This is a genomic window from Rathayibacter sp. RFBD1 (genome assembly GCF_002932915.1).
Lineage (GTDB): Bacteria > Actinomycetota > Actinomycetes > Actinomycetales > Microbacteriaceae > Rathayibacter.
The window spans coordinates 1-55,094 of sequence record NZ_PSWQ01000011.1; the positions used below are offsets into that span (position 1 = coordinate 1).

The window sequence follows — 55,094 nt, forward strand, 5'->3', positions numbered from 1 at the left end:
GGGGTGGGCGTCGTCGGTGCGGCGGCGGCGGCGCTGCCGTGGGGGTGCTCCGCTCCGCGGATGAACACCGGACGACAGTGGGCTCCCCCGCGCGGCGTCGGCGCGCGGGGGAGCCCACTGTCGTCCGGTGTTCATCCGCGGAGCGGAGCACCGGCACGTCCGGGTCGCCGTGCCGGTCCTCCGAGCAGGCGCGGCGCCGGCTACCACAGCGCCGCCCGCCCGTGCACGGGGTGGCCCCGGAGGCGCGGCTCGCCTGGGATGGAGGGGAGCGGCCCGATCCGGGTGCCGCGGACGGAGGAGCCATGCCCGACCAGTACACGTTCACGAACCCCGCCACCCAGTACCCGGATGTGACTCCGCCGGTCCAGCAGCAGCCCGAGCCCGGGCTGCAGTCGCGGATGACCCCGGTGCCGGACCTCGGCGAGGAGAGCTACCGCGGCACCGGCCGGCTCGCGGGCCGCCGCGCGCTCATCACGGGAGCCGACTCCGGGATCGGCGCAGCCGTGGCCATCGCCTTCGCCCGCGAGGGGGCCGACGTCGCCCTCGCCTACCTCCCGAGCGAGGAGGAGGACGCGCAGCACGTGATCGGGCTGATCCGTGCGGAGGGACGCACCGCCGTGCCGATCCCCGGCGATCTCACGAGTGCCGAGTACTGCACGCGGCTCGTGGCGGAGGCGGTCGAGGGCCTCGGCGGGCTCGACGCGGTGGTCAACGTGGCCGGCAAGCAGATCTGGAAGGAGGACCTGCTCGACATCACCGACGAGCAGTTCGAGGCGACCTTCGCGGTCAACGTCTTCGCTCCGTTCCGGATCATCCGCGCGGCCCTCCCGCACCTGCCCGCGGGCGCCACGATCATCAACACGGCGTCGGCGGAGGCGCACAAGCCCGCCCCCGACCGACTCGACTACGCGATGACGAAGGGCGCGATCAACAACCTCTCGAAGGGCCTCGCGCAGCAGCTCGCCGCGAAGGGCATCCGCGTGAACGTCGTGGCGCCCGGCCCGACGTGGACCGCCCTGCAGGTGAGCGGCGGCGTCGACCCCGAGAGCCTGCCCGACTTCGGCTCCAGCGAGTCGCCGATGGGCCGTGCCGCGCAGCCCGCCGAGCAGGCCCCGGCCTACGTGTTCCTGGCGTCCGCCGAGTCGAGCTTCGTCGCCGGCGAGACCCTCAACGTGAACGGCGGCATGGTCTCGCCCTGACGCGCCGCGGCGCCGCCGCTCGCTGCTGTGCCGCCGAGCCGCCTCCCTCCTGCGCGAGACACGGGCTCGCGTCAACCCTCTCCCGAGCGGCGGGGGGAGCGAGGTGCCATGGAGGGACCACCGCGAAGGAGCACCATGAGCACCACGACCGTCCTCCCCATCGAGACCTACTCCGACGAGCAGGGCTGGCACAACCGCATCGCCCACGCCCGCGTCCCGCTGAGCCACCACGAGTCGCGCCAGGAGGCGGAGGAGGTCGGCGAGGAGATCGCCGAGCAGCGCGGCGGGGAGCACGTCGTCCTCGGCTGACGGCCGGCGCGGGGCGCGGCATGCGGTGCCAGGCCGGGGAACGCGCCCGGCCCGCAGGCGCCCGCTCCGCAGACGCCCCGTCCCGCGCGTGTAGCGCCCTCGACCCCGCCCGGTCAACCTTCTCGACCTCCCGGCCCCCTCCTCCCTAGCGTGGCCCGTCGTGCTCGCTCCCGAGCGCGCGACGAGAGGACGACATGGCCACCACGAGCGACGCCCCCGCGACCGGAGAGGCCGGCGGCACCTCCCTGCGCCGCCGCATCACCGGCCCGCTGCTCTACTTCTTCATCCTCGGCGACGTCCTCGGCGCGGGCATCTACGCCCTCATGGGCACGCTCTCGGCGGAGGTCGGCGGCGCCGTCTGGATGCCCCTCCTGCTCGCGCTCGGCCTCGCGCTGCTGACCGCCGGCTCCTATGCCGAGCTGGTGACCAAGTACCCGAAGGCGGGAGGCGCGGCGGTGTTCGCGCAGCGGGCGTTCAAGCGCCCGATCGTCTCGTTCCTGGTCGGCTTCGCCATGCTCGCGGCCGGAGTGACCAGCGCGGCCGGTCTGTCGCTCGCGTTCGCCGGCGACTACCTCGGCACCTTCCTCGACGTGCCGACCGTGCCGACGGCCATCGTCTTCCTGATCCTCGTCGCGTGCCTCAACGCGCGGGGCGTCGCGGAGTCGCTGCTCAGCAACACGGTGATGACCGTGATCGAGGTCGGCGGCCTGCTGATCGTGATCGGATGCGTCGCGCTGCTCGTGGCGGGCGGAGGCGGCGACCTCGCCCGCACGGTCGAGCTCAGCTCCGAGCAGGCGCCGGCGCTGGCGGTGCTCGGCGCGGCGATCATCGCGTACTACTCCTTCGTCGGCTTCGAGACCTCGGCCAACATCGCCGAGGAGATCCGCGACCCCAGCCGCATCTACCCGCGCGCGCTGTTCGGCTCGCTGCTGACGGCCGGTGCGGTGTACGTCCTGGTCGGCCTCGCGAGCTCGATCGCGCTGCCCGCCGACGAGCTGTCCGGATCCTCCGCCCCGCTGCTCGACGTCGTGACGGCGAGCGGAGCCGGGGTGCCGGCGTGGCTGTTCAGCCTGATCGCGCTCGTCGCGGTCGCCAACGGAGCGCTGCTGACCATGATCATGGCGAGCCGCGTCACCTACGGCATGGCGAAGGACGGCCTCCTCCCGGACGTGCTCGGCCGGGTGCTGCCGAAGCGCCGCACGCCGTGGGTGGCCATCGCGGTGACCACGCTGGCGGCATGCCTCCTGACCCTGGTCGGCGATCTGGCGACCCTCGCCGAGACCGTGGTGCTGCTCCTCCTGCTGGTGTTCATCAGCACGAACGTCTCGGTGCTCGTGCTGCGGCGCGACAAGGTCGAGCACGACCACTTCCGCGTGTGGACGGCGATCCCCGTGCTCGGCATCGCCTCGTGCGTGCTGCTCCTCAGCCAGCAGGACCCGATCGTCTGGCTCTACGCCGGGATCCTCCTCGTGGTCGGAGTCCTCGTGCACCTGGCGACCCGCCGCTCGTCCCGCCGCACCGCCTGATCCGCTGACGGTCCCGGCGGGGCCGCCGCTCCGCCGGACCGTCCCTCCCGACCGCCGCGCTCTCCCCGCGACCGGTCAAGCCCCTGGGCGGACGGCCGTCCGGGGCGTGGGATGGGGGGAACGGAAGGAGCACGAATGACCGACACACCCTCCCGCGAGGAGCTGCCGCTCCCCGACTGGAACGACATCCCGCTCGGCACGCTCGCGGAGCGCATCCGCCCGCTCGACGAGGCCGGCCTCGGCGCGCTGCTCGCCTACGAGGAGGCGCACGGGCACCGCCTGCCGGTGACGACGATCCTGCACTCGCGCCTCGAGCAGCTGCGCGGGGGAGCGGAGCCGGCAGGCAGCGTGCCGGAGTCGCTGCCCGAGGTGTCCCGCTCGTCGTCCGGATCGCCGGTCTCACCGGCGACGTCCGGTCCGCCGATCAACCCGCCCTCGCACGGAGTGCCGACGAACCCGGCTCAGCCGCGCTGACGGCGGCGGGCGGAGTCGCGGTCGCGCCGGCTCCGCTCCCGCCGCGCGCTGCTCAGGGCCTGCCCAGCGCGCACGGGCAGACTGTGCGGAGCCGATGACGGCGACCGGACGAGGGAGCAGTACCCGGAACGCGACAAGACTGACTCGTAGGAGCTGTCATGTCCTGGATCGTCCTCATCCTCTCCGGTGTCCTCGAGGCCGTGTGGGCCACCGCCCTCGGCAAGTCGGAGGGGTTCACCCGGCTCGGCCCGTCGGTCGTCTTCGGAGTCGGCGTCGTCGCGAGCATGGCCGGCCTCGCCTACGCGATGCGCGAGCTGCCCACCGGCACCGCGTACGCGGTCTGGGTCGGGATCGGCGCTTCGCTGACCGTCCTCTACGGCATGTTCTTCGGCGGCGAGGGCTTCTCGCTCGTGCGCACGCTGCTGGTCCTCGGGATCGTCGGCTGCGTCGTCGGCCTGAAGCTCGTGCACTGACCTGGCGACTGTCCGCCCCTCCGCGAGAGGCCGCTCCCGGACGCGACACGCCGACAGAGGCCTGCCGAACTGGCATCTCGCCGAGGGTCCGAGGCCGGTGGTTGCAGGACGCCGCGCGTTCCACCTAGGCTCGGCGCATCAGGGGAGAACGATCGTTCTACGGTTCTCCCCGCCCCCCAAGGAGGACTCATGCCCACTCGTACCGCACGCACCGCCTGGAACGGCTCGCTCGAGACCGGCGAGGGCCAGGTCGAGCTCTCGAGCTCGAAGATCGGCACCTACGACGTCTCGTTCCCCAAGCGCGCCGCCGACGACGCCAACGGCTCGACCAGCCCCGAGGAGCTCCTCGCGGCCGCCCACTCCGCCTGCTACGCGATGCAGTTCTCGGCCGTCCTCGGCCAGGCCGGCGGCACCGTCGAGGCGCTCGACGTCCGCGCCGAGGTCTCGCTCGGCCCGGACTCGGCCGGCGGATTCAAGCTCACCGGCATCAAGCTCATCGTGAGCGGCGAGGTCTCCGGCATCGACGAGGCCGCCTTCCTCAAGGCCGCCGACGAGGCCAAGGAGACCTGCCCCGTCAGCAAGGCGCTCACCGGAGTCGACATCACGCTCGACGCCACCTTCGAGGGCTGAGCCCCTCCGCACGTCCGTAGCACCCCGTCGCGTATCGCGGCGGGGTGCTCGTGCGTCCGGCGCGGCGTATCGAGACCCCCGCCCCCCACCGGCCGCCCGGCGCCCCCTGTCGTCAGACCGCCGCCGGCGCGTAGCGGAAGCCGGCGCCGAGGTGCTCCTCCGGCAGCCGGTCGCCGCGGCCGTGCAGCTTCTGGCGGAGGCTCCCCTCGACGTACTCCTCCGGGTACGCGCCGCGGCGGCGCAGCTCCGGCACGATGAACTCCACCACGTCCTCGAAGGTGCCGGGCGTGATCGCGTAGGCGAGGTTGAACCCGTCCACGTCGGTCTCCTCGACCCACTCCTGCAGGTGGTCGGCGACCTCTGCGGGCGAGCCGACGACGAACGGGCCGAGCCCGCCGATCACGCTGAGCTTGGCGATGTCGCGGACCTTCCACTCCGAGCCGTCCTCGTTCGCCTCCTGGAAGTTGGCGACGGCCGACTGGATCGCGTTGCTCTTCACGTTGCCGATCGGCTCGTCGAGGTCGTACTGCGACAGGTCGATGCCCATCCAGCCCGACATGAAGACCAGCGCCCCCTCCTCGCTCCCGTAGGAGAGGTAGTCGCGGTGCTTCTCGTGCGCGGCCTCGCTGGTCTCGGCGGTGATGATCGTCAGCAGCGTGTAGATCTTCGCGGAGTAGCGGTCGCGGCCGGCCGCCTCGAGGGCGTCGCGGATGCGCGAGACGGTCGCCTTCAGGCCGGCCTTCGTCGAGGACGCGACGAAGATCGCCTCCGCGTTGCCCGCCGCGAAGCGGATGCCGCGCGGCGACGCTCCCGCCTGGTAGATGACGGGGGTCCGCTGCACCGACGGCTCCGAGAGGTGGATGCCGGGGACGGTGAAGTTCTTGCCGCGGTGCCCGATCTCGTGCACCTTCGCCGGGTCGGTGAACACGCCGGACTCGCGGTCGCGGACGACCGCGTCGTCCTCCCACGACCCCTCCCACAGCTTGTAGAGCACCTCGAGGTACTCGTCGGCGACGTCGTAGCGGTCGTCGTGCTCGAGCTGGTCCTCGTGGCCCATGTTGCGGGCGGCGCTGGGGAGGTAGCCGGTGACGACGTTCCAGCCCACGCGGCCCTTCGTCAGGTGGTCGAGCGTCGACATGCGCCGCGCGAACGGGTACGGGTGCTCGTAGGCGGTGCCCGCGGTGATGCCGAAGCCGAGGTGCTCGGTCGCGGCGGCCATCGCCGAGACGAGGAGGATCGGGTCGTTGACGGGGACCTGCGCGCCGTGGCGGATCGCCGCCTCGTTCGAGCCGCCGTAGACGTCGTAGGTGCCGAGCACGTCGGCGATGAAGATGCCGTCGAACGTGCCGCGCTCGAGCAGCTTCGCCAGGTCGGTCCAGTACGAGAGGTCCTTGTACCGCCAGGACTGGTCCTGGGGGTGGCGCCACATGCCCGAGGACTGGTGGGCGACGCAGTTCATGTCGAAGGCGTTGAAGCGGATCTGGCGGGTCATGGAGTCGATAGTGCCCAGCGGAGCAGCGAACGGGTACCGAGCGCGACGCACGGCGTCACAAAGCGGCGCCCGTCGAGGCGCCCGGCAGGTCTGGGTGGTCGGCGACGTCCTCGACGAGCTGGCCGACCTCGAGGACCGCATCGGCAGCGCGATGATCGAGAGTCGGAACGGGTGATGCGCCGGGGCGCACCGCCCCCGTCCGCAGACCGGCCGGCGCCTCCTCCTACGCCAGCTCGCGCCCCAGGAAGCGCACGTGCTCGCCGATCTGGAACGCCTCGCCGCCCTCGTGGCCGTTGAAGGGGTAGACCCGGATCTCGCGGGGTCCGGCGTAGCGGTTGTAGGAGGCGTAGACGGTGGACGGCGGGCAGATGTCGTCGCGGAGTGCGACTGAGAACAGCGCGCGGGACTGCGCGTAGGGGGCGAAGGAGGTGCCGTCGAAGTACGAGAGGGTGTCGAACACGCGCGCCTCGGCGCCGCGGTGGGTGTGCAGGTACTGCACGATCTCGCCGTACGGCATCGTGTCGACGAGCCGCACGGCGTGCGGGATGTGGGAGAGGAACGGCACGTCGACGATCGCGGCGCGCGCCGACTCCGACTCGCCGAGCAGGCCCAGGATCCCCGTGACGGCCAGGGCGATCCCGCCTCCCTGGCTGCCGCCCGAGACGGCCACGCGGGAGGCGTCGACCGCGGGGTGCGCACGCAGCACATCGAGCGCTCGGACGGCGTCCGTGAAGACGCGGCGGTAGAAGTGCTCCGCGGGCGACTCGATGCCCTGCGTCATGAAGCCGGAGACGTGCGGCCCGCTGCCGACCGGGTCGGGGGTCGCTCCGGAGCGGTGCCCGGACCCCTGGCCGCGGGTGTCCATGACCAGGTGCGCGTAGCCGGCGGCCGACATCGCGGTCCACTCCGCGAGCTGCCCGCGGCCGCCTCCGTAGCCGATGAAGGTCACGAGCCCGGGGAGGGGCCCCTCGACGCCGCGGGGGAGGATCAGCCACGCGCGGATCGGGTGGCCGCCGAAGCCGGAGTAGGTGACGTCGAAGGTGTCGAGCAGTCCGAAGCCGGCGTCGACCCGCTCGAGGCGCGGCTCGGTCGCGACGGCCCTCGCCTCGGCGATCGTGTCGCGCCAGAACTCGGCGAACCCGGCGGGCTCGGCGATCTCGGGGGCGTACTGCTCGAGGAGGTCGAGCGGGAGGTCGTACTGCGGCATCACGGACTCCTTCTCGGGCAGCGGCGCCCGAGGATCGAGGCTACTGGAGGGACGGGCCGACCTGGGTGCGGCGTGGGAGAACGCCGCAGAGCGGAATGCCTGGGCACCCTCCGCGTTCTCCTCAGCATGACGACGTACGGAATCATCGGAGCAGGCAACATCGGCAGCCAGGTCGCACGGGCGGTCATCGCCCTCGGGGACGAGGTGGTCATCGCGAACTCGCGCGGCCCCGAGACCCTCGCCGACCTCATCGCGGAGCTCGGCCCGAAGGCCCGCGCCGCCACGGCACAGGAGGCGGCCGAGGCCGCCGAGATCGCCGTGGTGACGGTACCGCTGAAGAACCTCGAGGAGGTGCCGGTCGCCCCGCTCGCCGGCAAGATCGTCCTCGACACGAACAACTACTACTTCGAGCGCGACGGCCGCATCGAGGCGCTCGACAAGGGCGAGACCACGACCAGCGAGATGCTCCAGCACCACCTCCCGGAGTCGAAGGTCGTCAAGGCGTTCAACCACATCATGGCCGCCGACATCACCACCGACGGCACCCCGGCCGGCACGCCCGACCGCCGCGCTCTCGCGACGTCGAGCGACTACCCCGAGGCGATCCACTTCGTGACCGACCTCTACGACCGGATCGGCTTCGACACCGTCGCGATCACGCCGCTGAGCGAGTCGTGGCGGGTCGAGCGCGACCGCCCCGCCTACGTGGTGCGGCAGAACCGCGAGGAGCTCGAGGCCAACCTCGCGAAGGCTCCCCGCACGGTCTGATCCAGCCTCTCGAAGGGGAGCGGTGCTGCGGCGCCGCTCCCCTTCTGCCTGTCCGGACGGCGTCGGAGGCGCGCCCGGGACGGCCCCTCGGCGCTCGCCGCCGCCGGGCCTGCGATAGTCGAGAGGACCAGCCACGCACCAGAGAGCCCCGATCGGGCTCCGAGAGGAGAGGCCTGCCATGCCCTCGACACCCCGTTCCGTTCCGTCCCGCTCCGGGCTCTCGCGCCGCAGCGTCGTGATCGGCGGTCTCGCGGTGCTCCCGCTGCTCAGCGCCTGCACGCCCGACTCCTCCGCTCCGGACGACGCTCAGCAGGAGGCGCCCCGCACCCGCACCGCGGCTCCGAGCGGGCCGGTGGCGCTCGCCCCGGACGCGCTCGCCGCGAGTGCGGCCCTGTTCGCTGCGGCTCCGCTGGTCGTCCTGGTCGAGGACGTCGCCGAGTCGCGCCTGCGCGCCGCCCAGGTGAGCATCGCCTGGGGCGTGCCGCTGCTGGTTTGCTCGGCGGGATCCGGAGCGACGGCCGCCCCGACCGCGGACGCCGCGGCCGCGGGATCCACGGCTTCCGAGACGCCGTCCGACTCCGCGACGCCGTCGGACTCGGCGACGCCGTCCGACTCCGCGACCCCGTCCGTCGCTCCGTCCTCCACCGCTCCGACCTCCGACGCCCTCGCCGCCGAGTTCGCCCGCCTCGGCGTGACCCGCGTGCTCGCGATCGGCGACGTCACCGCGCCCGAGGGCGTCGACGTCGTCGCCTCCGCCTCCGACGCGGCCGCCCTCAGCACCGCGTCCGGCCTGACCGTGACGGACCTGGCGCTCGCCGACCTCGCCGCCGCCGCGCCGTCCACCGCCTCCGACGCTCCCTTCGGCGCCCTCCCGGCCCGGGCCGACGCCCTGACCGGCCTGCACGCCCTCGCCCGCGCGCAGGACGCCGACGTCGCCGCACTGGCGACCGCCCGCGCGGCCGGCGTGCCCGTCACCGTGGTCGACGGCGACGACCTGCTCGCCTCGGGCGGAGCCGTGACCGCGATCGCCGAGGCCGACGCCTCCTGCACGCTGCTGCTCGGCCCCGTGCTCGCCGCGCAACCCGAGCCCGAGTGGGCCGTGCGCGCGGCCGCGAGCGGCTGGCAGCTGCCGGGCGGCGGGCAGCGGATGTTCGGCGGGCACCTCTTCGTCGCGATCTACGGCACTCCGGGCGCTCCCGTCCTCGGCGTGCTGGGGGAGCAGGGCCTCGAGCCCACGATCGCGCGGGCGGAGGCGGTGGCCGAGCCGTACCGGGCGCTCACCGACAAGCAGGTCGTGCCGAGCCTCGAGATCATCACCACGGTCGCGGCGGGCGACCCCGGGAAGGACGGCGACTACTCCAACGAGCTCGACGCCGCCGACATCCGCCCCTACATCGACGCGGCGCAGGCGGCGGGGATGTACGTGGTGCTCGACCTGCAGTCGGGGCTGACCGACTTCCTCACCCAGGCCAAGCAGTACGCGGACCTGCTGACGCTGCCCAACGTCGGCCTCGCGCTCGACCCGGAGTGGCGCCTGCTGCCCGGCCAGAAGCCGCTGGAGCAGATCGGGCGCGTCTCGGCCGCCGAGGTCGACAGCGTGTCGGAGTGGCTGGCCGACCTGGTGCAGAGCGAGGGGCTGCCGCCGAAGATGTTCGTGCTGCACCAGTTCCGGCTGTCGATGCTGCAGGACCGCGACAGCATCCGCCGCGACCGGCCCGAGCTGGAGTTCCTCATCCACGTCGACGGCCAGGGCTCGCAGCCCGACAAGCAGGCGACCTGGGACGCGCTGCACGAGGGCGCCCCCGAGGGCATCGGCTGGGGCTGGAAGAACTTCTACGACGAGGACGCGCCCATGCTCACCCCCGTCGAGACCATGGCCGAGGTCCGCCCCCTCCCCGACCTCGTCACCTACCAGTAGGCGGATCCCGAGGGCGGGCGTCAGCGGCGCAGGAGCTCGCCGGAGACGACGCCCGCCTCGACCTCCTCGAGGGCACGGCCGCGGGTCTCCGGCACGCGCTTCCAGATGAAGGCGAGCGCGAGCAGGCCGACGGCGCCGAACAGGAAGAACGTTCCGGTGATGCCGACGCCGGAGACGAGGGTGGGGAAGAACAGGCCGAGCACCGCGTTCGTGATCCAGTGGCAGAAGATCGCGATGCCGACGCCGACGCCGCGGATCCGCAGCGGGAAGATCTCGGACAGCATCACCCAGGTGACGATGTTGAGGAACGTCTGCATGCTCCCCACGAACGCGACGACCAGCACCAGGATCACGTACGGCCGCGCCGGGTTCCCCACGGGGAGCGCGACGGAGGCGATGCCGATCAGGAAGTGCATCGCGGTGGTCAGGGAGTAGCCGAGCAGGAGGGTCGTGCGGCGGTTCATCGTCTGCATGAGCCGCAGCCCGATCAGGCCGCCGATCACGGCGATCGCCCCGGGCGCGATGTTGGCGACGAGCGCGCCGTCGTGGTCGAAGCCCGCCTCCTTCAGCACCGACTGGCCGTAGTACATGATCGAGTTGATGCCGGTGAGCTGCTGGGCGACCCCGATCCCGATGCCCACCAGCAGGATGCGCACCGCCCAGCGCTCGCGCAGCGCCTGCAGCAGGGGGATCCTCGGGCCGTCCTTCGCGCCGATCGAGCGGGCGATGGTCTCCGCCTCCGCGTGGGCCCGGTCGGGCGTCCGGATGGTGGTGAGCACGCCGAGCGCCTCGTCGCGGCGGCCGTGCGCGATCAGCCAGCGCGGCGACTCCGGGACCCGGGTCATGCCCAGCAGGAGCGCTGCGGCGGGGAGCGCGGCGACGGCGAGCATGATCCGCCAGACGCCGGGCAGCTCGCCCCAGACGGTGCCGATGACGGCGTTGGCCACGAAGGCGGCGAGCTGGCCGATCACGATCATCAGCTCGTTGCGGCCGGCGAGCGATCCGCGGATCTCGGAGGGGGAGATCTCGGAGAGGTAGATCGGCACGACCACCGAGGCGCCGCCGACGGCCAGTCCGAGGACTGCCCGCCCGAGGACCATCACGCCGAAGCCCGGCGCCACCACGCAGACCAGGGCGCCGACGAGGAAGAGCACGGCGAGCAGGCGGATCGTGGTCCGCCTCCCGAGGGCGTCGGCGAGGCGTCCGCCCGAGATCGCGCCGATCGCGGCGGCGAAGAGGAGCGAGCTGGTGACGACCCCCTCTGTCAGCGCGGTGAGGCCCAGCTCGGCCGACATCGGCTCCAGGGCGCCGTTGATGACGCCGGTGTCGTAGCCGAAGAGGAGGCCGCCGAGGGTCGCGATGAGCGCGATGAGGCCGAGACGCCGAGTCGGCGCCTCCAGGGAGGTGGTGGTCATCCGCTCACTCTGACGCATGGCCGCGCGGTGAGCGAACCCTGGACCGTCGGGGGAACCCGGTGTAGCGGGTCCCCTCGACGGCCCGGGGCCCCTCGGCGGCAGGGAGGGGGGAGGGAGCGTGCGGAGGGGGTCCTCAGGAGGAGACGCGCGCGCCCTCGCGCAGGCCCTCCTCCTTGGCCTGCTGCACCAGGGCGGCGATGCGGCGGCGCGAGCGCGAGCGCCCGGCGAGCAGCGCCGCGAGGATGAGGGCGACGCCGAGGATCACGAGCAGCTGCGGGACCGGCACGGCGGCGACCGTGATCGACTCCGTCACGGGAGCGGTGGCGACCGGCTCCTGATCGGCGGCGGCGACGGTCGGTGCGATGGTCAGGTCGGCACCGACTCCGAAGAGGGGCCAGATGCCGTCGAGCTGCACCGAGACGCTGCGCCGGTCGCCGGGCAGCAGCTCCTGCTGGGGCGCGTCGGCCGCGACGACGGGGGCGGTGGCGCCCTGGGCGCTCGCCGTGCCGTCGAGCAGCAGGCGCACGTTGCCGGTGTTCACCACGTCGGCGACGAGCGAGAGGGAGCCGGGCTGCAACGGGTTCCAGGAGAGGCGGTAGTCGCTGGCCAGGTCCTCGACGGAGAAGGAGGGGGTCACCTCGCCGGTCACGCGGGTCATCACGCGGAAGCCGATGCGGCTCTCCACTCCGACGTTCGCACCTCCCGCCTCGGTGCCCTGCGAGAGCACGGAGGCGGCGATGCCGGCGGCGTGGTCGCCGGGGGTGGCGTTGTCGGGGACCGTCACGGTGAACGGCACCACGCCGCTGCTGCCCGGATCGACGGTCACGGTCTCGGGGGCGGAGATCCACAGCCCGGCGTCGACCGACTCCTGGTCGGAGTTCAGCATGTTGAAGCGGCCGGTGTCGGTGAAGTAGCCGTCGGCGCTGGTGATGCTGAAGGTCACGGGCTGGTCGCTGAGGTTCCGCACGACCGCCTCGTCCGAGGCGCTCGCGCCGGGGGCGAGCTCGAGCTCGACCCACGCGCGCTTGTCGGGGACGCCGTCGGTGGAGGGGCTGACCGCCCAGGTGATCGCTCCGTCGGCCGCGACGGCCTGCGGAGCGACGCCCGCGCCGAGGAGGGCGACGATCAGCGCGAGCAGCGCGGGGAGGAGCGGGCGGCGGGGAGCGGCGGAGCGGCGCGGAGCAGTCATCAGAACCTCATGGTCGCACGGGGGAAGCACGACGCGGCCGGGCGGGCGGGCCCGGCCGCGTCGGCCGTGGTGGGATCGCGGCCGAGGGAGTGCGTCCCCCGGCCGCGACGGGTCACTCGAAGAGCGACAGGGTGATGGTGGACGAGTACGCGCCGGCGTCCACGTTCACGGGGGTGCGGAGGAAGAGGTCGGCGTCGGCGCTCCAGGAGCCCTCGGGGTTGACCTGCTGGGAGTTGCTGGCGACGATCGCGAGCAGCTCCTCGCCCTTCAGGCCCTGGCCGTTGGCGCCGCCGTCGATGGCGGTGTCGACGACCTGGCCAGCGGCGACCTCGCCCAGCTCGCCGCCGTCGACGAGAGCCGGGGCCCAGCCCAGGTTCTCGGCGCCGATGATGGAGCCGTCGGCCGAGGTGAAGTCGTCGGCGGTGCCGAGGACGTACCAGGCGGAGTCGGGGGAGACGTCCTCGGCGTCACGGGTGTCGGTGACTGTGACGGTCGGCAGGGTGCCGGTGAACTGGCGGCGGACGTTGTCCGAGCCGTCCTCGGCCAGCGTCGTCGAGTCGCCGGCGACGGTCATCGAGAGGGCGCCGGTCCCGGGGAGTTCGGCGATGTCGACGTTGACGTCGACGTCGTCGCTGCCGTAGTTGACGTCGTCGGCGGCGAAGGCCGTTCCGGCGACTCCGAGCAGGAGGACGCCTCCGGCCAGTCCGGCGGCTCCGCGGATCAGAAGGGATCGGGTGTTCATGTCGGGTGTTCTCCGTTCTCCGGCCGGCGTCGTCGCCGGCTCGATCTCAGTGGGTGTGGGTCGTGCCCGCGGGTCAGCTGCAGCCGGCCGCGGAGTAGGGGGCGGTCGAGGAGGCCGTGGCCGGCTTCCCGTTGACGAACGCGGTCGCCGTGGCGGTCGCGGATCCGTCGGTCACGCTCGTCGCCCGGGTGGTGAAGGCGGCCGAGACGGTGGCGCCGGGAGCGACGTCGGCGAAGCTCTTGGAGCCCCACGTCGTGCCGATCACGATCTTCGCAGCGAAGGCGTTCGGGTTCGTGGCGGTCGCGGTGACGACGATCCTCCCGGCGACGCAGCGCGTCGTGGAGGTCGTGGTCACGGCGATCGCGGGTGCCGAGTCGGTCACGGGACCGACGGAGGCGGAGGCCGTCGCCGGCGTCCACTGCGGCTTCGCGGCGGTCACGGCCACCGAGATCGTCGCTCCGCGGTCGGCGGCGGTGAGCGTGTAGCTCGACGCCGTCGCCCCGCTGATCGCGGTCCCGCCGCGCTTCCACTGGAAGCCGGTCGCCGTCCACGGGGAGGAGGCGGAGGCGGTCAGCGTGCTGCCCACCGTCGCCTTCCCCGTGATCGAGGCCGCGAGCGGCGCGGTGTCGACGATCGTCTGCGCCGCGACGCTGGTGAGGGTCGGGACGACCTTCTGCATGAGACCGGTCGTCTTGTCGAAGGTCACCCGGTCGATCGTCGTCTCGCGGTGCTGGCCGTCTCCGCCGGGGATGGCGAAGCGGTGGTAGGCGATGTACCAGTCGTCCGTGCCGGGCACGTTGACGATCGAGTTGTGGCCCGTGGCGAGGATGCCCTGCGACGGGTCCTTCTCGAGGATCACGCCGCGGTAGGTCCACGGTCCGTCGACGCTGGTCGAGGTCGCATAGCCGACCTTGTAGTTCTCGGAGCCGGTGTCGTCGATCGAGTAGGTGAGGTGGTACAGGCCGTCGCGGTAGTTCAGGAACGAGCCCTCGCGGAAGTCGGTCAGACCGCTGATCTTCTTGATCGTGCCGGTCTTGATCGAGAGCATGTCGTCGGACAGCTCCCCGTAGAGCGGGTCGCCGTTGCCCCAGAAGAGGTAGCTCTTGCCGGTCTTCGGGTCGGTGAACGCGGCGGGGTCGATCGCCTGGCCGGACCGCACGGACTCGCCGTTGGTGATCATCGCGGTCGGCTGCGCCGTGAACGGGCCCATCGGGCTGTCCGCGACGGCGACTCCGATCGTCTTGCGGTTCAGCGAGGAGTTCTCGCCGGAGAAGTAGAAGTAGTACTTCCCGTTCTTCTCGATGATCGTCGGCGCCCAGGCGTTGCCGGTCGCCCACGGCACGTTGCCGTTCGCGCCGTCCAGCGTCAGGAAGGGCTGCTCCGAGCGGGTCCAGTCGATGAGGTTCTTCGAGGACCAGGCGTAGAAGGTCTTGCCGCCCCAGCCGGCGAAGCCGTCCGAGGTCGCGTACAGGTAGTAGGTGTCGCCGAAGACCGCGATGTTCGGGTCGGCGTTCAGGCCTGCGAGGACGGGGGACTTCATGACGACGGCCTTCAGGGTCCAGGTGGTCGCGGTGCCGCCGGCGGCCGGCGTGAGCACGACCGTCTGCGGGGTGGAGAGGTCGCGGACGGTGCCGGAGGCGGGGCTCGCCGTGACTCCCGCCGCGGTGGAGAAGGTCGGGGTGAGCTTCGTCAGGTCAGTCCCCGGCTTCACCGGGAAGGTGACCGTCCTGCTCGCCGAGTCGACGATCGGGGCCGTCTTCAGGACGTCGCCGCTGAGCGACAGGTCGACCAGGGCCGACGTGTTGCCGGAGGCAGCGAGCACCTCGGAGGCGCTGAGGGCCCGGTTGTAGACCGAGAACTCGCGGATCTGGCCGCGGAAGCGGTTGTCGGCGTCGTAGTTCGAGCGCCCGATGTAGTTCGCCGCGGTGGAGCCGCCGCCGATGTCCTTCGGGTCGGTCGTGACGGTGCCGCTGGCGACCTTCACTCCGTCGAGGTAGAGCGTGCCGGTGGTGCCGGAGAGCGTGTACGTCAGGTGCGCCCAGGTGCCGCGGGGGAGTGCCGAGCCGCCGGCGACGGTCTGCTCGGTGGTGTAGTTCCCGGTCGCGATGCTGGTGCGGTAGTTGTTGCCCGAGGTGAAGAGGTAGCCGTCGCCGGCGCCGTTCGTGGTGTTGCCCAGGCCGTAGAGGAAGTAGGCGCCGCCCTGCGCGGGGTCGATCCAGACGTCGGACTGGATGGTGAGGTCCGTCACTCCGGCGAGCAGGTCGTTCGGCAGCTTGACGTAGTCGTCGGTGCCGTCGAGCTGCAGGGCGCCGTCCTTCCAGGTGCCACCCGAGGGCAGCGTGCCGTTCTGGTTGTTGCCCGAGCTGTCGCGCACCGTGGTGCCCGAGCCGCCGTCGAAGGTGTAGCGGAGGATCTCGCCGGCCGCGTTGACCGGCTTCGCGGCGGGGCCGGTGCTGCTGGTGCCGTAGGCGGCCGTCAGGCGCGCCTCCTCGGCGCTCGAGAGGCGGAGCACCGAGCCGTGGCGGAAGGGCTTCGAGAACGAGTACGTGTTCGCGCCGGTGGTGCCGACAGGAAGCGCCGTGAACCGCATGTCCGCGAGGGTGTCGGTGACGTAGGCGGAGTAGCCGAACGAGTCGCCCATGACGACCCAGCGGCCGTCGGGCAGCTGGTAGACGGTGAGGCCCTCGAGGTGGTCGGAGAGGCCGCGGGACTTCTCCTCGCCGAAGCCGATCACGCGGGTCCACGGGCCGGCGAGGCTCGGGGCCTTGTCGACGACCGTGCGCCAGTCCGCGGTGGAGAAGCGGTAGTACGTGTCCCCCTCCTTCGCGATGGTCGTGTCGATGATGCTGCCGCGGCTCCCGCCGCCGGCGGCGGGGTTCTCGTCCAGCCAGACCTTCGGGGTGGAGAAGCCGACGAAGTCGCGCGTGGTCGAGACGTAGACGCGCTGGGCGGAGGCTCCGCCGGTCAGCGTCTTGTCGCGGGCGGCCCAGTAGACGTAGTACTGGCCGGTCGTGTCGTCCCAGATCGCCTCGGGAGCCCAGACGTTGCCCGCGTCGGGGAAGCCGGCGAAGACGATGCTCTGATCGCTCCAGTTCACGAGGTCCGTCGAGCGCCAGACGACGAGGTTCTTGCTCGCGTTGGTCTGGTCCCAGGTGCCGCCGGGAGCGGTGCCCTCGGCGTGCAGGTCGGTGCCGATGATCCAGTACTCGTCGCCGGTGGGGGAGCGCACGAGGTGCGGATCGCGGACGCCGAGGGTGCCGCCGAGGTTGGCGAGCACGGCCTTGTCGTTGTTGAGCTTCGACCAGTGCAGACCGTCGGTGCTGGAGCCGAAGTAGATCTTCTCGTAGTCGGTCGAGGCGAAGTGGGTCCAGAGGTAGCCCGCGTCGTACTCGGTGTCGAGGTCCGCGGGAGCCGCGGTCACCGTGACGGGCAGCTGCCGGGTCGCGGTCGTGCCGGCGATCGTCGCGGTGAGCGTGACGGGCGTGGCGGCGGACCGGCGCTTCACGACGCCGGTCGTGCTGAGCACGGCCGAGTTCGAGGAGGCCCAGGCGACGTCGTAGGAGCCGGCCTTCGCGGGCAGCGTCACATTGCCGCGGACGTCGCCGGAGTTGACGATCGAGAGGGCGTCCAGCGCCTTCTGGGCGTCGGCGTTCACGTCCTTGGCGGGCACGGTGGCGGTGAAGGTGCGGGTGGCCGTGGCCGAGCCGCGGGTCGTCGTGGCGGTCAGCTCGACCGAGGCGACCCCGGTCGCGGGCGGCGTGACGACTCCGCTGGTCGAGACGACCGCGGAGTTGCTCGAGGCCCAGGCGATGGCGGAGCCGTTGGGGCCGGTCGTCGGGAGGGTGAGGTTCGCGGAGACCGAGGAGAGGCTCCCGAGGTCCAGGGCGGCGGAGTCGCGGGAGACGCGCGTGCTGTCCGGGGCCTGGAGGGTCGCGACGTCGGCCGCGCTGAGCGCCGTGCTGTAGACGCGGAAGTCGCGGACCGAGCCGGCGAGGGTCTTGTCCGCCGTGTAGACGGAGCGGCCGATAGCGTTCGCGGTGGTGGTGCCGTTGCCGATCGCGGCGGGAGTGATGGTCACTCCGGTCTGCTGCGCGACCTGGGTGCCGTCGAGGTAGAGGCGTGCGGTGTCGCTCGCGTCGTCGAGCGTGTAGGTGAGGGTCTTCCAGACGCTGCGCGCGAGGTTCGCGTTGGAGTTGACGGTCTGCTCGGTGGTCCAGTTGCCGGTGGCGATCGAGGCCTTGTAGCCGTTGCCCGTCGTGTAGAGGTAGCCGTTCCCGGCGCCGTTCGTCGTGTTGCCGAGGCCCCAGATGAAGTAGGGCGTGCCCTGGTTCGCGTTCACCAGGACCTCGGTGCTGACCGTGATCGAGTTCAGGCCCGCGAGCAAGTCGTCGGGCAGCTTGACGTAGTCGTCGGTCCCGTCGAGGGCGACTCCCGCGGCTCCGCGGGGAGCGGCTCCGTTGACGAGCGTGCCGGTGCGGCCCTTGCCCGAGCTGTCGGCGACGGTCGTGCCGCTCGTCTCGTCGAGCGCGTAGCGCAGGACGAGGCTGTCGGAGGGAGCTGCGCTCGCCGACTGGGCCGTCAGAAGGGGGACGGTGAGGGCCACGGCCGTCACGAGGACGAGTGGTCGCAGGAAAGGCTTCATCGCGCTTTGCTCCAGGGTCGGCACCATTGCTGAGGGGAGGGAGTGTGCCGGCTTCGTACGCGGCGATGTTCACGGTAACACTATGTTGACGTCAACGTGAAGAGCCTAACCGGATCATTTCCCGACACTCCAGAGAAGAGGCGAACCGGTTCGACGAATCCCGAGCGCATCCTGGAGCGACCCAGCCGCCGATGTCCGGCCGGATCAGCCGCGGTCGTCGTCGCGCGAACGGCTCAGCGCGCGGTCCATCGCCCTCAGCGTCCGGAAGCCGGCCCGCTCGGCCACGGCCGCGCGAGCCGAGGGCGAGAGCGACGGGCTCGCGGCGAGCAGCGACGCGGCGAGGTGCACGCGCCGCTCGCGGAGGGTCGCGGCCACGGTCGTGCCCCGGCGGTGGAAGGCGCGGTCCAGCGTCGCCCGTGAGACGCCGAGCCGCATCGCGAGAACGCCGGCGGTGAAGTCCGCCTCACCCGCCTCCGCGTCGATGACGGCGATCGCGCGGAGGAGGACGCCCTCGAGTCCGTCCTCCGGACGGGCGGGCGGCAGGCTCTGCTTGATCAGGGCCGACGCGGTCGCCTCGAGTGCGCGGCGCAGCTCGCTGAAGCCGGGATCGCCCGCCGAGAGGTCCGCGTTGAGGGTCGCGTTGACGAGGGAGACGAAGGCGCCGCTGTAGCTGTCGGCGGCGAGCAGCGTGCAGGACGGCCCGCCGGACTGCGCGCTCGTGAGGCCGAGCCTCCCCCAGGACGTCCTCAGCGCCAGCCAGGCGGAGTCCTCCTCCGCCCGGAATCGAGCGGAATCGTCGCGCCGGAGGAGGGCGAGCCCGCCGGGCCGCAGACGAGCGGCCTCGAGAGGACCGTCGACGACGATCTCGCCGGCGACCGGGACGATGAGGTCGACCTCGGCCCGGTCGAGGGCGGGGAGGGGCGGGTCGGTCCGGAGCGTGCCGGGTGTGTGCCAGAGGCGGCTCAGCCGGAAGCCGTCGACGGCGAGCACGTCCCCGGCGAGGTGCAGGGGCGGAGCTCCGTCGCTCGCCCAGCCGAGGCTCCTCAGCCACGCCTCCACGCGGGGACCGCTCAGCTGCAGCGTCTCGACGAGACCGCGCGGGGCGGCCGGCTGCTCGGAAGCGGTCACCGGGCTCCTTCGCAGCGGGGACGGGGTGCGCGGGCGGTGACCACGCTAGGCCGGGGGAGGGGCGCCGAGACGGGGTGGCGCGTTCCTCCTCGGAGGAGGCGCCCGTCCTCGGCGGGAGGGCGGAGGCGGCCCTCCTCGCTCGCGGTCCGGCAGGACGCGGGCGGAGAGGGCCGCCGGGCGCGGATCAGCGGCAGTCGCTTCTCGCCTTGATCCAGTGGGGGTTCAGCGTGTTGTCTCCCTGGGCGGTGATCCCGGCCGCATCGGGCCCGGTGCTGGCACCGGAGCCGATCTTGGTCCACGTGTTCTGCGCCGGGCTGTAGTACCAGATGTCGCCGTTCGCCTTCACGGAGACGTTCCCATCCGCTCCCTGACCGTAGGTGCGGACGAACCCGGAGTTCTCCGGGACGGTCGCGAGCCGGGTGCCGTACTGCAGGACCCCGTCCTTGATCCAGTGGATCTCGAACGTCCCGCCCGGCCGCTGGGTCAGCCCGGCGGCGCTCGGCTCGGTGCTGGCTCCGGTGCCGACGAGGTCCCAGACGTTCCCCTGCGGGGTGTACCGCCAGATGTCGCCGTTCGACTTCACGGCGATCGTGCCGCGGGTCCCGAGGCCGTAGACGCGGACGAATCCGGAGTTGGTCGGCACGGTGGCCGCTGCGGTGCCGTACTGCAGGACTCCGTTCTTGATCCAGTGGACGTTCAGGGTCCCGGCCACGTTCGCGGAGATGCCGGCCGCGCTCGGCTCGGTGCTGGCGCCGGTGCCCAGAAGGGTCCACTCGTTGGCCTGGCGGTTGTACCGCCAGACGTCGCCGTTCGACTTGATGGAGACGTTCCCGTCCGCGCCCTGACCGTAGGTGCGGACGAATCCGGAGTTGTTCGGAACGGTCGCGAGCGCCTTGCCGTACTGGAGGACTCCGTCCTTGATCCAGTGCGCGTTGTACGTTCCGTCCGGCTGCTGCGTGAGCCCTGACGTGCTGGGCTCCGTGGAGGCGCCCGTGCCGAGCTTCTGCCAGCCGTCGGACCGCCGGTACTGCCAGATGTCGCCGTTCGCCTTGACGGAGACGTTGCCGTTCACACCCTGCGAGGAGGTGTGGATGAATCCGGAGTTCTCGGGAACAGTGGCGAGGCCCGTGCTGTACTGCAGGTCGCCGGTCTGGCGGACCGGGAACGAGCCGCTCGTCCGCGCAGAGCCGCCGGAGGCGAGGGCCGAGCCGGTCGCGGGGCCTGCGATGACGCCGCCGGCCGGGATGGTGGCGACTCCGTTCGCGTCGGTCACGAAGATGCCGGTCGCGCCCCCTCCGAAGCTGAAGCCGGGCGGAAGCGTCACCCGCACGGGGACGTTCGCGACGGTGCCGCCGGAGAGGGTCATCGTGATCGGCGCCGTGGAGGGCGTGCACGCGATCATGTTCGACGGGATGGAGCTGAACACGAGGGTCTGCGTGGCCGAGGCCGCGGCGGCCGGGGTGGCCGTCGCTGCGGCGATCACGGGCAGGGACCAGGTGGCGCCGGCGACGACGGTGCGTCGCCTCAGCGGACCCTGCTCAGCGGGAGAGTTGTCGGAAGTCACAGTGAAGCTCCTCGGTCTGTCTTCTCGCCGACGGCCGGCTGGAGGACGGTCGTCGTCCGCTCGGTCGCTTCGGCGGGTACGACGGGCGCCGTACCGCTCGGGAGTCTTCCCGCGGGCGGTCGGTCTGCCCAAGCGCTCGGGGGCAGGTGAGGAGGAAGTGGCGCCGCCGTGAGGAGGGAGTGGTGGGCTCCGGCGCCGTCCCGAGTCGCGATAGCCCTCCTGACCCGGTGATCCCGTCGGTCGCACGCTGCCGCCGGGGCGCCGCCGGTGCGATGAGTGGGAGCGTCGCCGTCCGCTGTGACCGGTCCCGTGACAAACGGACCACGCGGGGGCTGCGAATCACTCCGGTGGTGAGGCGTCAGCGTGCCCGCGAGGAGGGGGCACCCGATGGGGGCGAGATCGGCCGAGATGTACCGGCGGATGGCCGAGCACTGGAACGGCGTGGAGGCCCGTTCTGGACTGCGGGTCGAGGCGACGGGCTCGCTCGGCTTCGAGATCGCCAGACTGTGGATCCCCGGTGGCTGCGTTCTCGAGCAGAAGCCGCAGTCGCGCTGCCCGCCGGGCGCGCATCTGCTGCTGGTCGTCGAGGGCGGTGGGCGCATCCGACAGGACGGACGGATGCTCGAGTGCGGCCGCGGTGATCTGGTGGTCCTCGACGCGGAACCGCGGACCGGGGCGCGCTTCCCCCGATCGACCGTGGTCTACGCCTGGGTGCTCGGCGAGCGGGCGCTGGAGCAGCGCTGGATCGCTGAGCGCCTCGGCGAGGTCCTGCCGGTCGCCGGCTCCTTCCTGGCCCCGGCGCGGGCGCTGATGAACGGTCTCCTCGACGGCGACCCCGCTCTGGCGGAGCAGCCCGCCGTCGCCCGGGCGGGCGAGGCCTTCCTGAAGGAGCTGGTCGAGGGCTCCGCACCGCGCAGGCGTCCCCGCGCCGAGGAGGTCTACGGGGAGGCCATGGCCCTGATCGAGGAGCGCCACCGCGATCCCGCCTTCACCGCCGCCCGGCTCGCCCGCGAGCTCCTGGTGTCGGAGCTGACGCTGGCCCGCGCGTTCTCCTTCCTCGGACGGACGGCCGACGACGAGCTCGAGCGGCGCCGGGCGGGCACCCTCCTGCTCCTGATCGGCGGGCGGTCCCTGGCGACCGCCGACTTCGCGCGCGCGTCCGAGGAGGCGGGCTTCGCCTCCGAGGGGAGCGCTCGCCGCGCGCTGTGGCGGCTCTCCCAGCGCCGCTGACCGGGACGGTCCCCGTGGCCGTCCTCCCGGTCCGGCGACGGCGTGCGGCCGGATTCCGAGCGCGAGGCGCGGAGGCCTGGGAGATCCGTGCGAACGTCCGGCGGTGATCGACAGATGAGGGATTCTGTTCGTTCGACGCGGAGGAGGCGGGAGATGGGGGCCGCAGAGGAGCGGATGCAGGAGTTCATCGGCGCGTGGGACGAGCCGCAGGCGGGCGCCCGGGGACTCCGCTGGGATGCTGCGTACGGGCCGGGCCTCCGGGTGACGCGGGTCTGGGCGCCGGAGGGGATCAGGGTCGACCGTCCGCCGGCGTTCGACCGGGCTGCCGAGTCCGAGGAGGTGCACGTGTCCCTGATCGTGGAGGGCGGGGGAGACATGATCCTCGAGGAGGGCTCGCTCGAGGCGGTGCCGAACAGCGTCCTCGTCCTCGAGGCGAGGACCGCGGCACGCATCGACTGCCGGCGGCCCACCCTCTCGTACACCTGGAGCTTCGACGCCGCCGTGCTCGAGCACCGGTGGGTCCGCGAGCGGATCAACGAGGTCGTGCCGGTGCGCGAGTCGGTCTGGACGCCTGCCCGTGCCCTCGCCAACAGTCTGATCGAGGGGGATCCGGCCGTGCTCGGGGCCGCCGGCGTGAGGCGGGCGAGCGAACTGCTGCTGGAGGGGATCGTCGAGCACTGCGCTCCGCGGGTCCGGACCCGGAGCGCGGACCAGGTCTACGCGGAGGCGATCCCGGTGATCGAGGCGCGCCACCGCGACCCGGCGTTCTCCGCCGCGGTGCTCGCCCGGGAGCTGCTCGTCTGCCCCCGCATGCTCGCGGAGGCTTTCGCGTTCCTCGGCCGCACGCCGGCGGAGGAGATCGAGACGCGCCGGGCGGGCACCCTCCGGCGCCGGATCGGCCTGCGGCGGCGGGGCCCTGCCGACTTCGCCCGCCTCGCCGAGGAATGCGGCTACGCCACCCGCGAGCAGGCCGCGCTGACGCTCAGCCGCTCCGCCTCCTGAGGCCGGCGGAGCGCCCCGGACACGACGGCGCCCCCTCGTCCGCGGAGGGACGAGGGGGCGCCGGGGGAGATCGGGCGGGAGCCCGGTCAGGTCTTGCTGCGGGCCATGACGGCGCGCTGGAGGAGGACGAAGACCAGGAGGATGCCTCCGGTGATGATCGTGGTCGCCTCCGGCGGGATGCCGCCGTCACGGGTGATCAGGACGTTCATCAGGCCGAGCACCAGGGCGCCGACCACCGAGCCGAGCACGAACCCGACGCCGCCGGTGAGCAGCGTGCCGCCGATGACGGTCGCCGCGATGGCGTCGAGCTCCCAGCCGGTGCCGGTGATGTTCTGCGCGCTGCCGAGGCGGGCGGTGTAGACCACACCGGCGAGACCGGCGAGCGTGCCGCTGATGATGTAGATGAACAGCTTGGTCCGCACCACCGGGAGGCCCATCAGGGCCGCCGACTGCTCGGAGCCGCCCATCGCGTAGACCGTGCGGCCCAGGCGGGTGCGGTGCAGCACGAAGAACGCGCCGGCCACGACGAGGATCGCGATGATCACGCCGGGGCTGATGACGAAGTCGTTGACCTTCGGGCCGTCGATCAGCTTGATCGGCGTGGCCAGGCTCAGCACGGCCGAGTCCTCGGGGAGGCGCTCCGGGACGGTGCTCAGCATGGAGGCGAGACCGCGGGCCAGGAACATCATCGCGAGCGTCGCGATGAACGGCTGCACGTTGAAGTACTGGATCAGGACGCCGGAGATCACGCCGAACAGGGCGCCGATCACGACCATCAGGACCATCACGAGCCAGGGGTTCCAGCCGGCGTTGATCAGGAGCACGCCGCTCACGCTGCTGAACGCGATCACCGCGCCGACCGAGAGGTCGATGCCGCCGGTGAGGATCACGAAGGTGAGGCCCACGGCGAGGATGATCAGGTGCGCGTTGTTGACCAGCAGGTTCGAGATCGTGCTCGCCTGCAGGATCCGGCCGTAGGCGGCCTCGCCGTAGACGATCATCCCGAAGAAGATGATCAGCGCGGCCAGGGTGGGCAGCTTGTCCAGGTGCTGGCTCAGCCAGCCGCGCGCCCCGGAGGTGCGCTTGGTGCTCGCCGGAGGGGCGGAGCGGGTCATCACGGCACTCATGCGGGGATCGCCTCTTTCTGCGGGACGCTGCGGCGCGCCTCGCGACGGGACTTGAAGGCGGAGCGGACGCGCTCGGACTGCAGGAGGCAGAGCGCGACGATGACGATCGCCTTGAAGGCGGGCGTCGCGGAGGACGAGACTCCGAGGAACACGACGGTCTTGTCGAGGGTGGCGATCAGGATCGCGCCCACGGCGGCACCGGTGATGTTGAACTTGCCGCCGGCGAGCGAGGTGCCGCCGATGACGACCGCGAGGATCGCGTCGAGCTCGAGCTGGTAGCCGGTGCGCGAGACGTCGACCGTCATCACGCTCGCCGTGGCGAACACGCCCGCGACGCCGGCGAGGATGCCGCTGCCGATGTAGGCGGTCATCAGCAGGCCCCGGCGGTTGATGCCCGCGAGGCGGGCCGCCTTCGGGTCCATGCCGATGGCCTCGATCATCAGGCCGAGGGCGCTGCGGCGCACCAGGACTCCGACGACCACGACGATGGCGATGGCGAGGAGGAACACGACCGGGAGCCCGAAGACGTACCCGTTCGCGAGCCAGCGGAAGGGCTCGTTGGTGGCGGCGGTGTTCTGGCCGCCGGTGATGACCTTCGCCAGGCCGCGGCCCGCGAGCATCACGACGAGCGTGCTGATGAAGGGCTGGAGGCCCACCACCGAGACGAGGACGCCGTTCACGGCTCCGAGCACGGCGGCCACCAGGAGGGCGACCGCGAAGGCTCCCGCTGCGGCGCCGAGCGAGTCGGGCGCTCCCGCGGAGTTGAGGAACTCCATCGAGACGGCGCCGGCGACGACCATGATCGAGCCGACCGAGAGGTCGATGCCCCCGGTCGCGACGACCAGGCACATGCCGACGGCGATCATCAGGATCGGAGCGGCGGCGCGGGCGATGTCGATGACGTTGCCGACGAGGTAGCCGGTGGTGGGGCTGACCGAGACGGCCAGGTAGCCCGGGTCCTTGACGACGTTGACGAGGAGGAGCAGGGCGATCGCCACGACTCCCCAGAAGTACTGGCGGCGGATGATCCCGCCGAGGACGGATCCCCGGGCGGGTCGGGTGTCGCTGCTCATGATGCGGCCTCCTGCGTGGCGCTCTCGAGGACGACGACGTCCTCGTCGACGACTCCCTCTGCGGCGATGGTAGTGACGATCGACTCCGCAGTGACAGCGGGACCGTTGAGGATCTCCGCGATCACGCGGTGGTCCTTCAGGACGATGATGCGGTCGCTGAGGCGGACGACCTCGTCGAGCTCGGACGAGATGAAGACCACGGCGACGCCCTCGCCGGCGAGGGCGACGACCTTCTCCTGGATCTCGGCCTTCGCTCCGACGTCGATGCCGCGGGTCGGCTCGTCGAGGATGAGGATCTCGGGGGCGGTGGCGAGCCAGCGGCCGAGGAGGACCTTCTGCTGGTTGCCGCCGGAGAGCTTGCTGATCGGGCGGTCGGGGTCGGCCGGGCGCACGTTGAGCTCGACGAGGTACTTGCCGACGATCTCGTCCTTCTCCTTCTTGGAGAGGGGGCGGGCCCAGCCGCGCTTGGCCTGCACGCCGAGGATGAGGTTCTCGCGGACCGAGAGGTCGCGGATGATGCCCTCGTCGCGGCGGTTCTCGCTCGAGAACGCGATCTTGTGGGCGAGGCCGGCGGTCGGCGTCGGGACGTCGATCTTCTTGCCGTGCATCGTGATCTCGCCGGTGTCGGGCTTGTCGACGCCGTAGATCAGGCGCGCGAGCTCGGTGCGGCCGGAGCCGAGGAGCCCGGCGAAGCCGACGACCTCGCCGCGGTGCAGCGTCAGGTCGGTGCTCTCGATGGAGCCCTTCTTGCCGATGCCCTTCGCGGTGTAGAGCGGGGCGTCGCGGTAGAGGTGGTCCTGGCTCTCGCGCTCGGAGTCGAGCGAGCGCAGCGCCGCGATGTCCTTGCCGATCATCTTCGAGATCAGCGAGGTGCGGTCGAGCTCGTGGGTCAGGTACTCGCCGACGAAGGTGCCGTTGCGCAGCACCGTCAGGCGGTCGCTGATCGCGTAGACCTGGTCGAGGAAGTGCGAGACGAAGAGGATCGCGACGCCCTCCGCACGGAGGCGGCGGATGACGACGAAGAGGTTCTCGACCTCGTTCGCGTCCAGGCTCGAGGTCGGCTCGTCGAGGATGAGCACCTTGGAGTCGCTCACCGTCGAGCGGCTGATCGCGACCAGCTGCTGCATCGCGATCGAGAGCGAGGCGAGCGACTGGCGCGTGTTGAGGTGGCCGAGGCCGAGCTTCTCGAGCGCGACCTTCGCGGCCTGGTGGGTGGCCTTCCAGTTGATGCCGAAGGGTCCGCGGACCTCGTAGCCGAGCATCACGTTCTCTCCGATGGAGAGGTTCGTGACCAGGTTGACCTCCTGGTACACGGTGGAGATGCCCGCGGCCTGCGAGTCGGCGGTGCCGGTCAGGCGACGGGTCTCCCCGTCGATCACGATGTCGCCGCTGTCGATGCGGTAGACGCCGGTGAGGGCCTTGATGAGCGTGGACTTGCCGGCGCCGTTCTCACCCATGAGGGTGTGGACCTCGCCCGGGAACAGGCGGAAGTCGACGCCGTCGAGGGCTTTCACGCCGGGGAAGCTGATCGAGATGTTCTTCATCTCGACGATCGGAGGCGAACCTGTCATGTCGCGTCGTTCCGTTCTCGAGCGGGGCGCAGCCGAACAGGTGCGCCGAAGGGTCGGAGCGACCGGGGCCGGCGGGTGGGCCGGCCCCGGTCGCTCCGGGGGAGTGGTGCCGCGTCGAGGACGACGCCGGGCGACCGGTGGTGCTGAGCGACTAGAACTTGCGGTCGGGCAGCGCGGTGGCGGCGGCCTCGGGCGAGTCGAAGGTCTCGCTCGGGACGACGATCGAGGACTCGACCGTCTCGCCGGCCAGGGTCTTCTCGACCGCGTCGAGGGCGGTCTCGCCGAACAGCGGGTTGTACTCGGCGACGAAGCTCAGCTCGCCGTCGGCCAGCGCCTGCAGGGCGTTCTTGGTGCCGTCGATCGTGGCGATCTTGACGTCGGTGCCGGGGGTGAGGCCGGCCTCCTGGACGGCCTGGACGGCGCCGAGGCCCATCTCGTCGTTCTGGGCGAAGACCAGCTGGACGTCGTTGTTGTTCGACTTCAGGACGGTCTCGAAGACGCTCTTGGCCTCCTCGGTGGACCAGTTCGCGGTCTGCGCGCCGATCTTGGTGAACTTCGAGTCGGCGCCGATGACCTCGTCCCAGCCCTCGTTGCGCTCGTTGACGACCGAGACGCCCGCGGGGCCCTCGAGCGTGAAGTACTTCGCGCCGCTCGGGAAGGTGGTCTTGGCCCAGTCGGCGACCGAGGTGCTGACCGCGATGTTGTCGGGCGCGATGCGGGTCACGTAGAGGTCGGTGTTGTCCGGCTCGATGCCGCGGTCGATCAGGATGACCGGGATCTCGGCCTCCTGGGCGCGCTCGAGCGAGTCCTCCCAGCCGGAGCCCTCCGTGGCGGAGAGCAGGATGATGTCGACGCCCTCGTCCACGAAGGAGGTGAAGGAGTCGATCTGCGACTTCTGGTCTCCGTTGGTGGCGGGTGCGTACTTCAGGTCGAAGCCGGCGTCCTTGGTGAACGTGTCCTCGATGTTGGTCTCGTTCGCCTGGCGCCACGCGCCCTCGGGGCCGACGGCCACGAAGCCGACGGTGGTGAGGTCACCGCTCGAGCCGGAGCCCGAATCGGAGCCGGAACCGCCCGAGCAGCCCGCGAGTCCGAACGCGAGTGCGCCGACTGCTGCGAAACCCAGGAACTGGCCGATACGCCTCGTCTTGGACATAGATCTCCTCCTTGAGATCGCGGGCACGAAGAGCGCGCCCGAGATGGTGGACCCCGAAGGGCCTCGAATGCGGGCCTAGCGGCCCGAGGTGCGGTGAGTGCAGGATGTGCAGTGGGCGCCGGCCGAAGCAGCGCCGCGTCGAAATGTTACCGTGAACAATTCTTGTGACGCAACAGCACCGCGGTGCGCTTCGGTAACGATCCGGTCGCGGGGCCCCGCAGGGCCCGATGGCAACCCTCTGCCCGGTGGTCGGGCCCGGGAGTAGCTTCCCTGGCCATGATGCTCCCTCGATCGCGCTCCGTCCCCGCGACGGCCGCGACGGCGGCCCTCGTGCTCGCGCTCTGCGGATGCTCCGCGGACGGCGCGGCGGCCCGCCACGCGGCCGACGCCTTCCTCTCCGCGCTCGCCGACGCCGACGGCGCCGCGGCGTGCGCGCTGCTCACCGATTCCGCCCGCGAGGCCGTGGAGGACCGGGAGGGCGACTGCCCCGACGGCGTGCTGGAGCTCGGGATCACGGAAGACGGAGCAGGAGACGCCGAGGTCTACGGCCGGGCGGCGATCGTGCGCTCCGGCGGCACCGCGGTGTTCCTCACCCCGGGTGACGACGGCTGGCTGGTGCGCGCGGCCGGCTGCACGCCGGTGGCGGACGCGCCCTTCGACTGCGTCCTGGACGGGAGCTGATGTGCGCACCGTCTCCGCCCTCTACTACGCCGTGATCGTGCTCGGCCTGATCGGGTTCTTCGCCGTCGGGATCCTCGGGAGGTGAGCCGGATGCGCCGCTTCCTGCGCGAGAACGGGCTCTCGCTGTTCTTCCTCGCGATCTTCCTGCTCGCTCTCCTCGGGCAGTCGTTCGCCGGGCTCGCCGCCTACAACGACACCCAGACAGCGGAGGGGCTGCGGGAGGTCGGCTACTGGCGCTTCGTCACCTCCTCCGACTTCGCGATCGACGTCGCCGAGAACTGGCAGTCGGAGTACCTCCAGTTCTTCCTCTACATCGGCGCGACCGTCTGGCTCGTGCAGCGCGGGTCGCCCGAGTCGAAGCGGGTGGGCGAGGAGGGGCTCGAGACCGACGAGCAGCAGAAGGCGGGCGCGTCCGCGGAGGACGATTCGCCGCCCTCGGCGTCCGCCGGCGGCCTGCGGCAGGCGCTGTTCTCGCACTCGCTGCTGCTGGTGATGGGGGCGGTGTTCCTGCTGTCCTGGGCGGCGCAGTCGGTGACGGGCGTCGTGGCCTACAACGAGGAGCAGCTGACGAGCCTGGAGGCGCCCGTCGACTGGCTCGGCTACGTCTCCTCCGCCGACTTCTGGAACCGGACGCTCCAGAACTGGCAGTCGGAGTTCCTCGCGGTGGGCAGCATTGCGGCGCTCGCCGTGTTCCTGCGCGAGCGCGGGTCGAGCGAGTCGAAGAAGGTGGGCGATCCGCACGGGCGGACGGGGATCTGAGCGGTCAGGGGGCGTCGGATCGGACGCGGATCTCGTCGCCCTCGAGGGCGAACCGCAGGGACGTGCCGATCGGGAACCGCTCGCGCAGGGCCTCCGGCGCCGCCGACGTCACGGTGAACTGCGCGACCGCGGGGAACGGTCCGGCCGTGCAGCCCTGGAAGAACAGGCCGTCCTGCGGCTCGGCGGTCCGCAGGATGTAGAGGCAGGAGCCGGCGGTCGAGGAGCGGCGCTGCCGGACGACGGTGAGCCCCGTGTCGGCGGGCAGGCTCTGCCGCACGACGGTGAGCCCGCCGAAGTCCTCGGTGGTGACCGATCCGTCGAACCCCAGTCCCTCCCAGCCGGGGAGGTCGGTGCCGTTCGACAGCGGCAGCACGGCGACCTCGCGGCCGGGCTGCCCGTCCCCGGCGGTGGCGAGGAGGGTGGCCCCCGCGGCGACGGCGGCCGTCGCGGCCAGCGCGGCGAGGAGGAGGAGGCCGCGCCGACGGGAGCGGCGGGGCGGGACGTGGCCGAGGGGGTCGGACTCCTCGTCGGCGGAGGCGTCCGCGGAAGGTGCCGCGTCCTCCGGCGCCGCGTCCCCGGAGACCGCGGGAACCACCGCGTCCGGCAGTGCGGTGCCGAGGGCGGGACGGACGCGGGCCTCGAGCGCGGAGAGCCGGGCGAGCGCGCCGGGGTCCCGCTCGATGTCGGAGCCTCGGCCGTACGCGCGCCGCTGCAGCTCCGCGAGCTCGTCCGGTCGCTGATCGTCCACCCCCGGATCCTCGCAGGCCCGGCGCCCGAGCGGGACCCGCCGGCGCGCCGAGGTCCTGACGGTCGAGCAGCCCGGACGGCTCATCGAGACCCGGTGGACGGTGCGGCCGCCCGGCCGGCGGGGGAGGTCAGTCGTCGTCGTCGTCGAGGTCGTCGTCGCGGTCGGCGGCGATCATCTCGACGATCGTGTCGACGGTGAGCCAGGGGCCGTTGCTCACCTCGCCGATCTTCTCGCGATCCTTGAACACGACGATGCGGTCGCTGAGGCGCACCACCTCCTCCAGCTCGGACGAGATGTAGACGACGGTCACCCCCTCCTTCGCGAGCTGCGCGATGTGCGCCTGGATCTCGACCTTCGACGCCACGTCGATCCCGCGCGCCGGCTCGTCGAGCACGAGCAGCCGCGGACGGGTCGCGAGCCACCGCGCGAGGACCACCTTCTGCTGGTTGCCTCCGGAGAGGTACTTCACCGGGATGTCCGGGTCGGCCGGCGAGATGTTCAGCGCCTCGACGTAGGTGCGCACCAGGGTGTCGGTCTCGGCGGCCGAGAGCGGGTGCGCCCAGCCGCGCAGAGCCTGCAGGCCCAGCACGAGGTTCTCGCGGAGGGAGAGGTCGCCGATGATCCCGTCCTCGCGGCGGTTCTCGCTCGAGTGGGCGATGCGGTGGCGCAGGCCCGACACCGGGTCGGAGATGTGCGCGGGCTCGCCGTCGATCAGCACCTCGCCGGTGTCCGGCTTCTCGACCCCGCTCACCAGCGACGCCAGCTCGGTGCGCCCCGAGCCGCGCAGGCCCGCGAAGCCCACGATCTCGCCGCGATGCAGCTCCAGATCGGTCGGGCCCACGGCGCCGCGGCGGCCGATCCCGTGCGCGCGGTAGATCGCCGGGCCGACCGGCTGGCGGCGGTGCTCGCGGCGGTCGGAGCCGATCTGCCGCAGCGCGTCGATGTCCTTGCCGATCATCTTCGCGATCAGCTCGGCGCGGTCCATGGTGTGCGCCGGGTACTCGCCGACGGTGCCGCCGTCGCGGAGCACCGTCAGCCGGTCGCTGAGGGTGAGGACCTGCTCGAGGAAGTGCGAGACGAACAGGATCGCCACGCCCTGGTCGCGCAGCCTCCGCAGCACCGTGAAGAGGCGGGCCACGTCGCTGAGGTCGAGGCTGGAGGTGGGCTCGTCGAGCACGAGCACGCGCGGACGGTCGACCATCGCGCGGCTGATCGCGACCAGCTGGCGGATCGCCGGCGAGAGCGAGCGCAGCGGCAGGTGCGGGTCGAGGTCCTCCAGGCCCAGCTCGGCGAGCATCTCGGCCGCGCGGTGGTGGGTGCGCGACCAGGAGATGCCGAAGCGGCCGCGGACCTCGTGGCCGAGCATCACGTTCTCGCCGATGCTGAGGTTGTCGGTGAGGCGCTCGTCCTGGAACACGGCCGTGATGCCCGCTGCCTTCGCCTCCGCCGGGCCGCTGAAGCGCCGGGCGACGCCGTCGACGAGGATCTCGCCCGCGTCGGGCTGGTGGATGCCGGTGAGCGTCTTGATCAGCGTGGACTTGCCCGCGCCGTTCTCGCCCATCAGCCCGTGGATCTCGCCCGGCACCAGCCGCAGGTTCCCGTCCTTCAGAGCGGGTCCGGAGGCGAAGGAGACGCGGATGCCGGTCATCTCGACGACGGGTGCCGCGGAGCTCCGGGTCGTCCTCGATGAGATCGCCACGTGCCGTCCTCGGTTCGTGTGCGGCGCGCCGTCAGGGTCCGGCGTGCCAGGGGCTGCCGCCGATGATACGCGAGCGCATGCGGCGGGACGGGAACAGGAGGGTCACGATCGGGGAGCGGCCGTGGAGGAGCGGATCACCAGCTCCGTGGGGATCCGGGTGCGCTGCGGGATCTCCTGGCCGCGGATCCTCGCGTGGATCACCTCGGCGACCGTCGTCCCGAGCTTGTCGAAGTCCTGGCGGACCGTCGTCAGCGGCGGGAGGAAGTGGCGGGCGGTGGGCAGGTCGTCGAAGCCGACGATGCTCACGTCCTCGGGCACGCGGATTCCGCGCTCGACGAGGCCGTGGATCACTCCGAGCGCCATCTCGTCGTTCGCGACGACCATCGCGGTGAAGTCTGGCACCGACTGCAGGCTCGCGGCGAAGTCGTACCCGGAGTCCGGGGTCCAGTCGCCGATGACGATGGGGCGCTCGTGCATCCCCCACGACTTCGCGCGGCTGTGGAAGGCGCGCTCGCGGGCGCGCGCGTCGAGCCAGTCGAGGGGGCCGGAGAGGTGCAGCACGTCGCGGTGGCCGAGGTTGCCCAGGTGGTCGACGGCCTGGAACATGCCGGCCTGCTGGTCGACCGAGACGGTGAGGAAGCTCGGATCCTTGTCGCTCTTCACCACGAGCGTCGGCACGCCGATCTCGACGGTGCGGAGGGTCGCCACGGAGGAGGAGCGCGGCGCGATCACGCAGAGCGCGTCGATCCCGAGGCCCATCAGGTGGTCGATCGCGTCGGTGGGGGTCATCTCGAGGTCCGGCCGCAGCGCGACGGAGGTGATCGAGTACCCCTTCTCGCGGGCGGCGCGCTCGATCGCGCGGAGGGTGCTCGACGGCCCGTACTCGGCGCCGCTCTCGATCATCACGCCGATGCGGTCGGTGCGCTGCGTGACGAGGGAGCGGGCGGCGATGTTCGGCCGGTAGTTGAGCTCGTCGACCGCCTCGAGGACCTTCTGGCGGGTCGACTCCTTGATGTTGGGGTGCCCGCTGAGCACGCGCGACACGGTCATGTGCGAGACGCCCGCGACCGCCGCGACATGGCGGAGGTTCGGCCGATCGGCCATGAGAGGACCTCCTCCGCTCCCCGGGCGGGTGAGCCGCGCCACCCCGGCGCGGACGAGGCTCAGAGGGCTCGGCTGCCGGGGGTGGCACCAGCATAGTCAGGCGGGGCCGACCTCCCGGTGGGCGCCTCCTGAGCGGGCGGGCATCGTCCGATCCGCTGCGGGATCCGCCGTGGCGCGGGGCGGGCGGGACCGTCCCGGTCGCGTCGCTCTCACTGCGGTCCTCGATGATCGAGGGGGCTCCGGGGCGTCGTGAGCCCTCGCCAGAACACGTCGTGCAGGGAATGCTCGGCGACGAGCTCCGGAAGGATCGGGGCCGCGTCCGCTCCTCGTAGGAGGATGTCGTCCTACGAAGCGATGACGTCCACGACCGAGCGCGGAGTGAACTGCCCGGCGAGACGTTTCGCCTTCGCGCGGACGTTGTTGGGCGTGGGGCCCGCATCGATCACGGAGTGGTTCCAGAGCCGGCTGTGGTGAGCGCACCGGTTGCGCAGGTAGACGAGTGCGCGGACCCGGTAGGCGAAACCGGCTCGGGCGACTCCCAGACCGGACGCGACGTCCCCCGCAAGCGATCCTCGTGCCCCTCGCTCGATGCATCTCGACAGAGTTCCGAAGGACCAGGCCTCGACGGCCGACCACACCGGTAGCTCGCCGAAGGCGGCCGCGCCCCTGCCGCCGGGGAGCTCCGTGAAGCGGAGGACATGCCGTTCCCTGCTGCGCTCGATGTCGCGGAGGCACGAATCGATTGTCGACTCCGCGTTCGGAGACTCGGAGTAGAAGCTCTTCTCGAGATAGCACTCGTACGGGCCGTGCTCACGAGCGATGACATGAGCCGTACGGCTGCGGAGAAGGATCTCGGCACGGGCCAGTCGAGCACGCAGGCTCTGCCGCAGCGCTTCATCTGCGTCGCAGACCGCTCGGACCTCCTCGAACGGGACTCCGTCCGCGAACGAGTCGTCCCCGTCGTGCGGAGCCCGCTGGAAGTAGCGGGCGTACCCGGAGAAGCGGTAGTAGTTCTGCGCGACCAGGTAGCTCGTGCAGGCCTCCCCGTCGGCGATGCCGAGCCCGCGGTCACGGAGGAGCTGGACCTGCTGCTTCCACGACAGGCTCGGTTTCCGTGCCATCGCAGTACCTCGGTGCCGAAGAAAAAGGCCCCTCCCATGTGAGCATCGCGGAGAGGCTTGGGAGGGGGTCGATCGGATCGAATCTACCAGGCGTCCCTCAGCCGTGGTCCCTGCGGCGCCACTCGACCAGCAGGTGGCACGAGTGCTGATCGGACCATCGCCGCAGGACGGAGAGGGCCGACCGCCGCGGCGCCGAACGCTGCGGGTCTTCGAAGGCGCGGGGCGGGCGAGTACTCTCGGGAGCCTCATGGCACGCGACAACGAACCGACCGTCACCCTCACCGATCCGCTCGAGGAGCGCCTGCGCGCGCAGGTCGCCCGCGAGGGGGAGCGCAACGTCGCTCTGCGATCCGCGGCCCTGCTCACCGGCGGGTACGAGGGCGAGTCCTTCCTCCTCACCGTGGGCGGCGAGCACGCCGACGGGATCCTCAAGGGAGCGCCCTCCCTCTACTGGCCCGAGCTCTGGGGCGCCCGCGCGCTCCTCTACGTCTGGGACGACGACGCCGCCGACGCGGTGACCGCCGGACTCGCGAACCCCTCCTGGCGCGTCCGCGAGATGTGCGCCCGCGTCTGCGCCGAGCGCGTGCTGGGCGGGCAGAAGAAGCTGTCCCGCCTGACCACCGACGAGCACCCCCGGGTCCGCGCGGCCGGAGCGCGCGCTCTCGTGGCGGCCGCTCTGGCGGGGATCTCCTCCGGTCGCGACGCGAAGGGCGAGTTCGCGGCGAGCGTCGAGGCCGTCCTGACGGGCATGCTCCGCGACCCGGACCGCGACGTCCGCCGCGCCGCGCAGCAGTCGGCCGACGCGCTGCGGGACGCCCGCTCGGCCTGAGCGGACCGCCCGCCGGCGGTCGAGGCGTCGCGAAGGGCCGCCTCCCGGCTCCGATGACGACCGTTCGTGACGCCTCGGAGCCCCGGGGGCTCAGCCGACCAGGTGCGTCGCGCGCTCGAAGGCGCGCTTCAGCTCGTCGCGCTTGCGCGGCTGGCTCATCGCCCGCTGGCCGGGGCTCCACGAGTCGATGACCGTCGGGCCGTCGACCAGGTACGGCTCGATGTTCTTCTTCCAGCCGCTGGTCGGCGCGGTCCCGGCGTTGACGACGACCCGCAGGTCGGGGAGCAGCGGCAGGAGCCGGCGCAGCTCCATCGCGCCCTGCCGCACCTCGTCCGCGTCGGGGGCGCCGTCGAGCTGCCACGGCACGATGTTCCAGACCAGGGTGCGGGCGTGCAGTCCGACCTCGTCGCGGAGGGTCCAGGTCGAGGCGGCGGTCGCGTCGTCGTTGTCGACCGAGACGAAGCCGGAGCCGTCGGGGCCGGCCGACATCGGTCCCGGGGCCTCCAGCACGATGAGCGCACGCGCCTCGACGCCGGCCTCGGCAGGGTCGAAGTCGGGCACCACGGCACCCGGATGCCTGCGGGTGCGCCGGGCGAGGAGCTCCTCGCGGAACGCCCGGAGGGGCTGCACCGAGGGCTCGTCCTCGAGCAGGGCCCGGCGCTCGTCGAGGGCGGAGCGGTCGCGGAAGCCGTACGGCTCGGTCAGGAACACCCTCCGAGGCTAGTCGCGATCCGCCCAGCCGCGGGAGGCGGGCCTGCGGGCGCCCTCCTGGGTGACCCCGGCAGGGCCTGGCTCGCGCCGCCCCCGGCTCCTACGGTCTGACTGCAGTCGAGAATCTGGACCGGAGGGGGTCACCGTGTCGGACGAGCCGTCAGTGAGCATCGGGGTTCCGTACGTCGAAGGGGGGTCGTCGCCGCAGGTGCTGGACGTGTACAGCAGGTCGGTTTCCCCGGCCGAGGACGCCGCTCGGCCGGCCGTCGTGCTGATCCACGGCGGCGGGTGGTTCCGGGGGGACAAGAGCAAGGAGCGGGCGCTCGCGACGATGCTGGTCGACGCCGGCTACCTCGTGTTCGCGGCGGACTACCGCGAGGCTCCGGACTCGGTCTTCCCGGCCAGCAGGGACGACGTGCTCGCCGCGGAGCGGTGGGCGGTCGCCTCCGAGTGGGCGTTCGACCGGAGCAGGCTGGCGTTCTTCGGCGGATCGGCGGGCGGGAACCTGGTCGTGGAGGCCGCGATCGCCACCGGCCGGCCCGCCGTCAGCTGGTCGGGGATGTTCGACCTCCTCGGCATCGTCGAGGCGACCGACGACCTCCCGGCCACGCCGACGACGCAGGACCTCGACGCCATGAAGAGCGCCGACATCAACCAGACCGGCCGGAACGACGCCTTCCTGCGCTGGACGATCCTCAACGAGGTCGGGGGCGACCGCGGGCTGCTCACCGCCGCCTCCACGACGCGTCACGCCTCCCCGGACGGCGGGCCGGTGTTCCTGGCCAACTCGCTCGGCGAGTTCGTCCCCGTGAGCGACGCGCAGGCCATGCAGGCGGCGCTCTCCGCGGTCGGAGTCGCCAGCACGCTGCAGCTGATCCCGGGCACCCGTCACGCCGAGGGGTACACGGAGGCGGCCATCGGCCCCTCGCTCGCCTTCCTCCGCGACGCCCTCCCGCCGGCCCGAGCATGACGACGACGGAGTTCGCCGGAGTCGGAAACGTCTTCTACTTCGTCGACGACCTCGACGCCGCGATCGCCTGGTACTCGGCGCGGCTCGGGCGCGAGCCCGTCGTCCGCGGCGGGGCGCTCGTGGCCTACGACCTGGACGGCATCCGCCTGACGCTGCACGAGCGGGACGAGCTGAACCGGCCCGGACCCGACGGCACGAGCCCGTACTGGACGGTCCCCGACGTCGACGCCGTCGTCGCCGACTGGACGGCGAACGGCGCCGTCGCCCACCGCGGTCCGAAGACGGTGTTCACGGGGGAGCGGCTGTGCCAGCTGCTGGACCCGTTCGGCAACCTCTTCTCGGTGCGGCAGGCCGTGCCCCGTGACTGAGGACGTCGCTCCGGCTCCGGCTCCCGCTCCCGCCGCCCCGGCGCAGACCTCCGCGCCGGCGCAGCCGTCGGCCTGGGCGCCCATGGCGATCACGGCCTTCCGGGTGCTGTGGTTCGCCCAGCTGGGCAGCAACATCGGCACCTGGATGCAGACCGTCGGTGCCCAGTGGTACCTGGTCGAGGCGGCCGCGGGCGCGGCGGTCGTCGCGCTCGTGCAGACGGCGAGCCTGGCGCCCTCGATCCTCGTCGCCCTCCCCGCGGGTGTGCTGGCCGACTCGCTCGACCGGCGGCGGCTGCTCATCTGGGGGTCTTCGGCCAGCGCGCTGCTGGCGGCCGCTCTGACGGTCGTGGCGGCGGTCGGCGCGCTGACGCCGTGGACGATCCTGGCCTTCACCTTCCTCCTCGGCATCACCTCCACCCTGACCTCGCCGGCCTGGCAGGCGATCCAGCCGGAGCTCGTGCCCCGGAACCTGATCGCGGCGTCGTCGGCCCTCGGCGGGGTGACGGTGAACGGCGCGCGCGCGGTCGGCCCGGCCCTGGCGGGCGTCGTCCTCTCGGCGTTCGGCGCTCCGGTGGTCTTCGGCATCAACGCCCTGAGCTTCATCGGCGCCGTGCTCGCCCTTCTCTGGTGGAAGCGGCCGGCGCAGACCGGCCTCGACGACCGCGAGCAGTTCGGCGCCGCGCTGAAGGGAGGGATCCGGTACGTCGCCTCCGCGCACCTCGTCCGCCGGATCCTCCTCCGCTCCGCGCTCTTCGCACTGCCGGCCAGCGCGCTGTGGGCGCTGCTGCCGCTCACCGCGAAGCGCCTCCAGCTCGACTCCAGCGGCTACGGCTTCCTCCTCGGGGCCCTCGGTGCCGGTGCCGTGCTCGGCGTCTTCGCCCTGCCGCTCGCCCGCCGGAAGCTCTCGGACGACGTCGTGATCGGGGCGAGCGCCGTGCTGTTCGCGGCGGGGACGCTCGCGGCGGCCTTTCTGCCCCTCGTTCCGGCACTGCTGCTGCTGGTCCTCGCGGGGCTGGCCTGGATCGGCACCCTCACCGTGCTGAACGCGGCGCTGCAGCTCACGCTGCCGCAGTGGGTGCGGTCCCGCGGAGCCTCGATCTACATCCTGGTCTTCATGGGGACCATGGCGGTCGGCTCGATCGGCTGGGGCCTGGCCGCGCAGGTGCTCGGCACCGCGCCCGCGTACGCCGCGGCGGCCGCTCTGCTCCTCCTCGTGGCGGCCAGCGTGCGGGTGCTGCCCCTGCTGCCGGGGACGGGCACCGTCGACCGCAGCATCTCGATGTCGTGGCCCACGCCCACGCTGGTGTTCGAGCCGGAGCCGACGGACGGGCCGGTGATGGTGCAGATCTCGTGGACGGTCCGCCCCGACTCCCTCGCGGACTTCCGATCGGCCATGCGGCTGCTGGAGAGCTCCCGCCGCCGGACCGGCGCCTCGCGCTGGGCGCTCTACCGGAGCGGGGAGGAGGCCGACGTGCAGCTGGAGACGTTCATGGTGCCCTCGTGGGGCGAGTTCCGGCGGCAGGAGACCCAGCGGCTGACCGGCCGCGACCGCGAGATCCGCGCGGCGGCGCTGACGCACGCCGACGGCGATCCCGTCGAGCGGCACTTCTTCCCGAGCGCGACGCCCTCCTCCTGAGAGAGGGAGCGGCGGCGAGCCGTCCCCGTGGTCGTCGAGACGCCGGCGTGCGAGCGGTGTCCCGGCGGCAGGCGGATGTCTCGGCGCGCGTCCCGGGCGCGAGGGCGGAGGTGCGCTGCGGTCAGCCGCCGACGGTGGAGCCGAAGCCGGACTTGCCGGAGGAGCCGAAGCCGCCGGAGAGGGTCGCCTTCGAGCCGACGGTCGAGCCGGCCGGCGCGCGCTGCACGACGTCGGGCTGGGTCGCTCCGCGGGCCGCGAAGCCGCCGGACGCGACGGGCGCCCAGCTGGTCGCCCGCGTCGAGTTCCAGCGCGAGGACGCGAAGATCAGCGGGCCGAGCCAGAAGCCGCCGGCGTAGTGCCCGCGGTACTCGTCGGTGGCCTCGCACAGCTGCTCGGGGTCGTCGCCGACCTCCTCGCCCTGCGCCTGGAGCTGGGCGATCTGCTCCCGCACGTCGGCGAGGCAGTCCTCGCGGCTCGCGTAGACGGGGCGCTCGGCGTTCTCGGGGATGACGTAGTCCTGGCCGTCGGCTCCCGTGGCGACGACGCCGTCGGTCGAGGGGCCGCCGTTCGCGAGGGCGACGGCGAGGCCGACCGCGCCGACCGCGACCGCGCCGCCGATGAGCAGGCCGCGACGGTTCCTCGCGATGCCGCTGATGCCGACGCTCCGGGAGCGGTGGGGAGCGGTGCGGGTGGAGCCGTCGCCGCGGCCGGTGCCGCCGCTCGAGCCGCCGCTCGACGTGCCGGAGCCCGCCCCGGGCTCGCGGCTGCCCCAGTCGTTCCCGGAGCTCGGCGTCCCCGAATCGCCGGGGGTGCGGTCGTCGTCCGTCATCGGGTCTCCTCGTCCTGCGGGCGGGCCGCTCGGGTGTCCTGCGGCCGGTCGTGCTCGGGGGCGCCGTACTCGGGCGCGGGGGTGCCGGGCGCGGGAGCGCCGTAGGCGGGGGCGGCGCCGTGCTCGGGGTGGGAGGCGGCCGACGCGGCGTCCGCGTCCGTCGCGGCCCCGTCGCTCCGTCCGCCCTCGATGTAGTGGGGGACGAACTCCGCCAGGTCGCCGGTGATCAGGCCGCTCGTCTCGCGCACGTCGATGCCGGCCGGGGTCTCGCCGACGATCCAGCTGCCGATGACGACGGTCTTCCCGTCGACCCGGGCCAGCTCGGCGCGCTCCTGGTGGATGAAGCCCTCGGCGCCGTAGCTCCCGCCGTTCTCGGCGACGACCGAGCCGTCGGCGTCGAGGACCGTCACGTTGGCGCCCTCCCGGCCCAGGCGCGGCTTGCGCACCTGCGCGGTGCCGGGCAGCGGATGCACGGAGGCGGGCAGCAGGTTCGGGTGGCCGCGGAACATCTCCCACAGCACCACCAGCAGCTGCTTGTTGCTGAGCAGGAGCTTCCACGCCGGCTCGACCCAGCGGGTGCGCTCGCGGCGGTCGAGGAGGAGGCCGCCGAACTGCTCGCCGAGCATCCACTCCCACGGGTACAGCTTGAAGACGTGGCGGATCGGCTCGCCGTCGCCGTCGAGGAAGCCGGCGCCGTCGAGCTCGTAGCGGATGTCCTCGACGAAGATCAGCTTGGGGTCGAAGCCGGCCTGCGCCGCGGTCTCGGCCATGTAGGCGACGGTGTCGGCGTCCTCGACGATCAGCTCGCCGTCTCCGGAGTCGTGCAGCGACGCGAGGTGCAGGCGGGCGCCCTCGTCGAGGCTCCAGCGCTCGAGGCGGAGGTGGCGCCACTGCTCGACGAGCTGCTCGTGCAGGCTGTTGAACTGGTCGGCGTCGGGCCCCTTCGTCTCGACGAGCCACTGCCACTGGGCCGCGGCGGTCTCGACCAGCGAGGTCGGGGTGTCGGCGTTGAACTCGAGCAGCTTCACCGCGCCCGCGCCGTCGTAGGCGAGGTCGAAGCGGCCGTAGACCGTGGGGTCGTCCTCGTCCCACGAGGTGCGCACCAGCTCGTGGAAGCGGGGCGGGATGCCGAACTCGGCGAAGCGGCCCTTCCGCACCACGAGCTCGCACGCCTCCATGCAGAGGTCGAAGAGCTCCGAGGTCGTGCGCTCGAGCAGGTCGATCTCGGCGGGCTCGAAGGAGTACGCCGCGGACTCGTTCCAGTAGGGGCGGCCGCCCTCGGAGGGGAGGTCGTAGAAGCTGAAGCCGATCTCGTCGCAGCGGGCTCGCCAGTCCGGTCGCGGAGTGAGGGTGTGTCTGCGCATGATGTCCGGCAAGTGTAGGTCGGGTGTCCGCGTGAGGGCAGGGGGTGGCGCCGTCCTCCGCGCTAGCCTCGACGGGAGCGAAAGGCCGTGCCATGACCGCACCCCTCCCGCTCGCGGGCGTCCGCGTCCTCGAGCTCGGCAACTTCATCGCGGCGCCCACGGCTGGCCGGCTGCTCGCCGACTTCGGCGCCGAGGTGATCAAGGTGGAGCGGCCCGGCACGGGGGACGAGCTGCGCCGCTGGCGGCTGCACGAGGGGTCCGAGACCTCGCTCCTGTTCCACACGATCAACCGCAACAAGCGCTCGATCGCGCTCGACCTGCGCACGGACGAGGGGCGCGACGCCGTCCGCCGCCTGGTCGCCGAGTGCGACGTGGTGCTCGAGAACTTCCGGCCCGGCACGCTCGAGCGCTGGGGGATCGGACCGGACGTGCTCGACGAGGCCCGGCCCGGCATCGTGATCGGCCGCATCTCCGCGTTCGGGCAGACCGGCCCGCTGTCGGCCCGGCCCGGATTCGCGGCGGTCGCGGAGGCGATGGGCGGGTTCCGCGAGCTGGTCGGCGACCCGGATCGGCCGCCCGTGCGCGTCGGCGTCTCGATCGGCGACTCGATCGCCGGGCTGTACGCGGGCTACGGAGTGATGATGGCGCTGTTCCAGCGCGAGATCCGCCGCTCCGCCGGACTGGATCCGGCACCGCTGGCGGAGCGGGTCGTCGACGTGGCGCTGCACGAGGCGATGTTCTCGATGACGGAGTCGCTGATCCCCGACTTCCAGGCGCACGGCATCGTCCGGGAGCGCGTCGGCGGGCGGATGGAGGGCATCGCCCCGACCAACGCCTACACCTGCGCCGACGGGGCGAGCATCGTGATCGCGGGGAACGCGGACGCGATCTTCCAGCGGCTGATGGCGGTGATCGGCCGCGCCGACCTGGGCGGGGACCCGGCGCTCGCCTCGAACGAGCAGCGCTGGGCCCGGCGCGACGAGCTGGACGCGGTGATCGGCGCGTGGACGGCGGGCCGCACCGCCGCCGAGGCGCTCGCGGTCCTCGACGACGAGGGCGTCCCCTCCGGCCCGATCTACACGGCCGCCGACATCAGCGCGAGCGAGCAGTACGCGGCGCGCGACATGATCCAGGCCTTCGACGTCGAGGACGCCGGCGGCACTCTGCGCGGCGTGGGCTTCCCGGGGATCGTGCCGGTGCTCGGCGGCCGCTCCCTCCCCATCCGCTCGCTCGCGCCCGACCTGGGCCAGGACACCGAGGAGGTGCTGGGGATGCTCCGGCGCACCGGTCCCGCTGCTCCCTCCGCCGGCGGGGCTGCTGCTGCTCCCTCCGCCGCCGCTGCCGAGGAGGCCGGCCGGTGACCGCGCTCGCCTCCGCGCGCCTGCGCGACGTCACCCTCCGCGACGGCCTGCAGCTCACCGGCAAGCTCCTGACGACCGAGCGCAAGGTCGACCTCGCGCGCACGCTGCTCGCCGCGGGGATGCCCGAGCTCGAGATCGGCTCGCTCGCGCGCGGCGACCTCGTCCCTCCGATGGCCGACACCCTCGACGTGATCGCCGCGCTCACTCCCGAGGAGCTGGAGCGGTGCTGGGTGTGGGTCGCGACTCCGCGCCACGTCGAGCGTGCGGCCGCCGCGGGGGCGCGCCGCTTCCAGTACTGCTTCTCGGCGTCCGACTCGCACAACCTCGCCAACGTCGGCAGGCCGACCGAGGCGAGCCTGGCCGCGATGCCGGAGGCGGTCGCGCTCGCCGAGAGCGCAGGCGGTCGGATCCAGCTGTGCATCGCCACCTCGTTCACCTGCCCGTTCGAGGGCCCGGTCGACCCGGAGCGCGTGCTCGCGATCGCGCGTGACCCGCGAGCGGCGGGAGCGGCCGACGTGGTCGTCTGCGACACGCTCGGTCAGGCGCACGCCGGCCAGGTGGCGTCGCTCGTCTCGCGCGTGGCCGCGGAGACCCCGCCCCGCGAGATCGTGTTCCACGGCCACGACACCTGGGGCTCGGGCGTCGCGAACGCGATCGCCGCCGTGCAGGCCGGGGCCGCGGTGGTCGACGGCGCGCTCGGCGGCCTCGGCGGCTGCCCCTTCGCACCGGGCGCCAGCGGCAACACGGCGACCGAGGACCTCCTGTTCGCCCTGCGCCCCGACTGGTTCACGCCCGGCGCGCTCGCGGTCCTCGTCGGCGAGTCGGAGGCGCTGCTCGCCGAGCTCGGCGAGCCCGGCCGCTCGAAGGCCGCGCAGGGCGCCCGCTCGAACGCCCCCGCCTTCCCCTGGGCGCTCTGAGCGGATCGTCCCCCGCTCGTCGGTCCGAAGCGTCACGAACGGCCGCCTCCCGCCGCGGAGGACGACCGTTCGCGACGCCTCGACAGCGTCGTGCGGGTCAGCGCGCGAGCAGCACGCCGAGGCGGGCCCGCTCGGCGCGGAGGACGTCGACCAGGAGGGACCCCTCGGGTGCGACGAGCCAGCGCTCCAGGGCGAGGTCGAAGAGGGCGGAGGCCGCGAGGGCGGCGAGGGCCGCGTCCTCCGGCGCGACTCCGGCGTCGACGAGAGCGGAGCGCATGCTCTCGGCGAGGGCGGCCGACTTCAGGAGCTCGCGCTCGCGCAGCTGCGGCTCGGAGCGCACGACGGCACGGCGGGCGGCGATCGGAGCGCGCCAGGTCTGGAGGTCGCCCGAGGCGGCCGCCTCGAGGCCGTGCATCACGAGGTCCATCGGCGCGAGGCCGGCGGGGGCGCCGGCGAGCAGGCGGCCGACGATCTCGGGGAACTCGCGCTCGCGGAGGAAGAGGACGTCGCGCTTGTCGGCGAAGTGGCGGAAGAAGGTGCGGGTGGTGAGCCCGGCGCGCTCCGCGATCGCGGGGACGGTGGTGCCCGCGTAGCCGTGCTCGGCGAAGAGCTCCATCGCCGCCTGCTCGAGGCGGAGGGCGGCGTCGGGGGCCCAGCGTGACATCCGCCCAGGATAGCTGACGACACGACGTGTCATCAGGAGTAGTGTGACGACACGTCCTGCCATCACTTACGACTGGAGCCGCCCGTGCCCGAGAACGCCGCCGCCCTGCTGACCGCCCCGCGGGCCGACCTCGTCGTCCGCCCCGCTCCGATGCCCGTCCCCGGTCCGGGGGAGGTCCTGCTGCGCAACCGCGCCCTGGCCGTGAATCCGGTCGACGAGATGAAGCAGTGGACGGGCGATCTGATGTTCCGGTGGGTGCCGTACCCGGCGGTGCTCGGGGAGGACGTGGCGGGAGTGGTCGAGGCGGTCGGCCCTGGAGTGACGCGCTTCGCCGTCGGCGACCGGGTCGTCGCGTACGCGGTCGGGATGGAGCGCGGGCGGCGGAACCGCGACGAGGGCGCGTTCCAGGAGTACACGGTCGTGCGCGAGGACCTGGCGGCGCCGATCCCCGACCGGCTGGGCTTCGAGGAGGCGGCGGTGCTGCCGCTCGCGGTCTCGACGGCGGCGACGGCGCTGTTCCAGCGGGACCACCTCGCCCTGCCGCACCCGAGCGCCCCGGTCCGGCCGACGGGCAGGACGGTCGTGGTCTGGGGTGGGACGACGAGCGTGGGGAGCAACGCGATCCAGCTCGCTGTCGCCTCCGGGCACCGCGTCGCGACGACCGCGTCGCCTCGCAACCACGATCGGATGCGCGAGCTGGGCGCCGAGATCGTGCTCGACTACCGCAGCCCCTCCGTCGTCGCCGACCTGGTGGCGGCGCTCGCGGGCCACGAGGTCGCGGGGGTGCTCGCGATCGGGACGGGTTCCGGTGCCCCGTCGGTGGCGGTGGCCGCGGGCACCGGAGCGCGACGGGTCGCCCTGGCCAGCCCCTCCGTCTCGTTCGGCTCGCTCCCGCGCCGGCGCGGTGTCAGCGCCGCCTTCGTGCGGACGATGCTGCGCGTGGTCGGCGGCACCGCGGCGCTGCAGATCGCGGCCCGGCGCCGCGGCATCCGCGCCCGCTTCGTCTGGGGCGGCTCGCTGATGACGAACGAGGTGGGGCCGATGCTGTGGCGCGACCACCTGCCGGCGGCGCTCGCCGAGGGCCGTCACGTCTGCGCCCCGGCGCCCGAGGTGGTGGGTGAGGGGCTCGCCGCGCTGCAGCCCGCCCTCGACCGGCTGCACGAGGGTGTGTCGGCGGTGAAGCTGGTCGTCCGCCTCTGAGGGGCGGGTCGCCGCCGCCTGCCCCGCCGTGCCACGGACCGGCTGCTCCGCCCGAGCCGTGCCGCCGAGTGGCCGCAGCGCCGGAGCCTCGGTATCGTGGCGCGCTCCGACGCGACCCGAGGAGATCCCGTGATCCGCCGCACCGCCCCCGGAGCCGCTGCGCTCCTCCTGCTCGCCCTGACCGGCTGCTCTGCCGGGTCGTCGCCCGCGGCGTCCCCGTCCGCCACTCCGGAGCCCGTCGGCGGCCTCGGGGTCGCCGTCTCGGCGCTCTGCGAGCCCGGCTCCGATCCGCAGTGCGTCCCGGTCGGCGGGCAGGACGTCCTCGTCGATCCCGAGGACTTCACCCGCGCGGGCGTCGCCGCGGTCGAGGCCGATCCGAGCACGGGGGTCGTCGACGTCCGGTTCGACGAGGCGGGCGCCGCCCTCCTGCGCCGCGGCTCGCAGGCGGCCATCGACGAGGGGGCCGACGCCCGGCTCCTCCTCCGCGTGGGAGACCGGGTCGAGTCTGCGCTCTCCGTCATGCAGCCGATCGAGGGCGACACCGTGCAGATCGTTCCCGCGGAGGGCGACGCGCAGGGGCTGGTCGACCGGATCCTCGCCGGCTGACGCCCGCCTAGGATCGGCGCATGGCGAAGGGTTTCCGCACGGAGCGCGCGCAGGCGCTCCTCCTCGCACAGCCCTGGGCGCTCTCGCTGGTGAGCGCCGTCTTCGTGGCGGGGATGCTCTGGCTGGCGGCGGACGCGGGCTGGGATCTCGGCGCGGTCGTCGGCGGCGGACGCCGGCACGCGCCGCTGTGGCTGGTGCTCCTGCTCGGCCTGCCGCTGTTCGGCGCCGGAGTGGTGCTCGGCGCCGTCCGGCAGGTGCGGCTCCTGCGGCGGCCGGCGGCGCCGCCCGTCCCGAGTCCGGAGGCGGAGCGGCTGCGGCGCGAGGGCCCGGGCTGGCTCAGCCGGCGCGAGGACGAGCGAGCGGCGCAGGGCGGGACCGGGCGCGCGCAGGGCGGCACCGGCGGCACACCGGACGTGATCGGCAGCGCTCCCGACGGCACGGACGACCCGCGCGACGAGGCCCGCTGACCGCGCCTCAGAGGTGCAGCATCCCCCAGTCGATGATCACGGCCAGCGCCGTGTAGGCCGCGGCCACTGCTCCGACCGCCTTGCCCGCGCGGTCGAGGTCGGCCTGCGGGTCCGGACCGGCGTCGGCGACGACCCGGAGCAGCGCTCCGACCAGCGCGATCAGCGTGATCGCCAGGATCCAGACCTTGAGCGACGCGTGCGGATCGACATGCGCGAGCGTCAGCGCGACGACCGGCACCGCCACCACGAGCACCGACGCCAGCACCAGGAGGCAGCCGCGCCGGGTGAGGCCGGTCGGCCCGAAGGAGCCGCCGCGCATCCAGGCGCGCACGCGCTGCCTCCGCGACGCGGGCGGACCGCCGGCGGAGTCCGCGTCGGTCGAGGGCCCCCAGTCCTGCGCGGTCGTCATCGCGCGGTGCCGGAGCGGTCGGGAGTCGGGCTGGGCCGCATCGGGTCCTCCAGGAGACGAGGGGGCACGTCGGACGGTGGTGCCGATCCCTCAGTCTCGGGAGCGCCTCCGGCAGCGGCAAGCGCCTCTTCCGGACATGTCCGGAAGAGGACGCTCAGGCCCGTCCCTGCAGGATCAGGTTCCAGTACACCCACGGCAGGACGCGGCGGTCGGCGAGGTAGGTGAGGCGCCGCTCCTTCGCCAGGCCCGTCCAGAAGGGGACGGTCGGCTTCGGGCGGTAGCGGTCGTCGAACTCGGCGAACACCACGCTCGAGCGCGAGACCACGAAGGGGCAGACGGAGTAGCCGTTGTAGACGCGGGGGAGCGGGCGGCCCTTCTGCGCGGCGACGAGGTTCTTCGCGAGCGTGGTGGTCTGCTGGCGCAGTGCTCCTCCGGACTTCGAGTTGACCGTGGCTGCCGCGTCGCCGAGCGCCCACACGTCGGGGAACCGCGGGTGCCGCAGGGTCAGCGGGTCGACCTCGACGAAGCCGCCCTCGTCGCCCTCGGCGGCCAGTCCGGTGCCGGCCAGCCAGTCGGGGGCCGACTGCGGGGGCACGGCGTGCAGCACGTCGTACGACAGCGTCTCGCGCGGGCCGTCGGTCGAGCGCCGCGCGCGGTCGGGGCCGGGGAGGGCGGTCGCGCGCTCGTCGACGGCGAGGACGACCCTCCGCTCGGCCGCGTCGACCTCGACCAGCTCGCGGCCGTAGCGGACCTCGATCCCGTACTCCGCCACCTTCCGCTCGAGCTCGGAGTCGATCAGCGGCATCCCGAACAGGGTGGGGGTCGGCACGACGAGCACGACGCGGATGCGGTCGAGGACGCCGGTCGCGCGCCAGTAGTCGCAGGCGAGGTACATCGGCTTCTGCGAGGCGCCGGAGCAGGTGCCGGGGCCGCCGGGCTGCGTGAAGACGACGGTGCCGGAGCGGACCTCGCGGAGCACCTGCGACGCCTTGCGGGCGTACTCGTACTCGTAGTTGGACACTCCGAACGGCGAGTCCATCGCCTCCTGGAGCCCGGGGACCGCGGCCCAGTCCTTCTGGATCCCGGGGCAGACGACGAGCTGCCCGTAGCCGACGGTGCGGCCGGAGAGGAGGGTGACCGTGTGCGCGACCGGGTCGATCGTCTCGACGCGGTCCTGGATCCAGACGACTCCCTTCGGCGTCACCGAGCCCTGGGGCCGGGTCGCCGCGGAGGCGGGTGCGGTGCCGCCCGCGACGTGGGAGAGCATCGGCTGGTAGACGTGGGTCGACCGGGGCTCGATCACCGCGACGTCGTCCACTCCGGAGCGCCGCAGCCGTCCCGCGGTCGAGAGTCCGGCGTTGCCGCCGCCGATGATGAGGACGTCGTGGCGGGCCGCGCCGGGATCGGTCATGGCCTCACCCTAGGGGTGCGCCGGGGTGAGCGGACGGGCTTGCGCAGACCCGCGGAAGGGGGGTGCGCTAGGAGGGCCCCGGGACGGTGATCCCGCACGGCCGCCCGGCTCGCGTCAGGCCGCCTCGAGCGCCTGGATCGCGGTCCTCGCGGTCGCGCAGGGGTAGGAGTCGTACCCGTCGTGGGCGTCGAAGGCGCGGCACTCGGCGCAGCGCAGCCGCACTCCGGCGCCGCCCTCGAGGACGCGCTCCGGGCGGTGCCCGTGCAGGATGACGGCGAGGCTCGCGACGAGGGGGTCGCTGCTCACCAGCGCGCTCCGCAGCGCCTCCGACCGGCGGCGGAGGTAGTCGTCCGCCACGGCGTCGATCGACTGCTCGGGGAGGTCCGGCTCGGGCCAGGAGGCGGGCCGCTCGACGGGCAGGTCGAGCTCGTCGAAGCCCATCGACCAGTCCGGGAACCGGCGCTGCTCGTGCACGCTGGTCCAGACGGTGACCACTCCCTCGTGCCGCGGGTCGGCGAGGATCCGCGCGTAGAGCGAGCGCACGTCAGACTCCTCGCCCTCGAGCAGCTGCATCACGCGGCGGCCGCGGAAGACGAGCATCCCCGAGACGCCGTGCTCGACGTTGTTGCGGCGGCTCGTCTCGAGCAGCCGGCGGATCTCCCCCGAGCCCAGGTCGCGGTCGAGCGTGCTGACGTAGACGACGGTGAAGACGAGGGAGTCGCGCCGCGGCGAGTGCTCGACGAGGTGGAGCGTCGCGGGGGAGTGGGCGCCGGCTTCGGGGTCCATCAGGGCCGCGACCTCCGGGAACTCGAGCCAGATCAGGTCCTCCGGAGCGCTCGGCTCCACGGCGGTGACCGCTGGGACCGCGTCCAGCCACTGCGTCCGCTGGCGGAGGTCGGCGGCGACCGCCTTCTCGTCGAGCCCGGGCAGGAGGCCTGCGGCGCCGGAGACGAAGAGGCTCGTCGCGGAGTTGAGCAGCAGCGTCACGACCGTCGCGTGGCCGTCGCCGCCGAGCACGGGGAGCTCGACACTGTCGGTGCGGCCGTGGGCGGCGAGCCCGGAGGCGTAGGAGACGAGTGCGTCGGCGACCGCGTCCCCCACCTGGAAGGTCGCGCCGGCGTACTGGATCTGCTTCATAGCCCTACGATGCGCCTGCGGCGGATCCACGGGTAGGGGTACCGGTGCCGGGTGGAGCGTGCAGGGGTCGCGGCTGCTCCGGTCCGAGGAGCACGGAGCGGCGGGACCGCGCCCAGTCGGCCGTCGAGCGGGCCGGCGTCCCCGTGATCCGCTCGACCTCGTCGGTGAGCACGTCGACGCCGTCCAGGCCGCGGCGGGCGACGACTCCGAACTGCCGGCGGAGCCCCTCCGCCTGCCACGCGGACATGCCGGTGAGGCGCAGGACCCCGGCGAACACGCGGCTGGGCAGGTGCAGGTAGCGGACGCGCCGCCCGAGCCCCGCGGTCAGCTCGCGGGCGGCACCGGGCCCGTCGAGGAGAGCCGGTCCGGTGAGGACGGGCTCGGCGCCGGTGTGCCCTCCCGCCTCGAGGACGCGCACGGCGACCCGGGCGATGTCGGCGGTGTCGATCCACGGGATGACGCCGCGCCCCATCGTCTGCGGGAGCAGACCGCGCGAGATCGCGGGCGCCGAGGGCTCGAGGTTCGTCAGGAAGCCCGAGGCGTGGAGGATCGTCGCGGGCAGCCCGGAGGCGCGCACCCGCTCGTCGGTCCGCCAGATCGCGCGGCCCCAGGGGAGCGGCGAGTGCTCGGCCGCGTCGCCGCCGGAGAGCTGCACGAGCGCGCGGACGCCCGCCTCCTGGGCGGCGCGGACGGCGGTGGCGCCGTGCTCGGCCTGGCGCGGGGTGGCGGCGGTGACCAGGAAGAGCTGGTCGGCGCCCCGGAGGGCGGCGGTCAGTGCGGCGCCGTCGCCGAGGTCGGCGATCCGCGCGTCGAGGCCGCGGGCCGCGAGGGCCGCCGCCTGCTCCGGCCGGCGGACGATCGCCCGGACGGGCGCGCCGGCCGCCACGAGCCGCTCTAAGGTCTTGCCGCCGACGTCGCCGGTGACTCCGGTGATCGCGATCACGTCGCTCATGATTCCTCCTAGGTATCAACTAACTGATACTCGAAGACTACGCCGCTACGCTCGGTCCATGTCCTCGGAGTTCTCCCTGACCCGCGACGACGTCGACGCGATCGCCGCCTGGACGGTCATCCGCGCCGCCCGCGACCTGGCGAGGCGGGTCGGCGACGCGCTCGCGCCGGTCGGGCTCAGCCCGGTCGAGTTCGGCGTGCTGGCGCAGCTCTCGGCGGCCGACGGGCTGACGCAGGCCGACCTCGCCCGCGCCGTCGGCGTCCGCCCGCAGAGCATGACCGCCCTGGTCGCCGGGCTGGCGGAGCGGGGCCTGCTCGACCGGGGCGCCGAGCGCGGCCGCGGCCGTCACTCCCGGATCGCCCTGACCCCGGCGGGGCGCGACCTCCTCGAGGCCGCCTACCCGCTCGTGCGGGCCGGCAACGCGTGGTTCGGCGGCGAGGAGCGCGCGGACGCCGTCGCGACCGCGCTGCGCCCGCTGCTCGGCGGGCAGGCGGGCCGGGGGCACGAGGTCCCCTGAGCGGACGGGGCGGGGAGGCTCGGCAGCGGGAGAGACGGCTCCTCCTCCGAGCGCTCGTGCACACCCGGCCCCCTCGCGGGTGCCACCGGTACCCTGGTGCGGTGCCCCTGACCCTCCCTCCGCTGAGCCGCGCCCGCGCGCGCGCCGCCGCGGCGTACCCGACCCGGCAGCTGCTGACCAAGCGCGCCTCGGGCACGAACGGATGGCTCAGCTCGTGGGGGACGAACGCGCACGGCGAGATCGCCGGCTGCCCGCCGCCGCGCGGCTGACCCGCGACCGCCCCTCCTCCGGAGCCCGCGGCCGCGTCCCCGCGCACGCCCACCCCTCCGGACGGAACCCCTCATGCCGCACCAGCCCCTGCCCGCCGATCAGGCCCCCCACTCGATCTGGCGGGGACTCCGCCAGACCCTCCAGAAGGACACGGTCGGCGGAGCGTTCCTGCTCACCGCGACCCTCCTCGCCCTGATCGTCGCCAACAGCCCCGCGTCCGCGCTCTACAGCGCGGTCCGCGACTTCCGCTTCGGCCCCGAGGCCCTGCACCTCGAGCTGAGCGTCGGGTCGTGGGCGGCCGACGGCCTGCTCGCGATCTTCTTCTTCGTCGTCGGGCTCGAGCTCAAGGAGGAGTTCGTCGCCGGCAAGCTCCGCGACCCCAAGACGGCGCTCGTGCCGATCGTCGCGGCCGTCGGCGGCGTGGCCGTCCCCGCCCTGATCTTCACCGCGGTGAACCTGCCCCGCGGAGGAGCCGCGCTGGACGGCTGGGCGATCCCCGCCGCCACCGACATCGCCTTCGCCGTCGCGGTGATCGCCGTGGTCGGCCGCTTCCTCCCGCCGGCGCTGCGGACGTTCCTCCTCACGCTCGCCGTGGTGGACGACCTCATCGCGATCACGATCATCGCCGTCTTCTACACCGCCGGCATCGACGTGCTGATGCTCCTGCTCGCGCTGGTGCCGCTGGCGGTCTTCGCGGTCTGCGTGCAGCGCGGCGTGCGCGCCTGGTGGGTGCTGATCCCGCTCGGAGTGGCGACGTGGGCGCTCGTGCACGCCTCGGGCATCCACGCCACGGTCGCGGGCGTGCTGCTCGGCTTCACCGTGCCGGTCGTCGCGTCGAGGCGCGCCCGGGTGCAGGTGGGGTCGGACGCGGAGGGGCGCCCGGTCTACGACGGCCTCGCCGCCCACTTCGCCGATCGCTGGAGCGTCCTCTCGACCGCGGTCGCGGTGCCGGTCTTCGCGTTCTTCTCGGCCGGAGTGACGGTCGGCGGAGTCGCGGGCCTGGTCGACTCGTTCCAGGACTCGATCGCCGTGGGCATCATCGCGGGCCTCGTGCTCGGCAAGCCGCTCGGCATCGCCGGGAGCACCTTCCTCCTGACCCGGTTCCGCGGCATCGGCCTGGATCCGTCGCTGCGCTGGGTGGACGTGATCGGCATGGCGTTCGTGGCCGGCATCGGATTCACGGTGTCGCTGCTCGTCGGCGAGCTGTCGTTCGGCGCGGGCAGCGAGTCCGACGACCATGTGAAGGTCGGCGTCCTGGCCGGCTCGTTCCTCGCGGCGGTGATCGGAGGCGCGATCCTCTCGGTCCGCAACCGCCACTACCGCCGCCTGCAGGACTGACGGCCGACGGGATCTCGCGGCCCGGGCGGCTCGATCGGCACGCGCCTCCTGCTGGTCGAGCAGCCGCTGCAGGCGCCCTGTCGAGGCCCGCGCGGCTCAGCCGTGCAGGCCGTGGACGACCGCGTGGCCGCGGCCGCGGGAGATGAGCAGGCGGTTCACCGGGGTCGTGACGACGAAGGCCAGGGCCAGGGCGCCGGCGAGCGAGCCCCAGAAGAGGCCGGACGAGAGGCCCGCGTCCATCGCTCCGGGGATCGCGAGCACCACCGTGTTGTCGACGACCTCCATCACGGCGATCGAGACGGTGTCGGCCGCCAACGCGATGCCGACGGCGGCGCGCCACGTCACTCCGGAGCGGAGCACGCCCCGCAGCGTGAGCGCGTAGCCGAACACGAAGGCGAGGACGATCGAGAGGGCGACCGTCGCCAGGGCGGGCAGCCCCAGGGCGGAGCCGATCACCATGCCGAGGACCTCGCCGATCGCGCAGCCGGTCAGGCAGTGCAGGGTCGCGAGGGCGGCGGCGCGCCAGGTGGTCGGGTGGTGGTGGGCGTGGTCGGTCATGGTGTCTCCTCCGGTTCGGTCCAGGGGAGTGCAACATACCCCCGGGGGGTATATTCCCGACTCGGTCGCCCGCGTGTCCTCCGGCTCCGCAGGCGCGCGAGCTGTTCGCCCGGGCGCGCTACCCTCGCTCCGTGCTCCTCCGAGCACCGCCCCTCGACACCAGGAGCCCCGATGGCCGCCCCCACCGTCCTCTTCGTCTGCATCCACAACGCCGGCCGCTCGCAGATGGCCGCCGGCTACCTCCGCGCCCTCTCCGGCGGCGCCGTCGAGGTCCGCTCCGGCGGCTCCGAGCCCGGCGACAGCATCAACCCGATCGCGATCGAGGCGATGGCGGAGGAGGGCATCGACATCTCGCAGGCCGTCCCGCAGCTGATGACCACCGAGCAGGTCCAGGCCTCCGACGTCGTGATCACGATGGGCTGCGGCGACGTCTGCCCCGTCTTCCCCGGCAAGCGCTACGAGGACTGGGACCTCGCCGACCCGAAGGGCCGGCCGCTCGAGGAGGTCCGCTCGATCCGCGACGACATCAGGGCCCGCGTGCAGGCGCTCGTCGCGGAGCTGCTGCCCGCCTGAGCCGGTCGATCCCGTCCGGCCGCGTCAGCGTTCGGCGCGAGGCGGGAACATCCGCCCGACCGGAGGCGAGCCCGCAGGGAGCGCCGCGCGCGCCCGGTGCAGGAAGACGGCGGTCATGACGACCCGGGCGCGGGCCGGCGACGAGTCGAGCGGGCCGATCAGCTCCTCGATCCGCGCGAGCCGGTCGTAGAGGGTCTGCCGGCCGATGCCGAGCGCGGACGCCGTCGCCGTCTTGCTCCCCCACAGCGACGCGAAGGCCTCGAGGGTGGCGAGCAGCTCGCCGCGCTGGGCGCGCAGGGGCCCGAGCACCTCCTCGATGAGGTCGTCCGCCTCCGGATCGTCCTGCAGGGAGCTCGCGAACCGCTCCAGGCGGTACTGGCGCGAGTCGACGACTCCGCCCGCGGGCGCCCACTCGAGCGCGCCGCGCACCTCCGCCAGCTCCCGGGGCACCCGCTCCTGCCCGCCGAGCCCGCTTCCGACGCAGAGCAGAGCGTCCGAGTCGAGGGCGGCGCCGAGGTGCAGGAGCTCCGTCCGGCCCTCCTCCATCGCGGCGGCGGTGGCGAACGGCAGCAGCGCCAGCAGCTCGGAGCCGACCACGCAGAGCACCGGGCCGGGATCCGCTCCCGCGCCCGTCAGGAGGCGGAGCAGAGCGCGGAGCCGCCGGTCGTCGTGACCGGTGTCGGCCCGGACGCCGAGGTAGCGCTCCCGGGAGCCGGCGCCGAGGCGGCCGAGGAAGGCGTCGATCTGGAGGTCGGCCGCCGGGTCCGCACGCTCGACGGACGCGATCGCGAAGAGCTGGGCGGTCAGCCGCTCGGTGACCGACGGCGGGCGGTGCCGGAGCACGGCGATCGCGAGGACGTCCGGCGCCCGGTCGAGCGCGACGGCGACGGCGTGGAGGTCGGCGTCGGCGTGGGCCCGCAGATGCAGGGTGCCCAGGAGGGAGTCGCCCGCGTGCAGCACGTTCGAGAACGTCCCGGCCGTCGGCTCCGTGTCGACGCCCGGCCCGGGCGAGGCGCGGGCGATCTCGTCGCCCGTGAGCGAGACGAGCGAGGCGGAGGCGCCCGTCGCGGAGGCGACGACCTGCAGGAGCTCGTCGACGCCGGCGTCCCCGGAGGCCGCGTCGGCCAGCAGACCGGACACTCTGTCCGCCAGTCGGATGCTCCGGAACTTCTGCTCGGTGAGGTGGGTGTTGATGCTCTCGCAGACCTGCACGAAGGGGACGCGCCGGGGCAGGGCGAGCACGGGGAGGCCGAGCTCGTCGGCCGCCGCGACGATCGGCGGCGGCACCGCGGGCAGGCGCGGCGAGAGCTCGAGAGCGAGGGCGCCGACTCCCGCGTCGACCAGAGACCGCACATAATCGCGGCACTCCGCCGGGTCCTGGTCGGTCGAGAGGAGCGCGCCCTCCATCAGGAGCAGCTCGCCTCCGAGGAGGAGGGGCGCGATGTCGAGCTGCTCGCTCGTGTGGGCCCAGCGGATCACGGCGCGCTCGGCGGCCGCGTGCCCGGCGGCCACCACCGGGAGCATGGCGGCGAGGCGCGGATCCCGCATCGCGTCCGACAGCAGGTAGGCCATACAGAACGTCCTCTCGCGTCACGGCGAATTTACACGCGGACGCGCCGCCCGAAACGGGTCCGCACGAGAGTGGAGCCTCACCGGGCGCCCCGCCCTCCCCTTCATCCCCCTCCCCGAGAGGATCCGCCATGAGCACCGACACCCTGCACGGCACCGCCGACGCCGAGGACGCGCTGAGTTCCCTGCCCGACTCCCGACGCACCGCCCGGCTCGACGGGCAGTTCTGGATCTGGGCCGGCGCCAACATCGCCCCCATCAACTGGGTGCTCGGCGCCCTCGGCGTGAACATGGGCCTCGGCCTGGCGGACACCGTCACCGTCCTCGTGCTCGGCAACGTCGTCGGGATGGCGGTGTTCGGCTTCTTCGTCCTCCTCGGCCAGCGGACGGGGGCGACCGGGATGCTCGTGGGACGGGCGATCTTCGGCCGGCGCGGCAACTACGTCCCGGCCGCGATCCAGGCCGTGGTCGTGATCGGCTGGTGCGCCATCAAC

General features: G+C 73.0%; 53 protein-coding genes and 1 riboswitch (1 of these 54 running past the window's edge). Of the genes, 27 read left to right on the forward strand and 26 right to left on the reverse strand.

All coding sequences use genetic code 11. The features are described 5' to 3' along the window. Positions 1-302 precede the first annotated feature (302 nt). The 6 genes from C5D50_RS05385 to C5D50_RS05410 all read left to right on the forward strand — a co-directional run bounded on the left by C5D50_RS05385 (position 303) and on the right by C5D50_RS05410 (position 4,611). Positions 303-1,199, forward strand: coding sequence for an SDR family oxidoreductase (locus C5D50_RS05385; RefSeq protein WP_104227027.1), 897 nt, complete (start codon positions 303-305; stop codon positions 1,197-1,199). Positions 1,200-1,334: 135 nt separating this feature from the next. After that, a complete protein-coding gene (locus C5D50_RS05390) occupies positions 1,335-1,508 on the forward strand; it encodes a DUF2188 domain-containing protein (RefSeq protein ID WP_159940661.1) in 174 nt (57 codons plus the stop codon). Between the two features lie 194 nt (positions 1,509-1,702). Continuing rightward, positions 1,703-3,034 (forward strand): APC family permease, encoded by a 1,332-nt coding sequence (locus C5D50_RS05395; protein WP_104234327.1) that lies wholly within the window; start codon positions 1,703-1,705, stop codon positions 3,032-3,034. Between the two features lie 135 nt (positions 3,035-3,169). Further along, entirely contained in the window at positions 3,170-3,508 is a 339-nt protein-coding gene (locus C5D50_RS05400; RefSeq protein ID WP_104257715.1) for a hypothetical protein, read from the forward strand. 85 nt (positions 3,509-3,593) lie between these two features. Next, a riboswitch (guanidine-III (ykkC-III) riboswitch) is annotated at positions 3,594-3,657 on the forward strand. A gap of 9 nt (positions 3,658-3,666) precedes the next feature. Continuing rightward, on the forward strand, positions 3,667-3,981 hold the full coding sequence (locus C5D50_RS05405) for a multidrug efflux SMR transporter (protein ID WP_104222377.1): 315 nt from the start codon (positions 3,667-3,669) through the stop codon (positions 3,979-3,981). 189 nt (positions 3,982-4,170) lie between these two features. Then, positions 4,171-4,611 (forward strand): OsmC family peroxiredoxin, encoded by a 441-nt coding sequence (locus C5D50_RS05410; RefSeq protein ID WP_104282974.1) that lies wholly within the window; start codon positions 4,171-4,173, stop codon positions 4,609-4,611. A 112-nt stretch (positions 4,612-4,723) separates the two neighbouring features. Here the strand turns inward: C5D50_RS05410 and C5D50_RS05415 are convergent, their stop codons facing one another. Next, positions 4,724-6,103: an LLM class flavin-dependent oxidoreductase gene (locus C5D50_RS05415; protein ID WP_104247810.1), complete on the reverse strand. Its 1,380-nt coding sequence runs from the start codon at positions 6,101-6,103 to the stop codon at positions 4,724-4,726. Positions 6,104-6,113: 10 nt separating this feature from the next. Here C5D50_RS05415 and C5D50_RS16540 point away from each other — a divergent pair, with 10 nt between their 5' ends. Beyond that, complete coding sequence (locus tag C5D50_RS16540; RefSeq protein WP_181137303.1) at positions 6,114-6,278, forward strand: hypothetical protein; 165 nt, start codon at positions 6,114-6,116, stop codon at positions 6,276-6,278. A 48-nt stretch (positions 6,279-6,326) separates the two neighbouring features. On the opposite strand, the gene C5D50_RS05420 is transcribed toward C5D50_RS16540, so the two are convergent. Next, positions 6,327-7,310 (reverse strand): acetylxylan esterase, encoded by a 984-nt coding sequence (locus C5D50_RS05420; RefSeq protein ID WP_104282975.1) that lies wholly within the window; start codon positions 7,308-7,310, stop codon positions 6,327-6,329. A 126-nt stretch (positions 7,311-7,436) separates the two neighbouring features. On the opposite strand from C5D50_RS05420, the gene C5D50_RS05425 reads away from it, so the two are divergent. Further along, positions 7,437-8,078 carry an NADPH-dependent F420 reductase gene (locus C5D50_RS05425; RefSeq protein WP_104282976.1) on the forward strand — a complete coding sequence of 214 codons (642 nt, stop codon included), beginning with the start codon at positions 7,437-7,439 and terminating at the stop codon, positions 8,076-8,078. 178 nt (positions 8,079-8,256) lie between these two features. After that, a complete protein-coding gene (locus tag C5D50_RS05430) occupies positions 8,257-9,996 on the forward strand; it encodes a hypothetical protein (protein WP_104282977.1) in 1,740 nt (579 codons plus the stop codon). Between the two features lie 20 nt (positions 9,997-10,016). Here the strand turns inward: C5D50_RS05430 and C5D50_RS05435 are convergent, their stop codons facing one another. From C5D50_RS05435 to C5D50_RS05460, 6 genes are all read right to left on the reverse strand, one after another. Further along, the gene (locus C5D50_RS05435) at positions 10,017-11,411 is read right to left on the reverse strand and encodes a sugar porter family MFS transporter (protein ID WP_258068411.1); all 1,395 of its coding nucleotides are present in this window, start codon (positions 11,409-11,411) and stop codon (positions 10,017-10,019) included. Between the two features lie 133 nt (positions 11,412-11,544). Further along, positions 11,545-12,600, reverse strand: coding sequence for a WxL protein peptidoglycan domain-containing protein (locus tag C5D50_RS05440; protein WP_104282979.1), 1,056 nt, complete (start codon positions 12,598-12,600; stop codon positions 11,545-11,547). Between the two features lie 112 nt (positions 12,601-12,712). After that, positions 12,713-13,342: a hypothetical protein gene (locus C5D50_RS05445; RefSeq protein WP_104282980.1), complete on the reverse strand. Its 630-nt coding sequence runs from the start codon at positions 13,340-13,342 to the stop codon at positions 12,713-12,715. Between the two features lie 73 nt (positions 13,343-13,415). Further along, positions 13,416-17,984 carry a family 43 glycosylhydrolase gene (locus tag C5D50_RS05450; RefSeq protein ID WP_181137304.1) on the reverse strand — a complete coding sequence of 1,523 codons (4,569 nt, stop codon included), beginning with the start codon at positions 17,982-17,984 and terminating at the stop codon, positions 13,416-13,418. A gap of 204 nt (positions 17,985-18,188) precedes the next feature. Beyond that, positions 18,189-19,112, reverse strand: a complete 924-nt coding sequence (locus C5D50_RS05455) for a helix-turn-helix domain-containing protein (RefSeq protein WP_104288946.1) — start codon at positions 19,110-19,112, stop codon at positions 18,189-18,191. Between the two features lie 184 nt (positions 19,113-19,296). After that, complete coding sequence (locus tag C5D50_RS05460) at positions 19,297-20,676, reverse strand: hypothetical protein (RefSeq protein WP_104282982.1); 1,380 nt, start codon at positions 20,674-20,676, stop codon at positions 19,297-19,299. A gap of 387 nt (positions 20,677-21,063) precedes the next feature. Between C5D50_RS05460 and C5D50_RS05465 the strand changes: the two genes are divergently transcribed. Together C5D50_RS05465 and C5D50_RS05470 are read left to right on the forward strand one after the other, a co-directional pair. Beyond that, on the forward strand, positions 21,064-21,906 hold the full coding sequence (locus C5D50_RS05465; protein WP_104282983.1) for a hypothetical protein: 843 nt from the start codon (positions 21,064-21,066) through the stop codon (positions 21,904-21,906). Between the two features lie 153 nt (positions 21,907-22,059). Beyond that, a complete protein-coding gene (locus C5D50_RS05470; RefSeq protein ID WP_104282984.1) occupies positions 22,060-22,908 on the forward strand; it encodes a hypothetical protein in 849 nt (282 codons plus the stop codon). Between the two features lie 86 nt (positions 22,909-22,994). On the opposite strand, the gene C5D50_RS05475 is transcribed toward C5D50_RS05470, so the two are convergent. The 4 genes from C5D50_RS05475 to C5D50_RS05490 form a co-directional block, all read right to left on the reverse strand. Further along, positions 22,995-24,035, reverse strand: coding sequence for a sugar ABC transporter permease (locus C5D50_RS05475; RefSeq protein WP_104222391.1), 1,041 nt, complete (start codon positions 24,033-24,035; stop codon positions 22,995-22,997). After that, a complete protein-coding gene (locus C5D50_RS05480) occupies positions 24,032-25,108 on the reverse strand; it encodes an ABC transporter permease (protein ID WP_104238658.1) in 1,077 nt (358 codons plus the stop codon). The genes C5D50_RS05475 and C5D50_RS05480 overlap by 4 nt, the downstream gene beginning before the upstream one ends. Beyond that, positions 25,105-26,679, reverse strand: coding sequence for a sugar ABC transporter ATP-binding protein (locus tag C5D50_RS05485; RefSeq protein WP_104222393.1), 1,575 nt, complete (start codon positions 26,677-26,679; stop codon positions 25,105-25,107). Before C5D50_RS05485 ends, C5D50_RS05480 begins: the two co-directional genes overlap by 4 nt. A gap of 151 nt (positions 26,680-26,830) precedes the next feature. Next, positions 26,831-27,832, reverse strand: a complete 1,002-nt coding sequence (locus tag C5D50_RS05490; protein WP_104238659.1) for an ABC transporter substrate-binding protein — start codon at positions 27,830-27,832, stop codon at positions 26,831-26,833. 276 nt (positions 27,833-28,108) lie between these two features. On the opposite strand from C5D50_RS05490, the gene C5D50_RS05495 reads away from it, so the two are divergent. Next, positions 28,109-28,513: a hypothetical protein gene (locus C5D50_RS05495; RefSeq protein WP_104282985.1), complete on the forward strand. Its 405-nt coding sequence runs from the start codon at positions 28,109-28,111 to the stop codon at positions 28,511-28,513. A 90-nt stretch (positions 28,514-28,603) separates the two neighbouring features. Next, entirely contained in the window at positions 28,604-29,272 is a 669-nt protein-coding gene (locus C5D50_RS05500) for a DUF6766 family protein (RefSeq protein ID WP_104282986.1), read from the forward strand. A 4-nt stretch (positions 29,273-29,276) separates the two neighbouring features. On the opposite strand, the gene C5D50_RS05505 is transcribed toward C5D50_RS05500, so the two are convergent. The 4 genes from C5D50_RS05505 to C5D50_RS05520 form a co-directional block, all read right to left on the reverse strand. Continuing rightward, the gene (locus tag C5D50_RS05505) at positions 29,277-30,020 is read right to left on the reverse strand and encodes a hypothetical protein (RefSeq protein ID WP_104282987.1); all 744 of its coding nucleotides are present in this window, start codon (positions 30,018-30,020) and stop codon (positions 29,277-29,279) included. 127 nt (positions 30,021-30,147) lie between these two features. Continuing rightward, entirely contained in the window at positions 30,148-31,668 is a 1,521-nt protein-coding gene (locus tag C5D50_RS05510; protein WP_104261089.1) for a sugar ABC transporter ATP-binding protein, read from the reverse strand. A gap of 153 nt (positions 31,669-31,821) precedes the next feature. Beyond that, the gene (locus tag C5D50_RS05515; protein WP_104238662.1) at positions 31,822-32,823 is read right to left on the reverse strand and encodes a LacI family DNA-binding transcriptional regulator; all 1,002 of its coding nucleotides are present in this window, start codon (positions 32,821-32,823) and stop codon (positions 31,822-31,824) included. Positions 32,824-33,167: 344 nt separating this feature from the next. Next, a complete protein-coding gene (locus C5D50_RS05520; RefSeq protein WP_258069563.1) occupies positions 33,168-33,944 on the reverse strand; it encodes an Abi family protein in 777 nt (258 codons plus the stop codon). Positions 33,945-34,191: 247 nt separating this feature from the next. Between C5D50_RS05520 and C5D50_RS05525 the strand changes: the two genes are divergently transcribed. Beyond that, positions 34,192-34,773, forward strand: a complete 582-nt coding sequence (locus tag C5D50_RS05525; protein ID WP_244230570.1) for a HEAT repeat domain-containing protein — start codon at positions 34,192-34,194, stop codon at positions 34,771-34,773. A 90-nt stretch (positions 34,774-34,863) separates the two neighbouring features. Here C5D50_RS05525 and C5D50_RS05530 read toward each other — a convergent pair whose 3' ends face one another. After that, positions 34,864-35,484: a uracil-DNA glycosylase gene (locus C5D50_RS05530; RefSeq protein ID WP_258060547.1), complete on the reverse strand. Its 621-nt coding sequence runs from the start codon at positions 35,482-35,484 to the stop codon at positions 34,864-34,866. A 217-nt stretch (positions 35,485-35,701) separates the two neighbouring features. Here C5D50_RS05530 and C5D50_RS05535 point away from each other — a divergent pair, with 217 nt between their 5' ends. From C5D50_RS05535 to C5D50_RS05545, 3 genes are read left to right on the forward strand one after another with little or no spacing between them, the layout of a single operon-like run. Further along, positions 35,702-36,454, forward strand: coding sequence for an alpha/beta hydrolase (locus tag C5D50_RS05535; RefSeq protein WP_181065720.1), 753 nt, complete (start codon positions 35,702-35,704; stop codon positions 36,452-36,454). Then, positions 36,451-36,822: a VOC family protein gene (locus C5D50_RS05540; protein ID WP_104282988.1), complete on the forward strand. Its 372-nt coding sequence runs from the start codon at positions 36,451-36,453 to the stop codon at positions 36,820-36,822. Before C5D50_RS05535 ends, C5D50_RS05540 begins: the two co-directional genes overlap by 4 nt. Then, positions 36,815-38,458 carry an MFS transporter gene (locus tag C5D50_RS05545; protein ID WP_258069564.1) on the forward strand — a complete coding sequence of 548 codons (1,644 nt, stop codon included), beginning with the start codon at positions 36,815-36,817 and terminating at the stop codon, positions 38,456-38,458. Before C5D50_RS05540 ends, C5D50_RS05545 begins: the two co-directional genes overlap by 8 nt. Positions 38,459-38,579: 121 nt before the next feature. Here C5D50_RS05545 and C5D50_RS05550 read toward each other — a convergent pair whose 3' ends face one another. After that, positions 38,580-39,287, reverse strand: a complete 708-nt coding sequence (locus tag C5D50_RS05550; protein WP_104282989.1) for a hypothetical protein — start codon at positions 39,285-39,287, stop codon at positions 38,580-38,582. Continuing rightward, on the reverse strand, positions 39,284-40,651 hold the full coding sequence (locus C5D50_RS05555; RefSeq protein ID WP_181074595.1) for a glutathionylspermidine synthase family protein: 1,368 nt from the start codon (positions 40,649-40,651) through the stop codon (positions 39,284-39,286). Before C5D50_RS05555 ends, C5D50_RS05550 begins: the two co-directional genes overlap by 4 nt. A gap of 92 nt (positions 40,652-40,743) precedes the next feature. Here C5D50_RS05555 and C5D50_RS05560 point away from each other — a divergent pair, with 92 nt between their 5' ends. After that, positions 40,744-42,012, forward strand: a complete 1,269-nt coding sequence (locus C5D50_RS05560) for a CaiB/BaiF CoA-transferase family protein (protein WP_104282992.1) — start codon at positions 40,744-40,746, stop codon at positions 42,010-42,012. Continuing rightward, entirely contained in the window at positions 42,009-42,929 is a 921-nt protein-coding gene (locus tag C5D50_RS05565; RefSeq protein WP_104282993.1) for a hydroxymethylglutaryl-CoA lyase, read from the forward strand. The genes C5D50_RS05560 and C5D50_RS05565 overlap by 4 nt, the downstream gene beginning before the upstream one ends. Before the next feature lie 97 nt (positions 42,930-43,026). Here C5D50_RS05565 and C5D50_RS05570 read toward each other — a convergent pair whose 3' ends face one another. After that, entirely contained in the window at positions 43,027-43,593 is a 567-nt protein-coding gene (locus tag C5D50_RS05570; protein ID WP_181137305.1) for a TetR/AcrR family transcriptional regulator, read from the reverse strand. Between the two features lie 84 nt (positions 43,594-43,677). Here C5D50_RS05570 and C5D50_RS05575 point away from each other — a divergent pair, with 84 nt between their 5' ends. The 3 genes from C5D50_RS05575 (at position 43,678) to C5D50_RS05585 (ending at position 45,866) form a co-directional block, all read left to right on the forward strand. Next, positions 43,678-44,793 (forward strand): zinc-binding alcohol dehydrogenase family protein, encoded by a 1,116-nt coding sequence (locus C5D50_RS05575; protein WP_104282995.1) that lies wholly within the window; start codon positions 43,678-43,680, stop codon positions 44,791-44,793. Between the two features lie 129 nt (positions 44,794-44,922). After that, positions 44,923-45,399, forward strand: a complete 477-nt coding sequence (locus tag C5D50_RS05580; RefSeq protein ID WP_104234350.1) for a hypothetical protein — start codon at positions 44,923-44,925, stop codon at positions 45,397-45,399. 20 nt (positions 45,400-45,419) lie between these two features. Continuing rightward, complete coding sequence (locus C5D50_RS05585; protein ID WP_104282996.1) at positions 45,420-45,866, forward strand: hypothetical protein; 447 nt, start codon at positions 45,420-45,422, stop codon at positions 45,864-45,866. Positions 45,867-45,873: 7 nt separating this feature from the next. Here C5D50_RS05585 and C5D50_RS05590 read toward each other — a convergent pair whose 3' ends face one another. The 4 genes from C5D50_RS05590 to C5D50_RS05615 all read right to left on the reverse strand — a co-directional run bounded on the left by C5D50_RS05590 (position 45,874) and on the right by C5D50_RS05615 (position 49,775). Then, the gene (locus C5D50_RS05590) at positions 45,874-46,275 is read right to left on the reverse strand and encodes a hypothetical protein (protein ID WP_104226999.1); all 402 of its coding nucleotides are present in this window, start codon (positions 46,273-46,275) and stop codon (positions 45,874-45,876) included. Between the two features lie 154 nt (positions 46,276-46,429). Beyond that, positions 46,430-47,686 carry an NAD(P)/FAD-dependent oxidoreductase gene (locus C5D50_RS05595; protein WP_104234352.1) on the reverse strand — a complete coding sequence of 419 codons (1,257 nt, stop codon included), beginning with the start codon at positions 47,684-47,686 and terminating at the stop codon, positions 46,430-46,432. Positions 47,687-47,800: 114 nt separating this feature from the next. Then, a complete protein-coding gene (locus C5D50_RS16545) occupies positions 47,801-48,823 on the reverse strand; it encodes a BLUF domain-containing protein (RefSeq protein ID WP_104250016.1) in 1,023 nt (340 codons plus the stop codon). A gap of 4 nt (positions 48,824-48,827) precedes the next feature. After that, entirely contained in the window at positions 48,828-49,775 is a 948-nt protein-coding gene (locus tag C5D50_RS05615) for an NAD(P)H-binding protein (RefSeq protein WP_104282997.1), read from the reverse strand. 58 nt (positions 49,776-49,833) lie between these two features. Here C5D50_RS05615 and C5D50_RS05620 point away from each other — a divergent pair, with 58 nt between their 5' ends. From C5D50_RS05620 to nhaA, 3 genes are all read left to right on the forward strand, one after another. After that, entirely contained in the window at positions 49,834-50,292 is a 459-nt protein-coding gene (locus C5D50_RS05620) for a MarR family winged helix-turn-helix transcriptional regulator (protein WP_104329220.1), read from the forward strand. A gap of 101 nt (positions 50,293-50,393) precedes the next feature. Beyond that, entirely contained in the window at positions 50,394-50,561 is a 168-nt protein-coding gene (locus tag C5D50_RS16550; RefSeq protein WP_181027217.1) for a hypothetical protein, read from the forward strand. Positions 50,562-50,634: 73 nt separating this feature from the next. Further along, entirely contained in the window at positions 50,635-51,900 is a 1,266-nt protein-coding gene (gene nhaA / locus C5D50_RS05625; protein ID WP_104282998.1) for a Na+/H+ antiporter NhaA, read from the forward strand. Between the two features lie 96 nt (positions 51,901-51,996). Here the strand turns inward: nhaA and C5D50_RS05630 are convergent, their stop codons facing one another. Beyond that, positions 51,997-52,458: a DUF4396 domain-containing protein gene (locus tag C5D50_RS05630; protein WP_104234357.1), complete on the reverse strand. Its 462-nt coding sequence runs from the start codon at positions 52,456-52,458 to the stop codon at positions 51,997-51,999. 171 nt (positions 52,459-52,629) lie between these two features. Here C5D50_RS05630 and C5D50_RS05635 point away from each other — a divergent pair, with 171 nt between their 5' ends. Continuing rightward, the gene (locus C5D50_RS05635) at positions 52,630-53,031 is read left to right on the forward strand and encodes an arsenate reductase ArsC (protein WP_104222419.1); all 402 of its coding nucleotides are present in this window, start codon (positions 52,630-52,632) and stop codon (positions 53,029-53,031) included. A gap of 24 nt (positions 53,032-53,055) precedes the next feature. On the opposite strand, the gene C5D50_RS05640 is transcribed toward C5D50_RS05635, so the two are convergent. Beyond that, positions 53,056-54,603 (reverse strand): PucR family transcriptional regulator ligand-binding domain-containing protein, encoded by a 1,548-nt coding sequence (locus tag C5D50_RS05640; protein WP_104283000.1) that lies wholly within the window; start codon positions 54,601-54,603, stop codon positions 53,056-53,058. A 128-nt stretch (positions 54,604-54,731) separates the two neighbouring features. Here C5D50_RS05640 and C5D50_RS05645 point away from each other — a divergent pair, with 128 nt between their 5' ends. Continuing rightward, positions 54,732-55,094, forward strand: the 5' end (the start) of a protein-coding gene (locus C5D50_RS05645; RefSeq protein WP_104288948.1) for a cytosine permease. 1,107 nt of this gene lie beyond the right edge of the window; the window shows 363 of its 1,470 coding nt (coding positions 1-363); it begins with the start codon at positions 54,732-54,734; the stop codon falls past the right edge of the window.

Coding starts and splice junctions, on each gene's coding strand:
- C5D50_RS05480 (WP_104238658.1), bottom strand. CDS start 25,108: ATGAGCAGCGACACCCGACCCGCCCGGGGATCCGTCCTCGGCGGGATC.
- C5D50_RS05395 (WP_104234327.1), top strand. CDS start 1,703: ATGGCCACCACGAGCGACGCCCCCGCGACCGGAGAGGCCGGCGGCACC.
- C5D50_RS05520 (WP_258069563.1), bottom strand. CDS start 33,944: ATGGCACGGAAACCGAGCCTGTCGTGGAAGCAGCAGGTCCAGCTCCTC.
- C5D50_RS05595 (WP_104234352.1), bottom strand. CDS start 47,686: ATGACCGATCCCGGCGCGGCCCGCCACGACGTCCTCATCATCGGCGGC.
- C5D50_RS05475 (WP_104222391.1), bottom strand. CDS start 24,035: ATGAGTGCCGTGATGACCCGCTCCGCCCCTCCGGCGAGCACCAAGCGC.
- C5D50_RS05390 (WP_159940661.1), top strand. CDS start 1,335: ATGAGCACCACGACCGTCCTCCCCATCGAGACCTACTCCGACGAGCAG.
- C5D50_RS05570 (WP_181137305.1), bottom strand. CDS start 43,593: ATGTCACGCTGGGCCCCCGACGCCGCCCTCCGCCTCGAGCAGGCGGCG.
- C5D50_RS05405 (WP_104222377.1), top strand. CDS start 3,667: ATGTCCTGGATCGTCCTCATCCTCTCCGGTGTCCTCGAGGCCGTGTGG.
- C5D50_RS05640 (WP_104283000.1), bottom strand. CDS start 54,603: ATGGCCTACCTGCTGTCGGACGCGATGCGGGATCCGCGCCTCGCCGCC.
- C5D50_RS05450 (WP_181137304.1), bottom strand. CDS start 17,984: ATGAAGCCTTTCCTGCGACCACTCGTCCTCGTGACGGCCGTGGCCCTC.
- C5D50_RS05590 (WP_104226999.1), bottom strand. CDS start 46,275: ATGACGACCGCGCAGGACTGGGGGCCCTCGACCGACGCGGACTCCGCC.
- C5D50_RS05430 (WP_104282977.1), top strand. CDS start 8,257: ATGCCCTCGACACCCCGTTCCGTTCCGTCCCGCTCCGGGCTCTCGCGC.
- C5D50_RS05620 (WP_104329220.1), top strand. CDS start 49,834: ATGTCCTCGGAGTTCTCCCTGACCCGCGACGACGTCGACGCGATCGCC.
- C5D50_RS05465 (WP_104282983.1), top strand. CDS start 21,064: ATGGGGGCGAGATCGGCCGAGATGTACCGGCGGATGGCCGAGCACTGG.
- C5D50_RS05415 (WP_104247810.1), bottom strand. CDS start 6,103: ATGACCCGCCAGATCCGCTTCAACGCCTTCGACATGAACTGCGTCGCC.
- C5D50_RS05435 (WP_258068411.1), bottom strand. CDS start 11,411: ATGACCACCACCTCCCTGGAGGCGCCGACTCGGCGTCTCGGCCTCATC.
- C5D50_RS05630 (WP_104234357.1), bottom strand. CDS start 52,458: ATGACCGACCACGCCCACCACCACCCGACCACCTGGCGCGCCGCCGCC.
- C5D50_RS05385 (WP_104227027.1), top strand. CDS start 303: ATGCCCGACCAGTACACGTTCACGAACCCCGCCACCCAGTACCCGGAT.
- C5D50_RS05445 (WP_104282980.1), bottom strand. CDS start 13,342: ATGAACACCCGATCCCTTCTGATCCGCGGAGCCGCCGGACTGGCCGGA.
- C5D50_RS16545 (WP_104250016.1), bottom strand. CDS start 48,823: ATGAAGCAGATCCAGTACGCCGGCGCGACCTTCCAGGTGGGGGACGCG.
- C5D50_RS05560 (WP_104282992.1), top strand. CDS start 40,744: ATGACCGCACCCCTCCCGCTCGCGGGCGTCCGCGTCCTCGAGCTCGGC.
- C5D50_RS05555 (WP_181074595.1), bottom strand. CDS start 40,651: ATGCGCAGACACACCCTCACTCCGCGACCGGACTGGCGAGCCCGCTGC.
- C5D50_RS05635 (WP_104222419.1), top strand. CDS start 52,630: ATGGCCGCCCCCACCGTCCTCTTCGTCTGCATCCACAACGCCGGCCGC.
- C5D50_RS05485 (WP_104222393.1), bottom strand. CDS start 26,679: ATGACAGGTTCGCCTCCGATCGTCGAGATGAAGAACATCTCGATCAGC.
- C5D50_RS05540 (WP_104282988.1), top strand. CDS start 36,451: ATGACGACGACGGAGTTCGCCGGAGTCGGAAACGTCTTCTACTTCGTC.
- C5D50_RS05490 (WP_104238659.1), bottom strand. CDS start 27,832: ATGTCCAAGACGAGGCGTATCGGCCAGTTCCTGGGTTTCGCAGCAGTC.
- C5D50_RS05425 (WP_104282976.1), top strand. CDS start 7,437: ATGACGACGTACGGAATCATCGGAGCAGGCAACATCGGCAGCCAGGTC.
- C5D50_RS05495 (WP_104282985.1), top strand. CDS start 28,109: ATGATGCTCCCTCGATCGCGCTCCGTCCCCGCGACGGCCGCGACGGCG.
- C5D50_RS05500 (WP_104282986.1), top strand. CDS start 28,604: ATGCGCCGCTTCCTGCGCGAGAACGGGCTCTCGCTGTTCTTCCTCGCG.
- C5D50_RS05400 (WP_104257715.1), top strand. CDS start 3,170: ATGACCGACACACCCTCCCGCGAGGAGCTGCCGCTCCCCGACTGGAAC.
- C5D50_RS05440 (WP_104282979.1), bottom strand. CDS start 12,600: ATGACTGCTCCGCGCCGCTCCGCCGCTCCCCGCCGCCCGCTCCTCCCC.
- C5D50_RS05615 (WP_104282997.1), bottom strand. CDS start 49,775: ATGAGCGACGTGATCGCGATCACCGGAGTCACCGGCGACGTCGGCGGC.
- C5D50_RS05510 (WP_104261089.1), bottom strand. CDS start 31,668: ATGACCGGCATCCGCGTCTCCTTCGCCTCCGGACCCGCTCTGAAGGAC.
- C5D50_RS05585 (WP_104282996.1), top strand. CDS start 45,420: ATGGCGAAGGGTTTCCGCACGGAGCGCGCGCAGGCGCTCCTCCTCGCA.
- C5D50_RS05550 (WP_104282989.1), bottom strand. CDS start 39,287: ATGACGGACGACGACCGCACCCCCGGCGATTCGGGGACGCCGAGCTCC.
- C5D50_RS05420 (WP_104282975.1), bottom strand. CDS start 7,310: ATGCCGCAGTACGACCTCCCGCTCGACCTCCTCGAGCAGTACGCCCCC.
- C5D50_RS05525 (WP_244230570.1), top strand. CDS start 34,192: ATGGCACGCGACAACGAACCGACCGTCACCCTCACCGATCCGCTCGAG.
- C5D50_RS05410 (WP_104282974.1), top strand. CDS start 4,171: ATGCCCACTCGTACCGCACGCACCGCCTGGAACGGCTCGCTCGAGACC.
- C5D50_RS05470 (WP_104282984.1), top strand. CDS start 22,060: ATGGGGGCCGCAGAGGAGCGGATGCAGGAGTTCATCGGCGCGTGGGAC.
- C5D50_RS05515 (WP_104238662.1), bottom strand. CDS start 32,823: ATGGCCGATCGGCCGAACCTCCGCCATGTCGCGGCGGTCGCGGGCGTC.
- nhaA (WP_104282998.1), top strand. CDS start 50,635: ATGCCGCACCAGCCCCTGCCCGCCGATCAGGCCCCCCACTCGATCTGG.